Source organism: Stenotrophomonas sp. GD03680, assembly GCF_029844625.1.
GTDB classification, from domain to species: domain Bacteria; phylum Pseudomonadota; class Gammaproteobacteria; order Xanthomonadales; family Xanthomonadaceae; genus Stenotrophomonas; species Stenotrophomonas maltophilia_P.
Window position 1 is genome coordinate 1 of record NZ_JAOCKC010000017.1, and the last position, 57671, is coordinate 57671.

A 57671-nucleotide genomic window follows, 5' to 3' on the forward strand; every position below is an offset into this window, starting at 1 on the left:
ATCCAGCATCCGCCGGGCATGGCCCGGCGCTACCTGTCAGATATCGCTGTGATGGTGCGGTACCGCCGTGGGCAACGGGTCATGCCCGCCGACGAAATGACGTACCACCGGCGCGCGTTCACCACGGTGCAGGGCGCGCAGCACTTCCTGGATCGCCTTGTCGTCGGCCGTAATGCGTTCGTGCTGGCGCAGGTGCTCCAGCCAGGACGGGGTCACGAAATACTCCAGATGGATGCCCGGGCTGGCCACATCTTCGACCACGCCCCACACCACCGCACCGTCGCGGCGCCGGACCGTGCCCAGCGCGCGCATCTGCGCCTGGAACGATGCACGGTCGGCGGCATCGATGCGGTATTCGATCGTCACCAGCACCGGCCCGCGATCGTTGGAGACCGGCACCGACAGTTCCGGCGCCGGCCAATGACCCGCAGGGCGCAGGTTGAGATCTTCGGTGCCAGCGATTCGCACCCTCCACACCAGCAGCCCGCCGATGACCGCGCCTGCTGCCGCAACCAGCAGCGCCAGTTCCGGCGATGTTCGCTGCGCCAGCGCGCCCCAGCATAGGCCGCCGGCGGCCATGCCTGCCGAGAACACCATGATGTACAGCGCCAGCGCTCGTGCCCTCACCCACGCCGGAACCGCCGTCTGTGCGGCGATCTGCAACGAGGACAGTACCGTGATCCAGGCAAAACCGTTCACCAGCATCACCACCGGCAGCAGGTACCAGCTGCGGGTCAGCGCCAGTCCAACCAGGCTCAGTGCCAGCGCCAGCGTCGCCAGCAACACCAGCAGATCGCGGTCCAGCTGTGCGCGCAATCTAGGCAGCAGCAGCGCCCCGGCAACCGCGCCGATGCCGATGCAGCCCAGCAGCATGCCGTACTGCCCTGCACCGCCATGCATCTGCCCTCGCACCACCACCGGCAACAATGCGTTCATCGCCGCAGCGAAGAAGAAAAAGCCGACCGATTTGATCAGCACCGCCTGCAGACGCCCGGCGCGGCTGGCATAGCGCAGTCCGGCCTTCAGTCCGGCACCGAAGCCTTCCGGCGGCAGGCTCGATGCCTTCGGGTCACGCTTCCAGCCCCAGACCACGAACAGCATCGCAGCGAAGGTGATGGCATTGAAGCCAAAGGCCCACACGGCTCCCAGCTGGGCGACGATGAGGCCACCGACAGCAGGCCCGATCGAACGGGCGATGTTGATGCCGATCGAATTCAGCGCCACTGCCGACGGCAGCATCGGCTGCGGAACCAGCTCGGAGACGATCGCTGCCTGCGCCGGCATCGCCATCGCCGCGCCACATCCCATGCAGAACGTGAGCAGCACCAGCAGCTGCGGCGTCAGCATGCCGAGCGAGGTCAGCACCGCCATCAAGGCCGCCACTGCCAGCATCCATCCCTGGGTGGCCAGCAGGTACGTGCGGCGATCGACGATGTCGGCCAGGGTTCCTGCGGCCAGTGCCAGCAGCACGATCGGTACGGTTGTGGCTGACTGCACCAGGGCCACCATCAACGGTGATCCTGTGCGTTCGGCCATCACCCAGGCCGCGGCCACGTCATTGACCCACGTACCGATGTTGCTGGCCAGGATCGCCAGCCAGATCGAGCGGAAAATGCGGATCTTCAGCGGGGACCAGACACCTGCGGCCGGTGCGGGAGGTTGCGATGTGCGTGCATTCACCATTGCCATGCTCCAACGATCGAGGCGAACAACGTGTCCTGGCCACCGGCCTGCGTCAGCGCAGGACCGGCATCGACCCAGGCCAGCTGCAGCTGCCACTGCCAGTGTGCACTGGCCTGCCAGCGGGTTTCGGATTTGTACTGGCGGCCGATCCTGCGCGCGCCGCCTGCGCTGCCGGGCAACGCCACCAGCGGTGCGGGCGCGGTGTACACCGCATCGGCGCGGCGGTGCTTCCAGGCCATCTGCATGCCCAGTTCAGTGGTGACGGATTCGTGCAACCGCAGTGTGAGGGTTGGCTGCACGTCCATCAGGTTCGCCGGCGCCAGCAGGCTGGCTTCGCTGAAGTAGGCCGATTTCGGGCACAGGGCATTGAAGGTGCCCAGCCGGGCGTCGTTCGGGCGGCCATCACCACTGGCGATGTCGGCCTTCAGTCCCAGCCGTGGCTGCAAGGGCAGTTGCGGCCAACGCCAACCGGTATCGGTGGCCAGCGTCCACGCGCGGATATCAAGCTGCTCGCTGGTGGTCCGCAGCTCACCGCCCTGCACGACCAGCTCGCTGTTCCAGTCCAACGATCCGGCCTGGCCGAACCAGCGCGCCCCGAGAGTCTGCCGGCGCTCGATGCCGGCGCCTGCCGCGAAGCGGGCGTCCTCCCGGCGATAGTCCAGCAGATAGAGGTCCCACTGGCCCGGACCCTGGCCTGGCGCCGTGGTTGCATAGGCACCCCACAGATGCGCACCGCGTTCGCCACGGTCATCGAACGCACCCGGCCGGTTCTCCACCGGACGCAGTGCCATCAGTTCCAGCACGCCCAGTCCGCCCTGCCATCCGACCCTGGCACCATCGAAGGCCAGGCGGATATTCGGCCCGTCGCGCACCGACAGCAGGCGCGAGCTGCCATGGCCCGCCTCCTGCCGCCCGAGCTGCATATGCAGGCCGCCGCGCTGCCAGCGCCAGTACGCCTGCTGCACATCCAGCGCACCCCGATCGGTCCTGCCAGGTCCACCGGCCCTCCCACGCTCGCCGTGCACGCCCAGCTGCAGCATCGCCTTCCAGTCGCGTTCACCGTAGGTGGCCGACGCCAATGCGCGAAGCAGGCCGTAGCCATCCTCGCCGCCGCCGATACCGAAGCGGGTCGGGTCGTAGTACATGCCGCGCAGACGCATCGAGGCATCCCACTGCAACGTGCCGTCAGCGGCATCGCTGCAGTAGCCCCCCTCGCAGGCGAGCGCAAGGGACGGCGCGGCCAGCAGGGCGAGGCTCAGAATGCGAAGCACGAGCATCCCATCGCACCCCAGAATGCGGTCAGATCATTGCTGGGTGCTGCATGGCGCGCGGCATGGTCGTGTGCACCGTGGGTCCTGCAGGCCGCACCATGGTGATGGTGATGCGCCTTCGCCAGGCCGGTGGCCGCGCCGCTCACGTGATACCCCCCGAACCGGTTGACCGGCGACCAGTCCGGCATCGCCGGCGGCAGCTGCGGCGCCAGTCCGGCATAGTCTTCGCCGGCATGCACGATGCGGCCACCGACCACGGTAAGCACGCTGGTGATGTCGGCGATGCGGGCATCTTCGACGCGGAAGAAATCGGCGGAGAGCAGGATGAAATCGGCCAACTGGCCTTCCCTCAAGGTGCCCTTCACCGCTTCGTCGCCGGAGAACCATGCGCTGCCCTGCGTCCACAGGCGCAAGGCCTGCTCGCGCTCCAGCAGGTTCTCCTCCCCATACAGCGCCAGGCCGCCGACGGTGCGCCCGGTGACCAGCCACGACAGCGCGACCCAGGGGTTGTAGCTGGCCACGCGGGTGGCGTCGGTGCCCGCGCCGACCGGCACGCCTTCGGCCAGCATGCGCTTCACCGGCGGCGTGTGCCGTGCCGCCTGCACGCCATAGCGTTCGACGAACGCTTCGCCCTGGTAGGCCATGCGGTGCTGTACCGCAATGCCTCCACCCAGTGCCCGGATCCGCTCGATGTTGCGCGGGGTGATGGTCTCGGCGTGATCGATGAACCAGTGCAGTCCATCGAACGGTACTTCGCGGTTGACCTGCTCATAGACATCGAGGATGCGGCCGATGCTCTCGTCATAGGTCGCGTGGATGCGGAACGGCCAGCGCTTCTGCACCAGCAGCTTCACCACATCATGCAGCTCCGGCTCCAGCTCCGGCGGCAGCTCGGGGCGTGGTTCGCTGAACAGCTCGAAGTCCGCTGCCGAGAACACCAGCATCTCGCCGGCGCCGTTGTGGCGCAGCAGATCATCGCCCTGGCGGGGCTGCAGGATCTCACTCCAGCCACGGAAGTCATCCACTTCCTTGCCTTTGTTCTGCGTGAACAGGTTGTAGGCGATACGCACGGTCAGCTGGTCGTCGCGGTGCAGCTGCTCGATGACCTGGTAGTCCTCGGGATAGTTCTGGAAGCCTCCCCCGGCATCGATCACCGAGGTGATGCCGAGCCGGTTCAACTCGCGCATGAAGTGACGGGTGGAGTTGGCCTGGTATTCGACCGGCAGGCGTGGCCCCTTGGCCAGCGTCGCATACAGAATCAACGCATTGGGCTTGGCCAGCAGCAGGCCGGTGGGGTTGCCCAGCGAATCGCGCACGATCTGGCCACCGGGCGGGTCCGGCGTTTCGCGGGTGTAGCCACATGCACGCAGCGCCGCCCCGTTGAGCAGCGCGCGGTCATACAGGTGCAGCAGGAACACCGGCGTATCCGGTGCGATCTGGTTGAGCTCCTGCAGGGTCGGCAGGCGCTTCTCGTGGAACTGGGCGGCGGTGAAGCCCCCCACCACGCGCACCCATTGCGGCGCCGGGGTGCGATCGACCTGTGCCTTGAGCATGGCCATTGCATCGGCCAGCGAACGCAGCCCGTCCCAGCGCAGCTCCAGGTTGTAGTTCAGGCCACCACGGATGAGGTGGGTGTGACTGTCGTTGAGGCCGGGCACCAGTCGCCTGCCCTGCGCGTCGATGAGCGTGGCTTCGGCTCCCCAACCACGCATGATCTCTTCATCGCTGCCTACGGCGACGATGCGCCCTTCCTGTACGGCCAGCGCCTGTGCATGCGGACGGTGTGGATCGAGCGTGGTGATGCGGGCGTTGCGGATGACCAGTGTGTGCATGCGGCGCTCCTTGGGGGCGGAATCGAGGGCGGCGCCGGCCTGTCCGGCAAGGCCCAGCGCCACGGCAGCGCCGGTGCCCAGTACGACGCTGCGGCGGCCGGGATCGAGTGGCTCATGGTTCATGCGATGTCTCCGGGAAATACGGGGCTGTCCAGCGCCCAGGCTCCCGGCCCGGCCAGCGCGATGGCCAGCAGGACGAGAGTCCACATCAGGGGGTACTCGGCGCCGGCGCGCATCCAGAACCAGCCCTTGGGCACGGCCAGCAGCACGGTGAAGCCGATGAACGCCGCTGCGGCCAGCGCAGCGATGCGTGTCTGCCAGCCCAGCAGTACGGCCATTCCGGACAGCACCTGCAGCCCGGCCAGCAGCAATGGCAGAGGCGCGGCCGACGGCAGGCCGAAGCCACGCAGTTCGCCCGCAAAGCCGCCCAGGCCAGGGCCACCGAACCAGCCGAACAGCTTGCCCAGCGCGTGGGGCAGCAGGAAGCCGCCCGCCGCCACGCGCAGGATCAGCAGCGCCAGGTCGAGCCCCGGATCCATGGTCAGTGCCCGCCTTCCTGGGCGCCGAACATGGTCTTGGCGTACTGGATGCCGATGCCGTAACCGCCCGCGTGATCACGGGCGATTCCGGTGGTCAGGCCATAGGTCTCGCCGCGCGCCCAGTCGCGCTGCAGCTCCAGCAGGTACTGCACGCTGGTCATCGGCACCGCACCGGCCTGCACCATGCGGGCGATCGCCCGCTCATGTGCTTCCACGCTGACATCGCCGCAGGCGTCGGTGATCACGTACACCTGGAAACCCTGCTCCAGCGCTGACAGCGCAGGCCCCACGATGCACACGCTGGTCCACAGCCCGGCCATCACCAGGCGACGCCTGCCGATGCGATTGATCTCATCGATCACCGGCTGGTCTTCCCAGGTGTTCATGGAGGTGCGATCGAACACCTTCTGCCCGGGGAAGATCACCGGCAGCTCCGGAAACATCGGGCCGGAGAACGAGGTCTCCGCGACCGTGGTCAGCACCACGGGCACATTGAAACCCTGCGCGCCCTTGCTGATCAGCGCGACGTTGTTGCGCAGCGCCGAGATGTCGATCGTGTGGGTTGCAAATGCCATCTGCGACTGGAAATCGATCAGGACCAGTGCGTGATCGGTGGGCGATAGCAGGCCTTTGGCAGGAATTGCGGTAGCGACGCTCATGGATGGACTCCGTTGCGAACAAGGGCAGGGGGAAGGGACAGGGCTGCATCTCCAGCCAGGTACTGGCCGGGGCTGCAGCCGGTCTCCGCGCGGAAGCTGCGGACGAAATGGCTCTGGTCGAAGAAGCCCAGCTGCTGCGCCAGGCAGGACATCGGCAGTTGCACGACGGGCAGCAGCTGGCGGGCACGCTCGATACGGCGGCGGCGCACGTAGCGCAGTGGGCTCGCGCCGGTTCCGGTGCGGAACAGCCGCACCAGATGGAAGCGGCTCACGCAGGCCGCGTCAGCCAGCTCGGTGACCCGCATCGGCTGTGACAGGTGTTCATCGATGTAATGCAGCGCACGCTGCAGAGCGGCAGCCTGCCGGGGCGGCAGCGCCGCGACGGTCGGAACAGGGCTGGATACGGTAGCCATGGAGGGGTGCCACGACGGGGTGCCCCATGGTGCGGGGCGCCGGCACGATGCCCTACCCCCGACGGACGAGGGCAGCACCTACCCGAATGGGGGAGACCGTCGCTCCAGCACACGTCGTCCGAACAGCCGCGCGTCCAGCGAGTAGGCACCCGGCCCAAGTGCCAGCAGGGCCAACGGCAGCAACGCCAGGGCCCACGGCACGGACTGCCAGAACAGGCACGGCACGGCCAGCAGCGCAGACAGCGGCGTCAGCACCCCCAGCAGCAGCGACAGGGCGACCAGCAGGCAGGCAGCCGTCAGCAGCCAGCCCGCGTCGGACGGGCGCACGCACAGCGCTGCGACCATGCACAGCCGCAGCCACAACAGGCCGGCGCCGGGACCGCGGTCAGGAAACATCACGAACAGGCGCTGCATGGAGAGTCTCTGTGGTCCATGCCGGCGTGATAGCCGAGTGCCGCGGCAGGCGCCTACCCCGTTCGGGTCACCCCGCACTGCCCCGCACCTGCGAGAATGCGCTGCATGCATGGCTGCCCCTTCCCTTCCCTGCGTCGCCTGACGGCGTTGCTGATGTGCCTGCTGCTGTGCATCGCCCTGCCCGCCCACGCCGTGCAGCGCCCGGCAGTGAGCAGCGGGCTGCCCGGCTACGAGCACACCGCCTGGCGGGTGGGACAGGGCGCACCCGGCGATATCTGGGACATCGCCCAGGATCGCGACGGCCTGCTCTGGCTGGCCACCGGCTCCGGGCTGTACCGCTTCGACGGGCGTCGCTTCGAGCGGCAGCCCGCACCGCCCGGCAGCCGATTTCCCTCCACCAACATGGTCACCCTGGTGCCCGGCGATGGCGATGCGCTGTGGATCGGCTATTTCCAGGCGGGCATCAGCCAGTTCGCCAATGGCCAGCTGCGCAACTTCGGGCGCGCGGAAGGGGTTCCGGTCGGCGTGGTGCCGCGCTTCAGCCGCGACCAGCAGGGGCGCCGCTGGGCCGCCATCGACGGCGGGCTGCGCTGGTTCGACGGCAAGCGCTGGCGGCCGCCACCGGCCAGCGCAGGCCTGCCCGAGCGGCGCGTGCAGTGGGTCCTGCAGGACAGCCGCAATACCTTCTGGGTGCTGGCCGACCTGAAGATCTGGAAACGCGCGCCGGGTGCCGTCCGCTTCGAGGACACCGGCATCGCTGTCTCGCAGATGGCCACGTTGGTGGAGAGCCCGCTGGGCGAGGTGTGGCTGGCCGACCGCGTGCGCGGCACCTCGCCGCTGGCCAACGCGGAGGGTGTGCTGCCACAGCACGAGCGCGAAGCACGCCGCCTGCCGGAGCTGGTCGCTGCGCGGCTGCAGTTCACCGCTGATGGCGCGCTGTGGGCGACGATGAGCCCGCACGGTGGGGTCGCCAGGGTCACGTTCGATGGCAGGCGCGCCGTGCGCATGGAACGTTTCGATTCACCGGATGGCCTGACCGCAACGTCGGCCGTGCCGATCATGGCCGACCGCGAAGGCAATATCTGGGTCGGCACCAATCTCGGCCTCAACCGCTTCCGCGCGCGCAGCGTGAGGACGCTGTCGGCCGGTCCTGCCGATCCGTATCGCTCGCTGGTCCGTGCCAGCGATGGCCGCGTGTATGGCTACGGCGAGGATCTGGCACCTTATGACCTGCGCCGGGAGCTGCTCGACGGCAGTGGCGCGCAACTGAAAGCCGCTGCACGCGGCGCGCCGACGCCGATCTGGCAATTCGACTGGGTCAATCTCGCGCGCACGCGTAACGGCCGGACCGCACGGATCGCACTGCCGGCGCCGTTCACCGGCCAGCCACTGCACGCGCTGCTGTTTCCCGATGACGAGCAGGCCTGGGTCTGTACCGGCGAGCGCGGCGTGCTGCATTACGCGCAGGGCCGTTGGCAGCGCGAAACGCGCCTGCCCGAGCAGGCCTGTTCCTCCCTGGCAATGGACGACAACGGCCAGCTGCTGCTGGGGTATGCCGATGGACGCCTGCGCCATCTGGGTGATAGCACGATCGAGACCTTCGGTGCCGCGCAGGGGTTGTCAGTGGGGCCGGTGACTGCCCTGCTGCAGCAGCGCGATCTGTTGCTGGTCGCCGGCGAATCGGGCCTGGCCGCACGCCTGGGCGGCGGACGTTTCATGCCGGTACGCACCGACCTTGCGGGCGTGCTCGAAGGCATCACCGGCATGGTGGCCGATGCACAGGGCCGGCTCTGGCTCAACGGCAGCCGCGGCCTGGTGCGTCTGGACAGCGCGCATCTGCGGCACGCGCTGCGCGCCGGCCTGCCGGTGACGCCGCGCCTGTTCGATGCCGTGGACGGCATGCCGGGCGTCGCCCTGCAGAGCGGTCCGATCTCCACGGCGGTGCTGGCCGGCGACGGGCTGCTCTGGCTGGCCACCAACCAGGGCCTGGCATGGCTGGACACGACCCACGCGCACGTCAACAGCATGGCGCCAAGCGTCCGCATCGGCGATGTGCTGTACGGCAACGTGCACGAACCACTGCGTGACAATATGCGCCTGCCCGCTGGTACCACCCAGCTGCAGATCGACTACGTGGCCCTTTCACTGGCCCGGCCCGAACGCAACCGCTACCGCTATCGACTGTCGGGTGTCGACGAGGACTGGCAGGACGCCGGCAGCAGCACCCGCGCCTACTACACCAACCTGGCCCCCGGCAGCTACCGCTTCGAGGTGGAGGCCGCCAACGAAGACGGCATCTGGAGCCGGGTGCCGGCGCATCGCAGCTTCCGCATCGCACCGACCTTCATGCAGACGGTCTGGTTCAAGCTGCTGTGCGCGCTGCTGGTGCTGGCGGTGCTGGTGATGGCCGTACGGATCCGCAGCGGACAGCTGGCCGCGCTGTTCCGGGCCCGGCTGCAGGAGCGCAACGGCGAACGCGAGCGCATCGCCCGTGACCTGCATGACACGCTGCTGCAGGGCAGCCAGGGCCTGATCCTGCGCCTGCACGCGATCAGCCAGTCACCACAGACACCGGAAACCGTGCGCAGCCAGCTGGAATCGGCGATGCAGCTGGCCGAACGCAATCTGGCCGAGGGCCGCGAACGGGTCAACGCCCTGCGCGACGGTCCCTTCGCGGGTCGTGATCTGGCCTCGGCCCTGGCCGATGTGCACGCTGAGTACGCCGGCCAGGGCACCAACCCACTGCGCCTGACCGTGGAAGGCACCCCGCCCCGCCTGCAGCCGGATGCTGCCGAGGAGGTGTTCCTGATCGGCCGCGAGGCGATCCGCAATGCATTGCGGCATGCGCACGCCAGCGCCATCGAGGTCGAGCTGTCCTACGGTGCCCGCTGCTTCCTGCTGCATGTCCGCGATGACGGCGTTGGCATTGCCGACGACCATGCCGGTGCCGGCCACTGGGGGCTGCAGGGCATGCGCGAGCGCGCGCAGCGGCTGGGCGCGGCGCTGAAGCTGTGGACGCGGCCCGGCCTGGGCACTGAAGTGGCGCTGTCGGTCCCCGCGCGCCGCCTCTATCACCGAAGGCCGTCGCGCTGGCGCTGGCCCTGGAGCAGACCTGACCATGACTGAGCTCTCCCCTCCCATCGGCGTGCTGGTGGTCGATGACCACCCGCTGCTGCGCGACGGCCTGGCGGCCCTGCTCGGCGCCCAGCCGGACCTGCGGCTGCTGGGCGAAGCTGCCGACGGTGAAGAAGCCATCGCGCAGTACCAGCATCTGCAACCGGACGTGGTGCTGATGGACCTGCAGATGCCCCGGCTGGACGGTGTCGAGGCCATCATGCGGATCCGCGCGCTCGACCCGCGTGCCCGCATCATCGTGCTGACCACCTACCGCGGCGACGTGCGCGCGGTGCGCGCCCTGCAGGCCGGTGCCAGCGCGTACCTGCTCAAGGACATGCTGCGCCATGAACTGATCGATACCATCCGCATGGTGGCCGGTGGTCGCCGTGCGCCTATTCCACCCGCGGTGGCCGCCAGCATCGCCGCGCACGTGGTGGAGGACCGGCTGTCGCCGCGCGAAACCGAGGTGCTGCGGCATGTTGCCGGCGGACTCTCGAACAAGCGCATCGGCGAACGCATGCAGATCTCGGAGCAGACGGTGAAAGCGCACATGAAGAGCCTGATGGACAAGCTGGGCGTCGGCGACCGCACCCATGCGGTCACCCAGGCCCTGCGCCGCGGCATCATCAGCCTGGACGACAGCGGCCACGATTGACGCGCGGCTGCGCGCGCAGCGCTCAGCGCAGGCGGATCAGCAGGCTGCCACCGGCACAGAGCGTCGCCAGCCATGCCACCCCATGCCACCCCCACTGCGCCAATGCCAGGCTGCCAAGTGCCCCTCCGGCCGCCATGCCGATGAACATGCCGGTGAACAGCACTGCATTGAGACGGCTGCGTGCGGCGGGCGCCAAGCCATACACCAGTGTCTGGTGGGCCACCAGGGCCGACTGGAAGCCGAAATCGAACAGCAGTGCGCTGGCCACCAGCAGCGGCAGCAGTGCCGCTGCGGGCAGCCACGATTCGGCGAGCAGCAGTGCAAAGCCAAGCAATGCCACCATGATCGCCAGGCGTGCCACTGCGGGGCTGCCCAGCCTGTCGGCGAAGCGACCGGCGAACGGCGCCGCCAGCGCGCCCGCCGCACCGGCAATACCGAAGGCGCCGGCGGCAGCACTGCCCAGTCCCAGACGCGCATGCAGCATCAGCGCCAGGGTTGACCAGAACGCGCTGAAACCCACCGCCAGCAACGACTGGCTCGCCACCGCCCGGCGCAGCTGCGGCTGCTCCCGCCACAGCGACAGCAACGAGCCCAGCAGCGCCGGATAGCGCAGGGTGCTGGTGGGTGCGAAGCGGGGCAGTGCACGCGCCATCACCACCCCCATCGCCGCCACGGACACGGCCGCCAGCACGAACTGGGTGCGCCAGCCCCAGGCCTCGGCCACCATCCCGCTGACCACGCGCGACAGCAGGATGCCCAGCAGCAGACCGGTCATCACCCGTCCGACCACCTGCCCGCGTTGCGCATCCGGAGCCAGCGCCGCAGCGGCAGGCACGATGTCCTGGGCCAGCGTTGCCATCAACCCGACCAGCAGGCTGGCCATCAGCAGGCCCGGCAGGTGCCCCGCCCCGGCCGCTGCGGCGAGTGCAACCGACAGCAGCGCGGACTTCAGCAGGATCAGCGACCGGCGGTCGAAACGATCCCCCAAGGGCGCCAGCAGCAGGATGCCCAGCGCATAGCCGAGCTGGGTCAGGGTCGGCACCAGACCTGCCGCGCGCTCGCCCGCGGACAGGTCCTGGGCGATCAGTCCCAGCATCGGCTGGCTGTAATAGAGCGATGCCACCGAAAACCCGGCACCGGCCGCCATCGCCAGTACCAGGGAGGTGGAAGGAACCACGACCGGCGGGGCGGTCACGGAAAGCGTGGGGGTGGACATCAGCAACTCCAGTCAGGGAACGGGAGGTAGCCTGCGCCTATTCGCCTCACGTCTGTAGTAGGATCAAATGAATACTTTTCATACATGGTGCGTATGATGGACATGGCCCCGGGCGCCGACCGGCTCGACCTGCTGCGCACCTTCCTGCGCATCGTCGACGCCGGCAGCCTGTCTGCCGCCGCCGCGCAGCTGGGTACCACCCAGCCCACCGTGAGCCGCCGCCTGCAGGCACTGGAACGGCAACTGGGCCTGCGACTGCTGCACCGGTCCACGCATGGTCTGCAGCTGACCGAGGGGGGCATGCGCTGCCAGCGGCACGCGCAGCGGGTGGTGGAGGAATGGGAAACGCTCCAGGCCGAACTGCAGGGACAACCCGACGTGCTGCGTGGGCGCCTGCGTGTGATGGTGCCGCATGCGTTTGGACAGGCACAGCTGCTGCCGACCATGCTCGCCTTCCTCGCCCGGCATCCACAGTTGAGCCTGGAGTGGATCCTCGAAGACCGGCGCCCGGACTTCATTGCCGAGGGCGTCGACTGTGCGGTGCGGGTCGGCCCGGTGGACGAGCCACGCATGGTCGCGCTGCCGCTGGCCGAAGTCCCACGCATCGTGGTCGCCGCGCCTTCGCTGGTCGATCCCGATGCGGTGACCACCGCTGCACAGGCGCAGGCATTGCCGTGGATCTCCCTCGTCACCTACTACCGCGAACGCCTGCTGCTGCACGACGCACGCGGGCGTCCGCACACACTGTCGATCACGCCGCGCCTGCTCAGTGACAACCTGTTCGTGGTCCAGCAGGCGGCGCGTGCGGGCCTGGGTGCGGCGGTGGTATCGGCCTGGCTGGTCGCCGAGGATCTGGCGCACGGCCGCCTGGTCCAGTTGTTGCCGGGCTGGGAAGCGCCGCCCCTGCCGGTGCATGTGGTGTTTCCTGCCGCGCGCCAGCAGCCGGCGCGGCTGCGCGCCTTCATCGATGCGATGAAGGCCGCCCTGCCGCAGCTGCATGGCATGCGGCCGACTCCCGGTCTCAGTTCAACCGCGCCTTGATCAACGGTCGCAGCAGGTAGTTCAGGACGCTGCGCTTGCCGGTCAGGATGTCCACATCCGCCACCATGCCGGGAATGATCGGCAGGGCCTCGCCGTGCCGCCGCAGCTGGCTGCCATCGGTGCGGATCAGCACCTGGTAGAACGATTCCTTGCCCCGCGGCGTATCCTCCTCGATGGTATCGGCACTGATCTGCTCGACGGTGCCGCTGAGTTCGCCGTAGATGGTGTAGTCATAGGCGGTGATCTTGACCTTGGCCGGCATGCCCGGCACCAGGAACGCGACGTCGCGCGGCTTGACGCGGGCTTCCACCAGCAGCCGTTCCTCCACCGGAATCACCTCCATGATCGGCTCGCCGGGAGGAATCACGCCACCGCGGGTATTGATCAGCACCGTGTTGACCCGCCCACGCACGGGCGACAGGATCTCGGTGCGCCGCAGCTGGTCCTGCCGCTGGTGCACGATCGGCTCCAGTGCGGACAACTCCGCCTTCAGCTTGGAGCGTTCGGTATAGGCTTCCTGGAAATAGGTGTTGCGCAACTCGCTGAGCTTGCCGGTCAACGTGGCGATTTCCTGGGTCAGCTTCAACTCTTCCATCTGGCTGACGGCGTTGCGCGCGACCAGCGGCCGCACGATCCGCAGCTGGTCGCGCGCGATCGACAGCTGCTGGCCGATGGCTGCCGAACTCTGCTGCAATGTCGCACGGCGGGACTGGTACAGCTCCCGCTCCGAACGTGCCAGCGCGCTCTCGGCCGGAATGTCGTCCGGGAACTCGATGGCACCTTTGCCCAGCACCTCCGCATCCAGTCGCGCGATTGCGGCCCGCAGCACCTGCGACTGGTTGGCCGATTCCTCGTAGTTGGTGCGGAAGTGGGTTTCCTCCAGCCTCACCAGCGGCTGGCCCACTTCGACCAGGTCTCCCTCCTTCACCAGCAGGCGATCGAGGATGCCGCCTTCCAGGCTCTGGATCTTCTGCATGCGGCTGTACGGCACCACCCTGCCCTCGCCACGGGTCACCTGGTCCAGCTGCGCAAGCGCGGCCCAGCCCACGGCGATGGCCACCGTCGCCAGCAGCACCCACAACAGCGGTCGGTACACGGGATGCGTGGACGCCAGCAGTGGATCCGCAAGCTCGCGCCGCAGTCGCTGCGAACGCTTCTGCCGCTCAACCATGATGTCCTCCTGCGACCGCGGCGATCGGCTGCACCTGGTTGCCCTGCACCACCTGCTCCAATGGGCCGTCCATGATGATCCTGCCGTTGCGCATCACCACGGCACGCTCGACGAGGGCCAGCATGCTGCGCTTGTGGGTGGTCAGTACCAGAGTGCGCTGGCCGAGCCAACGCTGCAGGAACTGGATGACATGGGTCTCGCTCTGCTGGTCGAAGGCGGCGGTGGGCTCATCCAGCAGCACGACAGGCGGATCCTGCAGGATCACCCGGGCCAGGCCGATGGCCTGGCGCTGGCCACCGGACAGGCTGCCGTTGCCCATCACCAGCTGGTCCAGCCCCAACGGATTGCCGCGCACGAAAGGCCCCATGCCCACCGCGTCCAGCGCCTCCAGCAGCTCCTCATCCCGCCAGGCGGCACCTTCCAGATTGAGGTTGTCGCGCAGGCTGCCATGGAACAACGCCACGTCCTGCGGCAGATAACCAATGTTCCGTGCACGGTCACCGGGATCGATCTGTGCCAGCGCCACGTCGTCCAGCAACAGGCGTCCCTGCTGCGGCGTCACCAGTCCGGACAGCACGCGCAGCAGGCTGGACTTGCCCGCACCGTTGCCGCCCAGCAGCGCCACCCGCTGCCCAGGTGCGATGGACAGCGCATGCACGTCGACCACCCACGGCCCTTCGCCCAGCGCCAGGCGGACATCGTGCAGCTGGTAGGCACCCTGCAGGCGCGGCCGGTGCACGAAGCGGGCACCCTGTGGGCGCTCCTGCTCGGCGCCCATCAACTGGTCCAGCCCCTCCATGGCGACGCGGGTGTGCTGCCAGCGTCCCAGCACCGCCGCAACCTGCGCCAGCGGCGCGATCGCCCGCGATGACAGGATCGAGCACGCCACCAGTGCGCCCACGGTCATCGCACCGTCATTGATGCGGTAGACACCGAAGGCAACCACACCCACATACGCAAGCTGCTGCACCACGGCCGCGCCATGGCTGAGGCTGGCGGTGAGCGTACTTGTCTTCAATGCCGTTCCCGCCAGCTGCGCCGTCAGGCTTTCCCAGTGCTTCAGGCTGCGGCCTTCGGCACGCGTGGCCTTTACTGATTCCAGGTGTTCAAAGGCCTCCAGCAGCACGCTGTTCTTCATCGCCCCTTCGCGCAGATTCTGCCGCGACAGCTCACCCAGCCGGCGCTGCGCGAGCACGCCCGGCAGCACCATCAGGACACAGGCCACCACCGGCACCCAGACCACATGCCCACCGATCAGGGCGATCAGCAGCAGGAACACGAACACGAACGGCAGGTCGCTGAGCAGCGCAGCGGTGGACGAGGTGAAGAAATCACGCACGCCCTCAAACTCGCGCACCTGCGTACTGAATGCCCCCATCGACGCCGGCTTGGCGTTGATCCGGGTACCGAGCACGCGGGCGAACAGCAGCGTTCCCAGCTGCAGGTCCATGCGCTTGCCGAGCACATGCAGCAGCTGCCCGCGCAGGACGCGCAGCACCCCTTCGATGATGACCGCCAGGGCAACGCCACTGGCCAGCACCCACAGCGTGTCGAACGCTGCCACCGGCACCACCCGGTCATAGACCTGCATGGCGAATATCGCCGTCGCGATGGCCAGCAGGTTGGCCACGAATGCGGCGGCCCCCACCTCGACATAGGAGCGCCACAGCTGACGCAGTGGCCCGTAGAACCAGTGCTCGCCCCGGCCCGCGGCGAAATCGCCGACCCGGCCATCCGAGCGGAAGCGCGGTTTGGCGAACACTGCCGTACCACTGTACAGCGCCTGCAGTGCCTGCAGCGGCATGGCCTGTGTGCCACCCTCGGCCTGTGGCACCTCCACCTGCGCCTGGTCATCGCTGATCGCCGTCAACAACAGCGTGTTCCCATTGTTCAGCAGCAGCAGGACCGGCAGCAGATAGGCGTCGATGTCGGTCAGCTCGAAGGCCTCCACGCGCGCGTTCAGGTCCGCCCGCCGCAGCGCGCGTGGCACCCGCTGCAATGGCAGCCGCCCCTGCTCCAGAGCAATGCCGTCAACCAGCTCGGCAGCACCCAGTGGCCGGCCCAGCCGCTCGCACAGCAGCAGCAGGCCATCCTGCAGCGGGTCGCGCGGCGTGTTGCCGCTGCCGGTGGTAGTCGATTCAATGCGCGGCGTCTGCATGCGTCCTCCCTCCAAGCAACTCACCCAGCTGCCCGATCTGGGCGGCAGCGCGATAATCGATACGGACCCGCTCCATGCGCAGAGTTGCCAGCTGGCGTTCGGCCTCCATCCGCTCGCGCTGCACGCTGAGCAGATCGATGATGTCGCGGCGTCCGACCTGGAACTGGTCGTGATACAGGCCGCCGACGTGCGTGGACTCCTCCACCTGTTGCTGCAGCGCCTGCTCACGCAGTACCAGCGCATCGGCGTTGTCGAACAAGGTGCGCATCTTGCGCCGCAGATCACGGCGGGTGGCGTCGGCACTCCACTGCGCCGCCTCCAGTCGCTGCCGGGCCGCCGCCGGCCGCTGGAAATTGCTGAAGCCGCGCAGGACATCCATGCGCAGGCGCAGCGAAACCACCGAATCGTTCTCCATCTGCCCGCCGATCTCGCGGCGCAGCGCCGATGCCTCCACGTTGAGCTGTGGCTTCAATGCCGCGCGCGATTCCGCCAGCTCCGCCTCGGCTGCCGCGGCATCCTCGCGCGATTCCCGCAGCAGCGGCGCGGCCTCGATTGCTGCATCCAGGCCGTCACGCTGCCACGCCCGCCGTCCGGCAGGCAGGTCCGGCGCCTGCAGCGGGCCAGGATCCCGGCCCAGCAGCAGGGCCAGCTGGTTGTTGGCATCGCGCAAGGCGCCTTCCTCGAACGCCAGCTGGTCCTGGCCGCGGGCGAACTCCAGCTGCGCGCGATCCAGCTCGGTGCGGTCGGCGTAGCCGCTGCCGCTGCGGTCGCGGGCCATGCCGCGGACGCCCTCGATCCGCTGCAGGAAGTCACGCACGGCCACCACTCTTTCGCGGGCGACCAGCACGTCCAGGTAGGTCTCGATGATATCCAGCGCTGCGTCGTCCCGGGCGACCTCCAGCGCTGCCAGATAGCGGCGCTGGGTCGCACTGGCGGCCTCGACCTGGCTGCGCGTCCGGCCCCAGTCGAACAGCATCTGCGACAGCGTGACGTCGTACACCATTTCGGACATGTGTCCGGCCTGCGGTCCGCCGGAGATCTGCAGTGCGGGAAAGTAGCCCCCCCGTGCGATTTTCACGTCGGTGCCTGCCCGTTCCGCTTCGCTCAGCGCCGCACGCACCCGGGGATGGATCGCCAGTCCGGTCTGCACAGCCTGCTCCACACTCATCGCACTGGCCCCCGCCGGCAGGCCGCACAGCAGGAGGAGCGCGAACGCTCCTCCTGCCCACCGCCTTCGGCTCCGCCGTTGCGGCATCAGGCCACCACCTGCACCGAGTTGTCCTCCACCAGCAGCGTGGTGCTGCCAAAGGTGTACACGTCGTAGGTCACACCATTGATCAACTGGGTGGTTCCGGTGTTGACCGCACCGATGACGTTCAGCACATCGTTGCTCTCGCCGGTGATCTGCAGCGTGTCGTTGCCATCGGTGATCGCCGCCACCTCCGCCGCAGTGAGGGTGAGCACGCTGCCCGAATCTCCCGTGCCCAGATCGATGCGCTCGATGTTGCTGAGCGTGCCCACACCAGCCGAGTTGTAGTCCAGGTCGATGCCATTGGCCAGGATCAGGGTGTCGAATCCAGCCCCTCCATCGATGCTGACGAAGTTGGTGGCGGTGATCTGGATCGCGTCGTCGCCGTTGCCGGCGACCACGTGATCGCCGCTGCCGACGTTGAAGATCAGATCGCTGCCATCGCCGCCGTTGATGTGCTCGGAACTGCCGTTGGCGCCGGACAGTACGTCATTTCCGGATGTACCGTTGACATCGATCTGACCGATGTTCAACGACAGGCCGTTCGGACTCAGCGTGACGCCGTAGGCAGCGCTGTCGTTGCCGTTGGAATCGGTAGATACCAGATTGAAGGATATCTGCGACCCAAGGTTGAGGATATCGGTGATGTTCAACCCGAGCTGGCTGAGGATGGTCGGACTGAGCAGGTTCAGCGAGAAGTTGCCGGAGGAATCGGCCTGGATCGGCAGCAGCTCGACGTTCAGCGCAGGCGTGATCACCCGGATCACAACGCTCGAATCCGGCTCGGTGGTGCCACTGAAGCCAAAGCGCGGACTGAGAGGATTGAGGCTGACGTCCACCCCGAAGTTGCCGATGGTGACCGGCTGTTCGATGCTGGTGCCGATGCCGATGCTGGCCACGTTGCTCGGATTGCCAGCCGGATCACTGCCCACGACCGACACCTGTGCGTTGAGCAGCTGGTCCCAGGTGAAGTCGATATCCAGATCGGTGAGCAGGTTCAGCGACGCCAGGCCACTGTTGTCGGCGGTGACCGTCGCCGTGGCCGTCACACCTCCTACCGTCAGCGTGACCGTCAACTCGGTGCCGGGTTCGGCGGAAATGGTCAGCAGATTGCCGACCAGCGACAGCACCGGGGTTGCGGGTGGAACCGTATCGATGGTGAAGGCTTCCGGCGCCGATGCGGTGCCACCGGCGACTTCGGCGGTGATGGTCGATGCGCCTTCCGGGAACGGCCCCATGCCAGCGGGCGGCGTCAAGGTCACGGTCACCGAACCGGCCGCGATGTCCGCAGCGGTCAGGGTGTGGCTGACATCGGCCTCGTAGCCGTTCTGGCCCGCGAACCTGACGGTGATGACCTGCCCGACCTGCATCGTCGGGCGAACGGTCACGTCGACCTGGATGCCGTCGCCGATTTCCGCAGCATTGATCCACGTGTCGGCGGCCTCCGGCACGCTGATGTCCGGTGGCGCAAGATCGGGGGCATTGATCGTCGCCGGACCGCTGGTATTGCCCGCCAGATCGATCGCGACCGCAGAGATCAGCTCGCCGGCAATCAACGGTGGTGCGAACGGCAGGCTGAAGTTGCCGCTGCCATCCACATTGACGGTGATCGGATTCGCGGTGTCTCCATTGACCACAATCCGGACCTGGCTGTTGGGCTCGGCCGTGCCGCTCAGCAGCGCACCGTCAGCACTCACGCTGAGCAGCGGCGCCGGCGGCGCCACGGCGTCCACCGTGGTGGTGGCCGGGCCGCTGTTGTTGCCCGCCGCATCCTGGGCCACCGCGTTGATCACGGTGCCATCGGGCAGCGGCGCTTCAGGAGTGAAGCTCCAGTTGCCGCTGCCATCGGCGATAGCCTGCCCGATCGGATCGCCGTTGCCATCGGTGAGGATCACCGTGGCACCCGCTTCGGCCGTGCCAGTGATGACACTGCCGTTGCTCGGGTCGATCACCGGTGCCGGCGGCGCCACCGCGTCCACCGTGGTGGTGGCCGGGCCGCTGCTATTGCCCGCCGCATCCTGGGCCACCGCGTTGATCACGGTGCCATCGGGCAGCGGCGCTCCAGGGGTGAAGCTCCAGTTGCCGCTGCCATCGGCGGTGGTTTCGCCGATGGGATCGCCGTTGCCATCGGTGAGGATCACTGTTGCACCGGCTTCAGCGGTGCCAGTGATGACGCTGCCGTTGCTCGGATCGATCACCGGGGCCGGCGGCGCCACCGCATCCACCGTGGTGGTGGCCGGGCCGCTGGTATTGCCTGCGGGATCCTGTGCCACCGCGTTGATCACGGTGCCGTCGGGCAGCGGCGCTCCAGGAGTGACGCTCCAGTTGCCGCTGCCATCGGCGATAGCCTGCCCGATCGGATCGCCGTTGCCATCGGTGAGGATCACCGTGGCACCCGCTTCGGCCGTGCCAGTGATGACACTGCCGTTGCTCGGGTCGATCACCGGTGCCGGCGGCGCCACCGCGTCCACCGTGGTGGTGGCCGGGCCGCTGGTATTGCCCGCCGCATCCTGCGCCACCGCGTTGATCACGGTGCCGTCGGGCAGCGGCGCTCCAGGAGTGAAGCTCCAGTTGCCGCTGCCATCGGCGGTGGTTTCGCCGATGGGATCGCCGTTGCCATCGGTCAGGATCACTGTTGCACCGGCTTCAGCGGTGCCAGTGATGACGCTGCCATTGCTCGGGTCGATCACCGGGGCCGGCGGCGCCACCGCATCCACCGTGGTGGTGGCCGGGCCGCTGCTGTTGCCCGCCGCATCCTGCGCCACCGCGTTGATCACAGTGCCATCGGGCAGCGGCGCTCCAGGGGTGAAGCTCCAGTTGCCACTGCCATCGGCGATAGCTTGCCCGATCGGATCGCCATTGCCATCGGTGAGGATCACCGTGGCGCCGGCTTCAGCCGTACCGCTGATGACGCTGCCGTTGCTCGGATCGATCACCGGGGCCGGCGGCGCCACCGCATCCACCGTGGTGGTGGCCGGGCCGCTGGTATTGCCTGCGGGATCCTGTGCCACCGCGTTGATGACGGTGCCGTCGGGTAGCGGCGCACCAGGAGTGAAGCTCCAGTTGCCGCTGCCATCGGCGATAGCCTGCCCGATCGGGTTGCCACTGCCATCGGTGAGGATCACCGTGGCGCCGGCTTCAGCCGTGCCGCTGATGACGCTGCCATTGCTCGGGTCGATCACCGGGGCCGGCGGCGCCACAGCGTCCACCGTGGTGGTGGCCGGGCCACTGCTATTGCCCGCCGCATCCTGCGCCACCGCGTTGATCACGGTGCCATCGGGCAGCGGCGCACCGGGAGTGAAGCTCCAGTTGCCACTGCCATCGGCGGTGGTCTGCCCGATCGGAGCGCCATTGCCATCGGTGAGGATCACCGTGGCGCCGGCTTCAGCCGTACCGCTGATGACGCTGCCGTTGCTCGGGTCGATCACCGGGGCCGGCGGCGCCACCGCATCCACCGTGGTGGTGGCCGGGCCGCTGTTGTTGCCCGCCGCATCCTGCGCGATGGCATTGATCACGGTGCCGTCGGGCAGCGGCGTAGCCGGGGTGAAGCTCCAGTTGCCGCTGCCATCGGCGATGGCTTCGCCGATGGGATCACCGTTGCCGTCGGTCAGGATCACCTTCACGCCGGGCTCGACGGTGCCGGTGATCACCGTGCCGTTGCTGGCATCGAGCGTCGGCGCCGAGGGCGCGACCGCATCGACGGTCGTGCTGACCGGGCTGCTGTTGTTGCCGGCCGCGTCGCGCGCCAGTGCATTGATGACGGTGCCATCGGGCAGAGGCGTGCCGGGCGTGAACGACCAGTTACCACTGCCATCGGCGATGGTCTGCCCAATCGGAATACCGTTGCCGTCAGTGAGGATCACTGTCGCACCGGCTTCGGCGGTGCCGCTGATGACGCTGCCGTTGCTCGCGTCGATCGTCGGTGCCGGCGGCGCGACCGAATCGACCGTGGTACTGGCCGCGCCGCTGCCGTTGCCCGCCGCATCCTGTGCCACCGCAGTGATCACCGTGCCATTCGGCAACGGTGTAGCCGGCGTGTAGCTCCAGTTGCCGGCGCCATCGGCGGTGGTCTGGCCGATCGGGTTGCCACTGCCATCGGTCAGGATCACTGTGGCACCGGCTTCGGCTGTACCGCTCACCACACTGCCGTTGCTCGGGTCGAGCACCGGCGCCGGCGGCGCCACCGTATCCACGGTGGTCGTGGCCGGGCCACTCGCGTTGCCTGCCGCATCCTGGGCCACCGCCGTGATCACGGTGCCATCGGGCAGCGGCGTGCCGGGCGTGAACGACCAGTTGCCACTGCCATCGGCGGTGGTCTGCCCGATCGGATCGCCATTGCCATCGGTCAGGACCACCGTCGCGCCGGCTTCGGCGGTACCGCTGATCACCGCACCGTTGCTGGCGTTGATCGCCGGCGCCGGCGGCGCCACCGCATCGACGGTGGTACTGGCGGGGCCGCTGCTGTTGCCGGCCGGGTCCGTCGCGATGGCGTTGACCACCGTGCCATCGGGCAATGGCGTGGCCGGAGTGAAGCTCCAGTTGCCACTGCCATCGGCCGTGGTCTGCCCGATCGGGTTGCCGCTGCCATCGGTGAGGATCACCGTGGCACCGGCTTCGGCCGTACCGCTTACCACACTGCCGTTGCTCGGGTCGATCACCGGCGCCGGCGGTGCCACCGCGTCCACCGTGGTGCTTGCCGGGCCACTGGTGTTGCCCGCCGCATCCTGGGCGACCGCGGTGATCACCGTGCCGTCCGGCAGCGCTGTGGCGGGGGTGAAGCTCCAGTTGCCGCTGCCATCGGTCGTGGTCTGCCCGATCGGGTTGCCGTTGCCATCGGTGAGAATCACTATCGCACCGGCTTCGGCGGTGCCGCTGATCACCACGCCGTTGCTGGCGTTGATCACCGGTGCCGGCGGTGCCAACGCATCCACGGTGATGCTGGCCGGGCCACTGCTGTTGCCGGCCGGGTCCGTCGCGATGGCGTTGACCACCGTGCCGTCGGGCAATGGCGTGGCCGGGGTGAAGCTCCAGTTACCGCTGCCATCGGCCGTGGTCTGCCCGATCGGAGTGCCGCTGCCGTCGGTCAGCACGATGACCGCATTGGCTTCCGCAGTGCCACTGATCTCGACCCCATTGCTGGGATCGATCACGGGCGCCGGCGGCGCAACGCCATCGATGGTGATGGCCGCCGGCGCACTGTCGACACCCGAAGGACTGCGCGCGATCACGTTGACCACGGTCCCATCGGGCAGCGGTACGCCCGGGGTGAACGACCAGTTGCCACTGCCGTCAGCCGTGACCTGGCCGATCGGGTTGCCGCTGCCATCGGTGATGATGACCGTATTGCCCGGATCTGCAGTACCGCTGATCACCGAACCGTTGCTGGGATCGATCAGCGGAATCGAGGGCAGCGAGCTGTCGACGGTGGTGCTTGCCGGTGCGCTGGTGTTGCCTGCTGCATCGGTCGCGGTGACGTTGACCACCGTGCCATCGGGCAGCGGCGTGGCGGGGCTGAAGCTCCAGTTGCCACTGCCATCGACAGTGGCCTGCCCGATCGGATTGCCGTCGCCGTCGGTCAGCGTCACGGTGCTGTTCGGTTCGGCGGTACCGGTGAGGACGTTGCCATTGCTGGCATTGACGACCGGCGTTGGCGGCGCCACCGCATCGACCGTGGTGCTGCCCTGCGGGCCGGTGTTGCCGGCCGCATCCTGCGCGACCGCGTTGACCACCGTGCCGTCAGGCAGTGCCGTGGCCGGGGTGAAGCTCCAGTTGCCGCTGCCATCGGCAGTGGTCTGTCCGATCGGGTTGCCGTTGCCATCGGTGAGGATCACCGTGGCGCCGGCCTCGGCGGTGCCGGTGATCGTCGTGCCATTGCTCGGTTCGAGCACGGGGGCCGGCGGCGGCAGCGCATCGACGGTGATGGCCGCCTGGGGACCGATATTGCCGGTGGCATCGGTGGCGGTCGCCACGATCACCGTCCCGTCCGGCAGCGGCGTGCCGGGAGTGAAGCTCCAGTTGCCACTGCCGTCGGCGGTGACCTGGCCAATCGGATTGCCGCTGCCGTCGGTCAGGATGACCGTGCTGCCAGCTTCGGCAGTACCACTGACGGTGGTGCCGTTGCTGGGATCGATGACCGGCGCCGGCGGCGCACTGGCATCGACAGAGACGGTGGACGGCGGACTGGTATTGCCTGCCGCGTCCACCGCCACGGCCGTGACGACGGTGCCATCGGGCAGCGGGGTGGCCGGCGTGTAGCTCCAGTTGCCGCTGCCATCGACGGTGACCTCCGCGATCAGGCCACCGTTGCCGTCAGTGAGGATGATCGTGCTGTTGGGCTCGGCGGTACCGCTGACCGTGTTGCCGTTGCTGGGATTCAGCACCGGCGTCGCCGGTGGCAGCGCGTCCACGGTGATGCTGGTCGCGCCGCTGGTATTGCCAGAGGCATCGGTGGCGGTCGCGCTGACGACGCTGCCATCGGGCAGCGGCGTAGCGAGCGGGAACGACCAGTTGCCGTTGCTGTCGACCGGGGCCTGACCGAAGGGATTACCGCTGCCATCGATCAACGTGACGACACTGCCCGGCTCGGCCGTGCCAGTGAGCGTGATGCCATTGCTCGGGTTGACCACGGGTGCGGCAGGTGCGACGGCATCGACCGTGATCGACGAAGGCGCACTGGTGTTGCCGGTGGCATCGGTGGCCGTGGCGTTGATCACGGTGCCATCAGGAAGCGGCGTCGCCGGAGTGAAGGTCCAGTCGCCAAAGCCATCGGCGGTGACCTGCGCAATGAGATTGCCATTGCCGTCGGTGAGCGTCACCGTGCTTCCCGGCTCGGCGGTGCCTACGATCAGGGTGCCATTGCTGACGTCGAGCACGGGCGCCGACGGCGCCTGCGAGTCGATGGTGACGCTGCTGCCGACGCTGGCGTTGCCGGAGCCATCCACTGCCACGGCGTTGACCACCGTCCCGTTGGGCAGCGGCGTGGCGGGCGTGTAGCTCCAGTTGCCGCTTCCATCCACCGTTACGCTGGCAATCGGATCACCATTGCCATCGGTGAGGATCACCCTGCTGCCAGGCTCGGCGGTACCCGTGACTGCGCTGCCGTTGCTCAGGTTCAGCACAGGCGCGGCCGGTGGCACCGCATCCACCGTGGTGCCGCCCTGCCCGCCGGTGTTGCCTGCCGCGTCGGTGGCGGTGGCATTGATCACGGTACCGTCCGGCAGTGGCGTGGCCGGGGTGAAGCTCCAGTTGCCGTTGCCGTCAGTGGTGGTCTGGCCTATTGGAGTGCCGCTGCCGTCAGTCAGCGTCACGGTACTGCCGGGCTCGGCCGTACCGCTGATGCTCGTGCCGTTGCTGGGAAGGACGACCGGGGCGGCCGGAGCGACCGCGTCGACGATGATGCTGGCGCCGGGGCCGGTGTTGCCGGTGGCGTCCGTGGCACTGGCGTTGACCACGGTGCCGTTCGGAAGCGGCGTGGCCGGGGTGAAGCTCCAGTCACCATTGCCGTCGGCGGTGACCTGCCCGATCGGATTACCGTTGCCATCGGTCAAGGTGACCGTGCTGCCGGGCTCGGCGGTTCCGCTGAGCGTGGTGCCGTTGCTGGCCTCGAGTATGGGCGCGGCAGGCGGCTGCGAATCCACGGTGACCGTTGCCGGCGGGCTGCTGTTGCCTGAGGCATCCTCGGCAACCACCGTGACCACCGTGCCATCGGGCAGCGGCGTGCCGGGGGTATAGCTCCAGTTGCCGCTGCCATCGACGGCGACTTCCGCAATCGGATTGCCGTTGCCGTCGGTCAGCACCACCGTGCTTCCGGGCTCGGCGGTGCCCGTGAGCGTGCCGCCATTGCTGGGCTCCACGGTAGGCGTGGACGGCGCGACCGCATCGACCGTGATGCTTCCCTGGCCGCTGGTGTTGCCGGCCGGATCGGTTGCGGTGGCATTCACCACCGTGCCGTCCGGCAACGGCGTGCCCGGGGTGAAACTCCAGTGGCCATCGCCATCGGCGGTGACCTGGCCGATCGGGTTGCCATTGCCGTCGGTGAGGGTCACCGTGCTGCCGGCCTCGGCGCTACCGCTGATCGTCGTGCCGTTGCTTGGATCGATGACCGGTGCGGCAGGCGCAACGCCATCGATGGTGATCGACGTGGCGGGGCTGGTATTGCCGGCCGCATTCTGGGCCACGGCAGTGACCACGGTTCCATCAGCAAGCGCCGCAGGCGGCGTGAAGCTCCAGTTGCCGCCCGCATCCGCTACCGTCTGGCCGATCGGATTGCCATCGCCATCCGTAAGCAGGATGGTCAGGCCCGCGCCCGCCGTTCCGGAAATCACACTGCCATTGCTGGCATTCACCAGCGGCGCGTCGGGATAGTCGGGCGCCTGCACCGTGACCGGCGGACTGCTGTTGCCGGCCGGATCGGTCACTACCACGCTGATCGTCTCGCCTTGGGTCAGCGGTGGATCCAGTGGTACCGTGAACTGGCCGTCGCCGCCGATCACCACGGTGGCATCGGGCTGGCCATCGCCATCGGTATCCACGCCCACCGTTGCTCCCGGCTCACCGCTGCCGCTGATGCTGCTGCCGTCGTCAGCCACCACCACGTTGCTGGCCGCTGCAGGCGGTGTCGTATCGGGGGCCGTCGCCTGCCCCGGTCCGCTCACGTTGCCGGCGGCATCGACCAGCGTCACGCTGACGCTCTCGCCGTTGGTCAACGGCGGCGACAGGGTGACACTGAATCGCCCATCGGCACCCACCGTTCCGGTCGCATCAGGCTGCCCGTCACCATTGGTATCGACGCGCACCGTGGCACCGACTTCACCGCTGCCGGTAAGCGTCCGGCCGTCTGCACTGAATGCCAGCCCGGTGGGTGCGGCCGGCGGCGTGGTATCGGGTACCGGGGGATTCTGCGGTGGATTCGCCGATCCGCCACCACCACCGCCGCCGCTGTCGGCCAACGCCACCGCTGCGCCGACCGCGGCCAGCCCGCCCAGCACCATCGCACCACTGATGCCACTGCCCGCGCCCGCGCCCGCTGCAGTCAGCGACTCGAACCCAGCCAGCGTCTCCTGCGGCAGATAGCTGGCCGCCAACGGCCCATCGCTGGCCACCGCCGGCAGATCGACGGCCACGAGCTTCTTGTCATCCACCAGGAACAGATGGCTGGGCGATTGTCCTTCAGCATAGAAGTTGACGATGCGGACGTTCTCGCCGGTCTTCAGCTGCACCACGAGATCCTGGCCGTCCTTCACGTAGCCGGCGACCTGGTCTGGATCGATGTCCAGTGCGACGTTGCTGCTCTGCTGCAGCGTCACGACATCATTGAGGACGGTGGTGGCGGCGGTATCGGAGCTGATCGACTCGCTTGCCGGGACAACCTTGACGCGGATGGCCATGGGACATTCCTCTCTACAGGCGCACCGCCATGCGCACAACGACGTCACGCACAGCGATCACGCTGGCACGGCGGCACGGAATGGATATGTTTTCGCGCGAAGCCACCGCCAACGGGCAAAACGCCTGCTGCCGGATACGTGCTTCGGAATCTTCAGGCGACCGGATGCAGCGATGCGACGCGCCCGGTCGTGGTGCGATGCAGCGCTACAGCGTGGGCGCGAGATGCAGATGCATGAACGACAATCCTCTTGTCTGGAATCGCCGACGCGCGTTCAGCGACGCGGTCAGGGCCGTCGGACGTCGGCCATTGCTCCCCGTCCGCTGCGGGAGGGTATACACCGCGTCGAAGTGAACGTTCCATGCAGATCGCGTGCATGCGGCCTTCATCGCGCAGGTCGTTGAAAGCTCTGTGACGCAGTTGGCACGTCATTACGCTGGAACACCCGTTTTCAGTGGGAAAAAATGCGATCCCAATTGACGCTTCAGGCTCGTTTTGCGCAGCGCAAAACGAACGAAGGAACGGTCGGGAGTGCCCGCAGCAACGCGTGGCGACTCCCCCGTTCCCCTCATCACTACAACGATGACTGCGTTCAGTCCGCTGATCGGGCCTTGTCTGCTTCATCGTTCCACGCGGCCACGCGCGCGCGGGTGTCGGCCAGCAACTTGTCCAGCGCTGCACGATCATGCACGTGGCCGCGCAGGATCACGCTGTCGATCTTCCGGGTCGCGGCGATGTCCTGCAGCGGATTGGCGGTGAGCAGTACCAGGTCCGCAGCCTTGCCCGTGGTCACGCTGCCGTAGCGATCCATCTGCCCGAACCAGGCCGGGCCAGACCGCGTGGCCGCTGACAGGGCCTGGGGCGGTGTCAGCCCTTCCTGCACGAACAGCTGCAGTTCCTGGTGCAGTCCGATCCCGGGATAGTTGAACGAATTGAGGAAGCCGGCGTCGGTGCCTGCAATGATCGTCACACCCGCTTCCTGAAGCATCGGCAGCACCGCGGCCACCTGCCGGTACTGCGCATGCCGCGCCTGGATCTGTGCCGGCGTGGCCTTGGCCGCACGCTCCACGCGCCACTGGTAGGTGGCACGCAGGCCTGGGCCGATGTAGGCCAGATAGGGATCGTGGGCATGATCGTCCTGGTCGAGGAAGTCGAGAATGCGTCCGCCGTTGAGTGTGGGCGTCACGAACACGCCTCGACGGGCGAAATCACGATACGCGCGCATCGCGGTGTCACGGTCGAAACTGGCATCCAGCTGCCGGTTGGCTTCCGCACGATCGATACGTCCGGCGCCGAAATCGGCTGCAATCCGCGCCTCATCCCTGCTGCCCGCCTTGAACGCATAGTCCAGGTGTTCGATCGACGCCAGGCCAGCATCGACCGCCTGCTCCACGGTCAGCGCCATTGGGATATGGCCCGATGCCCTGAATCCTGCCTTGCGCGCGGCGGCGGCCGAGTACAGGAAAAGTTCCGGTGTCAGCGTACTGTCCGTGATCTTGACGAAGTCGACCTTGTCGCGCTGCAGGCGCGTGATCGCCTGATCGGCATCGGCGCGGCTGCCGACTTCGATCGTCCCCTTCCAGACCGGCTTGATGCCTTCGATCTTGGCGCCGGAGCTGAGCAGGCGTGGACCGAACAGTGTGCCGGCGGCGATCTCGCCACGCCACTGCAGCACCTGCTGCGGCAGATCACCCGAACAGTCGCGCACGGTGGTGATGCCATGGGCGACGTACAGCGGCAGCAGTGCCTTGTTCTCTTCGATCAGCGCAGGGCCTCCACCGAAGTGCACATGCATGTCCCACAGTCCCGGAATCAGGTACTTCCCCTGCGCATCCAGCTGCCGGTCCGCGCGCCACTGGCCCTCCAGCCCTGCGTCAGGGCCGACCGCAACAATCGTCTCGCCGCGGATCACCACGCTCTGCCCCGGCAGGGTGCGGGCGTGCTCCACATCGACCACGGTGGCATTGCGGATCAGCAGATCGGCACGTTCGGCTGCAGCAGCGGACAGCGGTGCGCAGGCGAACAGCACAGCAAGGGACAACGGGCGGAAACAGAACATGGACAACATCCTGGTAGGCACGGCCAGCGTGCGGAATGGAAGGAGCAGATATCAGCGTGTCGCGCCATGCTGGCGCAGCAGGGTTTCGATCGCGGCGAATCCGCGCTGGCGCGCATGAGCCAGCGGCGTCACGCCCTCGCCGTCGGCCAGCTCAGGATCGGCGCCCGCTTCGAGCAGCAGCTGCACGATCTGCGTGTGGCGCGGCCCTCCGTCGCCGAGCAGGATCGCCTCCAGCAGCGCCGTCCACTGCAGTCGATTGACGTGGTCCACTGCCACGCCCGCACGCAGCAGCATGCGCACCGTGGTGACGTGGCCACGCTCGGCGGCGGGAATCAGGGCGGTGCCGCCATAACGATTGGTGCTGCTCAGGTCTGCACCATGGCTCAGGGTCAAGGCCAGGATCCCGTCCAGTCCGCGCGCACCGGCGTACAGATAGGCACTGTCCTGCAGCCTGTCCTTGGCGTTGACATCGGCCCCCGCCTCGATCAGCACGCGCGCCGCGTCCACGCGGTTGCCATGGGTCGCCAGCAGCAGCGCGGTGCGGCCCTGTGCGTCGCGCGCTTCCAAGGCCGCGCCATCGGCCAGTGCCTGGCGCACCGCTCCGGCATCGCCGCGGCTGGCGGCCTCCCGCAACCGCACGTCGGCCTGGCCGGACGGGTCTGCGGCACAGGCCGGAAATGCCACGGCCAGCAGGCACAGCAGAAGCGCGCGCCGTGAGGGCGCAGCCCAGCGCAGGCAGCGGTGTTGCAGGTACATGATGAACCCTCCGGAATCAGTCGGCCGGACGTTGCCGGTACCTTGGCCGCATGGTAGAAGTCGCCACGGGTATCCAGAAATGAAATGTTCAAATGCAAGAAAGTTCAAAATCGAATAGGTCACTGTTCGAACTGGACCTGCTGCGGGCCCTGGTGATGGTGGCCGACTGCGGCAGCTTCACCACTGCGGCCACCCGCCTGCACTCGACCCAGTCCACGGTCAGCCAGAAGGTGCGTCGTCTGGAAGACCTGGCCGGTCATCGCCTGCTCGAGCGTGGCCATCGCGATGTGCAGCCCACCGACGCCGGCCACACGCTGCTGGGCTATGCCCGGCGCATGCTCGACCTGAACGAGGAAATGGCACAGGCGTTGGCGGGCGCCACGGTCGAAACAGCGGTCCGCATCGGTGTACCCGAGGACTTCGTCAACGCGCAGACCACGCGCATGCTGGCCGCTTTCAGCCGCCGCCATCCGCAGGTGAAGCTGGAGATCAGCAGCGGCCTCAGCCGCGATCTGGCCCATGGCTTCGATCATGGTGAACTGGATCTGGTCCTGGTCAAGCAGCGCCGCAACAGCCGCCAGGCCGTGCATTGCCGGCGTGAACCCATGCACTGGATCGACAGCCTGCGCAGTGGCTGCCTGCTGCAGGAGCCCCTGCCGCTGGTGACCTTCCCGCCGCGCGGACTGTACCGCGACGAAATGATCCAGGCGGTCGAAGCACTCGGCCTGCGCTGGCGCATCGCCTTCACCAGTTCATCGCTCAGCGGCATCCAGGGCGCGGTTGCCGATGGCATCGGCATCAGCCTGCTGCCGCGCCGGGCAGTGGGCCGCGGACACCGCATCATCGACGGCGAACGGAACCTGCCGGTGATCGACAACTACGAGATCGGGCTGCTGCACCGTGGCGACGCCGATGATGCCGTGCGTGCGCTGGCCAGCGAGCTGTGGCAGCAGGTGCAGCGCGAGCCGGTATGAGCCCGTTCGATGAATATCGCCGGGTGCAGGGGCGCGGCGGGTGCGCCGTACACAGCGCTGAACGGGTACCATAGACACCTGTTTCCGCTGTGATGCCGCATGGGCCCGTCCGACCGCCACGATCGTATCCGCCGCTGGCAGGCCGCTTCACTGCTTGCCGCCGCGCCGATCGCCAGCCTGTCCGCCAGCGATGCCGTCGGCGCTCCGCCGCCGCAGGCACCGCCTGGCCAGCAGCGGATCGCCCCGGCGGCGCTGGTCGAACGGCTGCATCAGCGGGTGCTGTCCGGGCAGAGCGCCACAGCCACGCTGGAAAGCTGGTGTGCCGAACACGGCCTGGCCCAGCAGGCCCGCGTCCGCGCGGTGCGCATCCATGGCGATGACAAGCAGGCCCCGGCCGAGGTGCTGCAGGCACTGGGCGCCGACTCCAGCGCCGCGCTGCGCTACCGCCGCGTGCAGCTGGTGTGCGGGAACCGCGTGCTGTCCGAGGCCGACAACTGGTACCTGCCCGGCCATCTCAGTGCGGCGATGAACCAGGTGCTGGACAGCACCGACGAGCCTTTCGGCCGCGTGGTCGGCCCGCTGGGCTTCCAGCGCGAGACCGAAGCCGACCAGACCTTCTGGCCCCCCCGTGGCGAGGGCGACCACGGCATCATCCTGGAAGTACGCGCCTTGCTGCGCGACCGCCAGCAGCAACCTTTCAGCTACGTCATCGAATCCTATCTGGTACAGGCGTTGCCGTAAGCGTGATTGCGGATGGCTGTGACGACTGTCCGCGCGTCGTGAAGGCACCAAGCGACGCCTCTCCGCTCGCCGCAGACGCGAGTCGAAGAGGCGCCCCACCTGCGCTGCTCAGTTGAAGCGGTAATCCATCTCCACCCAGAACTGGCGGCCATAGGGGTCGTAGTTGCCGACCGGATAGAACGGCCAGCCCCCCCCGTTGCGGTCCGCCGGCGGCCGGCTGTTGCGCAGGTTGTTGACGATGACACCCAGCGACAGGTTGTCGCCGAAGGTGCGGAACACGCTCGCGTTGTACGTCATGTACGGTCCGATGCGGCCGCTGCCGTCGCTCTTCGGCAGCGAGCCATAGCGGTTGCCGTACACCGTCGCGGTCCAGTCACCGCGGCTCCAGGTCACGCTGCCGTTGACCTTGCTGCGCCACTGCCAGTCGTCGAGGGAATTGCGGATGTCACGCACCTCGTCATCGGCGAACTGCCGGTACTCATGCTCAAGCACGACGGTGTAGGCCAGGCGCGTGGTGAAGCGCCCCGCCCGCCCGGCATCGAAACGCCAGTTGCCCTTCAGATCGATGCCGCGCACGGATTCGGATGCCGCGTTGATCGGATTGATCAGCACCCGGGTGACCTGGTCCGGCTGCACCGCCGCCGTGGAAGGATTACGGATCACGCGGGCCAGCGCGTCCTGGCACAGCGGCGAACCGATATCGCGCACTTCACCGCCCAGGGTACGGCCGAGGCGGCAATCGGCTTCGTCGCGCAGGATGCGGCTGCTGTCGAGATTGGTCACCTCGTTGTCGATGCGGATGTCGTAGTAGTCCGCACTGAAATCCAGGCTTGCCAGCGGCGACCAGACCACACCGAAGCCGTACGACTTGGCGGTTTCCGGTTGCAGCTGCGGATTGGCGCGGTTGCTGAAGTCGATGGACAGGCCGTTGAAGTCGCAGTCGTCATACGGCTGACCGGCGGTACGGCACCGCCAGTAATCGGTCATGCCCGGGTTGTAGCCGCGGGTTTCAGTGGCGAACACGTAGTTCATGTCCGGCGCACGGAAACTGGTGGCGGCCGTGCCACGGATCAACAGGCTGTCCAGCGGGCGGAACTCCACGCCGAAGCTCCACGTCGCCTTGCCGATGTGTTCGCCTGCGGCCCGGTACTGATCGTAGCGGCCCGCCAGCGTGGTGGTCAGGCGCGGCAGCAACGGCAGCTGCAGTTCGGCGCCCACCGCATAGCGATCACGCTCTCCTCCTGCGCCAACGCCGGCACTGGTGTTCCAGAACTCTCCGGTTCCCAGCCGCGGGTCCGGTCGGTTGCGATACCCTTGGCTGCCGGCCTCGACCACGGCCGCCAGCGCCGCGTCTCCCCCGGGCAGTTCGAACAGGCGGCCGTTGACGCTGGCGCTGAAGGTCTGCAGCCACGCCGCATTGCGGCTCTCCTGGTAACCGGACAACTGCCCGTACTCGTCCGGCGTCAGCGGCTGGTAAAGCCGTGCCGGATCCGGCGCGTAGACTTCCACCCCGTCGCGCACGCCCAGCGTGGGGCCGAGCAGGTATTCGTTGATTCCCGCCAGCAGCACCGGCCGCCGCGTCCGGTTCTCGTAGCGCGAGCGGCTGTAGACGGCCTCGTAGTCCCAGTCGCTGTCACCCAGTTGGCCGCGTACACCGACGTTGAACGACCACGACTTTTCCAGGAAGCGATTGGCGTTGCGCGGCAAGCCGCCCACTTCTTCCGGTGCGAACCGGCGATACCAGCTCTCCAGTTCACCACTGTTCTGGTTGTAGAAGTAATTGCGTGCGGACGTCCAGGTCGGGGCACGGGTATTGTTGTAGATGGTCGCGCTGCCCACGGCGAGGTCGGCGAACAGATCGGTCCGTTCGTCCAGGTGGAAGGTCAGCAGGCCATAGCCATCGAGGTTGCGCTTTTCAGTCTGCACGGTCCAGTTGCTGGCGGCGGCCTCGTTGCTGCCGCAGTAACTGCCCAGGCGCGGATTGGTGGCGCGGAACACGCTCCCGCCGTAGATCCCGGAAGCGGCATCGCAGCCGTCACTGCCCGGGTCGATGTTCCTGCCGGTGGCTGCATTGCGCCGATAGGCGATGGCCGTGGCCTGCGGGACCGTGCCACGCGGATCATCGTCCAGCGAGTCCATGAAATCGCGCTGGCGTGCGTGGATGGCCTTGCGGATTCCCAGCTCGAAGCCGAACACGCCTTCCCATCGCTCACCGGCACCACCTCCCACCACCTGCACGCGCTGGTTGTCTCCCCCGCCCTGCTCGGTACCGCCGGCACGAACGTTGATGTCCACGCCGTCGTAGCGCTCCTTGAGAATGATGTTGACCACGCCGGCGATGGCGTCGGAACCGTACACGGCCGAAGCGCCGCCGGCGAGCACTTCGATACGCTCGATGAGGGCGCTGGGAATGTTGGCCAGGTTCACCACGTTGACCGAGCCTTCGTAGGCCAGCGGGTAGTCGGACTGGCGACGACCGTTGACCAGCACCAGCGTGCGGTTCGGCCCCAACCCGCGCAGATTGATGGTGTTGGCGGCCGGGGTGAAGGTATTGCCGTAATCCTCGCCCTGCACGTTGCCGGTGTTCTCGGTCAGCGCACTCAGGGCGTCGAATGCATTGCGGTAGCCCTGCGCGTCGATCTGCTCCCGGCTGATCACGGTCACCGGCGACGGCCCTTCAACGCTGGCGCGCGGAATGCGCGAACCGGTGACCTTCACTTCCTGCAGCGATGTAGGTGCGCTTTCCTGCGCGAAGGCGGGCAACGAGGCCAGCATCAGGGACGACAGCGCGAGCACCAGCGGACGATGGCGCAGCGCCTGGGGAGAGGCGGACATGGGCTTCCTGGGGGAGTTGGACGATTGGACGGGACGCGGCGGCCTGTGCACGCATAACGATCCCGTAACGAAAGTGTCCCGAACGGACAGTTTCAGCGGAAATGACCAGGCCTGATGGGCTTATGCCGGAACCTGATAAGTGACGCCGCGCGCTGACAACGTGCGTTTTACAACATTCTTGATGGTGTGGCGGCGCATGTACGGGCATCGTCAAGCCATGACGACCTGTTCCTTTGGCCCTCCGATTCCGCCGCTCCGCCCCGTGCTGCGCCAACACCTTGTGCAGCTGCAGGCGGCCCCGATCACCCTGCGCCTGTTCAACCGCGCCGATCTGCCACGCTGGCGCGCCTTCGACGACCGAAGGAGCCGCGGCATCCTGCGCCAGTCCGGCGTCGACGAGGAAGCGCGCTTCCTGGCGGGCGTCCACCGTTCACGCCTGCAGCAGGACAACGACCAGCTGCTGCTGGGCGTGTTCGATGACCGGCACGGCATGCTGCATGATCAACTGCAGATCCAGCTGCACTCCGCCCACGCCCGTTGCGCCGAGCTGCGTTCAATGCAGCACAGCCACGAGCATCCCGCGCAGGCGTTGCAGGCGCTGTGCCCCTTCCTGTTCGACCAGGTCGGACTGCATCGCGTGTTCACCCTGCTTCCGGTGGCCAGCAGCACGCCTTTCGTCGATGCACTGCGTTCGGTGGGGTTCGAGCATGAAGGCCTGCTGCGCGATCACCATCTGGATATCGATGGCTGGCAGGACCGGCAACTGCTGGCCTTGACCGCGCCGCGCTGGCGACAACAGGTCCGCCCGGACTAGCGGACCCGCTCCAGCGCCGCATCCGCCCCGGTCAGTACCGAGCACGCATGGTCCTGCAGCTCCTCGCCGCTGGCCTCGTTGCCGGTCGCGGGATCCAGGCGGGTCGCCAGCAGAATGAAGCCGGGGCCTCCCAGCACATTCTCGCGGCCTGCCACCACCAGGCTCCATTGGCCGACATCGGGCAGCCCGCTCAGGTCATAGGCGAGCAGGTTCAATGGATTGGCACGCAGTTCTGCTCCCGGCAGCATGCGCGCAACGTAACGATGGCCACGCAGCGGCACGGGCAACGCCGCCCACTGCATTCCGACCGCCGCGGCGTGCGTGTCCAGCGCCTGCAGCACATCGGCGCGCAGGCAGTCGATGTGGATGTGAAGCTGATGCTGGGAACGGCCGTGCGGCGAGTTCAGTGCAAGGCTTGCGACAGTGCGCGGCAGGGGGCGGCCCAGCGCCTGTTCGGTATGCCCGCGGGCCTGCCAGGCAGCCGCGAAGTAGTTCGGCGCACCGCGCTGGTACAGCACAGCGCTCTCGATGCCACTGACCTTGTCCAGTGGCATCAGCAGGAACTGGTAGTCGCCATGGGCGTCCTTGATGAGCACATCGCGGCGGGCCGCGGTCGCGTCCCGTTGCAGGCAGGCGCCACGCGGCACATCGGCACCGCGGCAATCGCGCTCGATAAGCCTCCACAGCGCATCCGACGGGACCGGAGCCGGCGGAGGCGCGCTGGCGCAGGCCGCCAGCAGCGAACAGGACAACAACAGGATCAGGCGGGTCACGGGTCTCACAATCGACGGCACGGCCAAGGGCTGCGCCGGCCAGTGTACCCTGCCCCCTCAGCCGGGCACGGCTTCTCGCGTATCCGCCGTCTCCTCGACCTTGCCGGGCGTGTACTTGGTCGCGCCGAAGTACAGCACCCGCCATTGGCTCAGGTTGCCGATGAACCAGTGCGCCACCGAGTCATGACCGTACCCGTCGAAGAAGGTCTCCACGTCCGGCGGCAGCAGGGTCGCATTGTCCCAGGATTCCAGAGTGACCCGCTCGGCCATGGTCAGCGTTCTGCCGCGCTCCCGGCGCCGTCGCAGGCTGACGATCTTGTCCAGCAGCGTGTCGTTCTCCTTCTCCAGCCCCCGGCGCTGCTTGCGTACCGCAGAGAGCTCATCGTTGCGCGCCTTCAGCTCGTCTGACACCCGGTTCCATTCGGCGGTCTTCTCCGCATTGCCCTGGTCGGCCAGATGCAGGTTGTCGTTGTCCCAGGGCGATGGCAGCTGCGACTGCCGTCGGCGCAGCGTGCGCACCTGTTCGCGCAGGGCCTCTTCGCGTGCAGCAAGCCGCTGCATCGACGGCAACTGGTCACCACGTGCCACGCGCACGCGCAGCCAGCGATACAGCAGCTCCATATGCGACGCCTGCACGTCCTCCATGCGTCCACGCTTGACCCGCACCGCCTGCAGATAGGCGTTGAACACCGCCTGCAGTTCCGGATCCTGCTTGTCGAACTCAGCCTTGACGTGCTGTTCCAGGCGACTGATCGGGTTGAGCAGCACCCCCCTGGCCTGCGCCATGTCATACATCTCGTTCAGGGCAAAGCGCGCGATGCTGTTCCGGCGCCCCTGGTGCTGGGGATCGTAGCCACCGCCCACGTCCGAGTGCACACCCGGGAACCATATTTCCACCGTGTTGGCGGGGTATTGGGCATGCTCGCGGGTGGAATCCAGGGGGAACTGGCCGCGCAGCTCATGGGCGGCGGTCATGTGCACCGACTGCTCCACGATCTCCGGTATGGTCATGCCTTCAGCCCATCCGGTATGCCCATTGCGGTAGTTCACTGCCGCCGCCGTCAGGCTGGGCCACACCGAGCACACCGTATCGAACACGCCCATGAATCCGATCCGCAGCGGAATACGCTCGCGGTACAGCCAGGTGCCATCGGCCTGGCGTCGGCAGCGCGCGGCCAGATCGCGGGCGAACGCGCGTGCCGAAGCCGCTCCGCGCGAAAAGCCCAGTACCGACACGCTGACCACCAGGATGCGCATCGGCTCGGGCTGGCTGTCTATCAGCTCGTCCAGCGACTGCAGCGCGAAGTCGATGCGCTCGCGCCCGCCCTTGCCGATGGACAGCCCCAGCAGCCCCCCCTTATCACCGACCTCCGGGCACGGTGTTCCTACGCCGGACAGGTACTGCCGTTTTATGTTCCGTGTGTCGTCCCTGTGCGCGATGAACAAGCGGGCGATGTTCGACAATGCGCGCTCATTCTGGGCCTTGTTCAGCTCCTCATCGCGATTGTTGCCGGTGCCATCGAAGAATACGGCCAGGTGCAGGCTCTGCGTGCATCCCGTAGTGGCCGCTTCCTTGTCGGGCACGGTGCCACACATCGCCTCCTGGCGACGGCGGCGCTCGGCATCGCTCAGCGGACGTGTGCCGCGGGCCAGTCGCGCAGTGCGTGCCGTGCCCTCAGCCTGGGCGACCGGATCCGGGGTGCCCGGTTCAAGATCCACCTGCCCGGGAATCGCGGTCGGATCAATACTGGTCATGGTCCTTGTGCTCCTTCGGCACTGGCATGCGCCGTACGTCCCACTTGTTCACGCCCTTGTCCAGCAGCTCGGCCTCGACATGGCCGTCCGCATAGAAGTGCAGCAGCAAGGTGGCCGGGTTGGGCGGATAGGGCGTCTTCAGCGGTACCACGGCTTCACGCGGCACGCGGTGCCCTTCATCCAGATAGCGGTTGGTGGCCAGATCGTATCGGTTGGCCTCGATCCAGCGCACGCGCACGCTGTGCGGCCCCTTGCCTCGGGGCGCACGCGGGGCCATGCCGGAGCCACCGTTGGTGTATCCACCGATTCCGCCCAGAAACTGCCCATCCACCCTTACATCGTCGAGGTAATACGGGCTGTAGTTGAACGCGAACAACGACATGATCGGCGTCTTGCCGCGCGCCATCGCCCGGCTGCAGCCGACGCCCACCACCAGCAGCGCGATCACCGCCAGCGCGCTCCACCACAGGTACTTGTTGCCCATCATTCCGATCGCGCTCCGTTCAGTCCCAGCTTTCTTCAAGCGGCCACACTTCGTCACCGATATCGGCAGCGCTGCGCCGCCCCGCCGCGAAGTCCTGCAGGCGAAGCCGCCATGCGGGATCCTCGCCAAGATCGACACCGGCCAGCAGCGCCCAGGTCGACACCATCACCAGCCGTCGGCTGTCCTCGATGCCGACGTCCGCGGCCGTGGCCACCACCCGTCGGAAGAAGGTATACCAGCGCGCACGGGGAAGCCGCGCCAGCAGCTCCGGATCGGAGAGCTGGAAGTGATCGATCAGCGTGTAGGGGTAGCTGGCATCGATCAGGGCGCGCCGCTGCGCCGCCTCCAGCACCCAGGGAGGATCGTGCGGATCCTGCACGCTGTCCTGCAATTCCAGGTGCGCCCATTTCAGATCGTGGCGCAGGTACCACCAGCGCTCTCCCAGCGCCAGGAAGGCCCGGCACTGCGCCGCGTCCAGCACCTGCACCCACCATGGCAGCACCCGCGCGTCGAAGAAGCGGGCCAGGAACAGCTTGCCGTTCGGGTAGCTGGCGTCCAGCCGTCTCTGCAGCCGCTGCTGCAGCTCTTCCGCAGGCAATGCCGTGTCGATCAGGCTGAGCAGGCCCGGAGAACGCGCGTACGACGCCGCACGCTGCAGGAAACCGTCAAGCTCCAGGCCACGCGGCAGGCGCGCGAGGAACACGCTGGCGTCATCCGTGCCATCGGCCAGCAGGCCGTCAAACAGGGGCAGCGGCGCCCAGGGCAGCGCGCGCAGCAGTTGCAGGGGCTGCTCGCACTGCGCGCCATCAAGCAGAACGTAACGCTGGGTGCCCTCCTCCAACGGCGGTGGCGAGAACGGTGGGAACTGCCAGTCGTTGGCCACGCTCAGCCTCCCTTCGGTGTCAGCGGGGCTGCACGCTGTGCGGCCAGCAGCAGGCATTCCTTGCAGACCGACTGCGGGAAGACCGGCAACGGGTAACGGCCGCGATCGCCGGGCAGGAACGACTTGCGTCCGGCGTGCACGGCGATCCTCCCGGGTGCGTTGAACACGATGTTGCCGCCGCTGAGGGTGATGCTGGCCCCGCCTGCGGTGGCCACCTGCACCGTCCGGCCCGCAGCCACCTCCACGGCACCCTGTGCGCTCGTGCCCCGCAGCGACTGCCGCGACTGCACGCGCACCTCGTCCTGTTGCGCCTTGACGTCCAGCACCTGTTCGCCACTGGCCAGGGTCAGCGCCGGCTCGCCCGGATCAGCCCCCTCCAGTGTCGCGGCCAGTACGCCGATGGCCTGCCGTCCATGCCAGCGCGCCTGCCCCATCACCACGGCCTCACCGTGCTGGCCGCTGCCCAGTGCCAGAGTCTCGCCCGGCGCCCAATGCAGCCCCTGTCCGGCCACCATCAGCGCACCATCAGGTGCAGCCAGGCCCAGCAGGGCATCGCCGGTATGCGGAACGCGGCCCTCGCCGGCATCACCGCTGCGTTCCGGCGCCGAGCCGGCCGCATCCTGCAACGCGCTACCGGGCACCGTACTGCGCACGCTGGCCAGCAGCACCGGCAGCGGTGACTGCGAACCGTCCAACCGCGAGCGCTGCGGCGATTGCACGCCGACATGCGCGGCCGGCCGCACTGTCAGATGCGTACCCGCCGCCGCAGCATGGCTGTGGGCCAGCGTGGCCAGCTGCTGCAACAGCGCAGCAGGCTGTGCCGCCGCACCTGCCGGGTCGACGCTGCGGCGGGCATAGGCACTCAACCAGAGCCCGCCTTGTCCGCGCACGCTGCCCCAGGCGTCGCTGCGCAACTCGAATCCACTGCCGCGGAAGCTGCCTCGATGGTTGTCCGCCTGATGGCGCAGATGCCCCAGCGTCAATGCCGAAGCCTGCTGGCTGCTGGCCAGCTGGGCCCGCAGCTGCTGGTCGCTGTCGTCGAACAGCAGACGGTTCCAGCCGGCCCCCTGCCACTCCCGTGATTGCAGGCCCCACAGCGCACCGGCGTTGCGGTGTGCCTGCTCTCCGGCCGCCGCCGCGTGCCAGGCAGGCGCCTGGCCGCCCCCGAGGTTGGCCTGCGCACTGCCGGTGCCATCCCTCGCCTGTGCGTACATGGACGTATCGGCCTCCGCGCTGGCGCCCGCCGGTGTCGGCGCGACGCCGGCTTCGCCGCGCCCGTTGTACAGCGCGCCCAGCACCAGCGGCCGGTCAATGTCGCCCTCGAGGAAGCCCACCAGGACTTCCTGGCCGATACGGGGCAGGAACTGGCTGCCCACGCCCGGCCCCGCATAGCGCTGCGCGACGCGCAGCCACGCGCTGTCCGTGCTGCCCTCTTCCTGCTGGAAGTGGAACCGCACGCGGATCCGTCCCAGTGCATCGGCGTGCAGCTCGGCGCCGTCGGCGCCCTGCGCCGCCACCACGACCGCTGTCTGGTAGCCCGGCGCCAGCGGCCGCGGATTGCGTCGAGCGCCCGTGCCGTCCCAGAGCGTTGGACGCCAACGCCGGTCGCGGGGTAGCGCGATGAATGTCTGTGCGTAGCCCTGTGTCTGGGCAGCCACCTGCAGCGTGTCCGCGGTCGCGGCGGCATCGTCCATCGCTGCCAGCGCCTGGCGCAGGTCCACCGGCAGGTTGTTGACCCCGGCGTGCTCGACGTCCACCAGCAGCAGTTCGGTCGGCACCGCCCCCGGCGTTCCGCTCAATGACCAGACCTGGCCGGCATCAGCGCTGCGCACGCTGCCACGACCGTGCCATTGCAGTGCCTGCGCCTCCAGTGCCTCGGCGACCAGCCGTGCGTGGTGCTGCAGCTCGGCCGCGTCGGCAAAGGCATGCGCGCCAACCGGGTCGTAGTCCTCGCGCCGCGCCTGCCCGCTGCCCTGCACCGGCAACTGGCCGGCCAGCGAGCGCGCACTGCGGTAGTCGCTGCTGTGCAGCTGCACGTGCGTGCTCTGCAGCCGCCGTTGCAGGCCGAGCTGCTGCACGCCATCACTCTGCTCGGTGCCATCGGCGCGATGGAAGCGGATCCCTCCCGCCGACTGCGACGCAGCGGCTTCCGGCAGGAGGGTCGAATCGGCGAACAGCAGCACGCCGTGGCCGGCCGTCGCCTCCCCGGTATCCTGCACGCACCAGCCCAGCCCTTCTTCGGCCAGCAAACGCTGCACGAAGGCCAGGTCGGTCTCGCGGTACTGCACGCAATAGCTGCGCGGCCGGGATGCGGCCAGCATCCCGTCGACCTCATCGCTCCAGCGCCAATGCGCATGTTGCGGGTGCATCTGGAACACCGCGTCCACGATCTCGCGCACGCTCTGTTCCTGGAACACGCGGCTGCAGCGGGCCTGGTCGAGCCACCAGGTCCAGTCACGCAGCGTGATGCGATAGCGCACCAGTCCACCGTCAGCGCCCACGCACTGCGCATCGGCGATCACGCCGTGACGCGGCCAATCCTGGCCATCGGCCAGGTGCACATGCAGGCATGCGGGCCGCCCCGGCCAGTCAGCCAGTGGCAGCGATGCGTCCAGCGCGAGTACATCGATCTGAAGATGCCGCCCCTGCGACAGGGCATCACGCCCGTGCCACCGGTCGACAACGACCGCCGGCATGCCGGGGAGATCCAACCGATACAGGCGGCTGCCGGCATCAAGACCCGCTGCCTGCACCATGAGGTTGCGAATCGCTTCCATGGCGTTCCTACCGTTGCTGCCCTCCGCGATGCGGCGGGCAGGTCCTTCCCCTGTAGGGCGACGGTAGCAGATGGAAAACGGCGGCGCACGCGACCGCCGTCACGACGGATTAACGTTCCGGATCAATAGGTTCCGTAAGACACTTCGACGATCACCGGCTTGCCTGTGTCTTGCGCCGGTTGCAGGGTGAAGCGGTCCAGCGCGCTGCTGTCATCGCCCAGCGGCGTGCTGCGGAACTGCAGACGGTAGGTCGCCCCCGCCTGCACGCTGCCATCGGGCAGCAGGCGCGCGTCGGCAGGCAGCAGCAGGCCTCCCAGATCGCTGTAGGCCTCCGGCGCATCGCTGAACCCGTAGTCGACCAGTTCGCCAACGCGGCGCATTTCGTACACCCGCGTCGGCCACGGGCGGGCCGTGCTGCGCCCGTTGCGCAGGTCTGTCACCCACTGCTCGGGCAATTGATAGACCTTGCGCAGCGCCGTGTCATCCAGTTCGGCGCTGGCTACCTGCAGGCAGCACACCAGCCGCTTGCTCTCGCGGTCATACACCGAAAAGCGCGCATCCCGTGCGACCGGCATCGGCAGCAGTGCGAACGGGACGTCGCGCAAGGCGGGCTCGGCACCATCGCGGGAGTCGAGGTTGCGCCAGCCACCAAAGGCCGGTTCGGCGGCCTGTGCCAGCGGCGCCGCCAGGCACAGCGCCACCGCAAACCCGCCGGCGGTGCGTCCGATCCACTTCTGCATGTCGTTCATCCGTCGATGGCCGGTTGCCAATCAGTTTCGTGAGGATGCCATGAAGGTGCGACGCCCGCCACGTCGGACAGCCCGGCTCGTTCAGCCGGGCCGGCGCTCGCGGGTGAAGGCGGCCGCTACTGCATGTACTGCGTGGTGTGGCCGGTGAATCTGGCACCATCGAATCCGAAGCAGAAGCGGCCCTCTTCGAATGCCCGGTAGACGAGCAGTGCGCCGCTCACGCAGAACGTGTCGCTCTCAGCGGATGTCTCCACCGTGCCATAGGTACGCGCGCCCTCCTTGCCCACCAGCGGGCCCGAGAACGCATCAATGGGCAATGGATACACGGCGCCGTCGCGGCTGTCGATCAGCACGATGGAGCGCTGGAAGTACTCCTTGCGCTCATCCAGCTGGGCCAGGATGTAATGCCGGTTGAAGTTCGGCACCTGGGTAGGGATGGCCTGGTCGATCTGCGCGCGATGCTGCGCATCACAGAAGTCCACCGGGCTGTATTCGTACGCGCAGCCGGAATGAGGTAAGAGCATCTTGACGCCGGCATATCGTGCGCTTCGCGCTGTAGATGCAGGCACTTCCTTCGTCTTGGTGGCCGCCCCCGTTGCCGGCACACCTGCAGCTGGGTTCTGCGATGAATTCGGCTTCCCGGTGCAAGCGGCGACCGAGAGAAGAAGGCCGAGCAGCAGCACAGGCTGCAGTCCACGCCAGACACGGGTGTTGATCTTCACCATTTCTCCGTTCCAGGCCTTCGACAAGAAGCGCGCGAACCACCGACGTAGCCTCAACCTTTGGCTTGTTCGGGCCATCGCCTGCCCATCTTGATCAGGCCCAATCGGGCGCACACATCAACTGCGACTTCTGCGCGTTGCCGACCTGGGGACCCAGCATCGGCCTTTCTCCGCGCCGGCTGCGCGCGTCATCGGGAAACTCAGACCCCAGCGCCATGCGGAGTCGCGCACGCGCCTGGTCCAGTGGCAGATCGATCATGATGCCGATGGGCGTGGGTGCGGTTCCCAGATGGGCAACGACCCTGTAGACCGGCAGGCCATGGAAATCGGCCTTGACGCAGAAGTGCGCCATCCCGAACTCCTCATCGCGTTCGCAGGGTTCGGGCGCGTGCAGGGCCAGGTAAGGATTCGCGGGCTGGCCTGATTCAGTGCTGAGGTACCAGCCCTTCGGCTGGCAATCCAGCAATCCGTCGAAGAGCGTTTCAGAGCTGTCCGGATCACCCGGCAACGGCGGCTCCGCCTGCGCGGCATGGGCGTCTGCCTTTGCCTCGATGGAGGCCTGCGCACGGCCGGCGGTGTCTGCCTGCTCGATATCCTGTGAGGTGGTTTGCCGGCATGCCACCAACGGCAGCACAAGGCTGGCCAGGAGCAGCTGACGCAGCGCAGCGGGGCGCTGACGATTCACTGACCCGCTCTGATGCATGGCTCCCAGCCTCCCAGAGGTGAAGCGCCCGATTGGCGCATAAGCGCAACGGGCATTCCAGACGCTGCATCGCCTCACCCGCCCATTGCCGAGCCCAGCTGCTGGAACGCGCCGCCGATGGTGGGGATGTTCGCTGGCGGCAGCGTAGCCGGATCCCGGCACTCCTGAGCCCTCCTGCCGGCCACACTGAAGACCTCGCGATAGCGGAGGTAGCCGTAGGTATTGACGGCAGGAATATTCAGCTCCGTCCACTTCCCGATGTAGAAGCCGGCCAGCGAGTCATGCATGTAGTTGTCAAACAGCACCGTACTCACATCGGGTACCGGCGCACCGTCCAGCACAAGGTTAAGCAGAGTGCTGGTCTCGGCCGGGATTTTTGCGTAGTCGTAAGCCGCCTGGGAGGCCCGTGGCGTAGGTTCAAATACCGGGCGCCCGATCTTGCGACCCGCCTCCATGCGCTTCTGGCTTTCGTCCAGCTGCCTGCGGTAGGCCGCCATCTCCTCCTTGCCCCTGCGCAGCTTTCCAACCAGATTTGCGAAATCGCGCTGCGCATTGGCCAGATCCACCTGATCCTCGGCATCGGACTGCTTGAAGAACGGCTGTTGCAGCACGCTCTGTGGACCATTCGGCAGCCGCTTGCCCTTCCAGGCAACGTACTGCCGGCAATGTCCTGCAATCTGCTGCGTGTGCGCGCCTCCGGGGACACCGTGACCGGTCAGCCAGGCGTTGTAATCGCGGATCAGCTGTGGGTGGCAGCCGAAATGCATGGCGAGCACTGGCTGCGCCCCCAGTTCCTCGATCGTTTTCATTATCACGCCTGCCTTGACGGCCTCATGATGCATGTCGATCAACGGAATCTGCGCAAGCTTGGCGGTACCATTCGCGGCACCGGAAACGAAGTCCTTGCCCTGGCCGCCGGGCGAGTAGCCGCCACCGACATCCGAGTGCATGCCCGGGTAAAGCACCTCCTTCCCGCTGGTCGCCAGGTCCAGCGGGAAATTGATCCGCTGCTCGTGCAGGGCGGCGAAATGCACGCTCTGGCGCGCTTCGGGGTGAATGCTCATCATGTCACCGGCGGCCCAGTCCCACTTGCCCTTCGAGACGCGGCTCATCGCAGCAACGCCGACCGACGCAACGGTATCGAAGATGCCCATGAAGTTCAGGTAGAGCGGAATGCCGGCAATGTTGTAGCCGCAACCGCTGCCCCAGGCTTCTGCCGTCTCATACAGCCGGTGCACGAACGCCCGCGCCTGTGCCGCGCCACGCGAGAAGCCGAAGACGGAAACGTGCACCGACTTGACGCGGCGCTGGTGCCCCTTGACCACGCGCTCCAACCGCTGCGCGATCGCCGTGAGCATCGCGCGTCGCGTCATGCCTTCCAGCAGTCGCGTCTCGCTCATTGAGGCGACCAATACTTTGGCTTCGTTGGGCTGGATCAGGTCACCACCGTTCAGGTACTGATGTACCGAATTGATGACCTGCAGGATGGCCCAGTGGATGCGGTCCGCACCATAACGCGCGGCGCCGCCTCCCAGCGTGTCACCATCCTGGTTGGTATCGCCGACGTCGGCGAATGGCGTGCCGACGCCGGGAACGTAGATGCTGAAGAAGCCGTTGCCACGCTCCTTCAGGGCGGCGTCGTACAGGCGCGCCACATTGCTGTGACCGTTGCGGGCCAGCTGGGTCTTGGGGGAGCGCGTCTTGCCGGTTACAAAGGTCCCTTCCCACTCGCGGTTGTTGCCGGTGCCGTCGAAGTAGATGCCTACGTGCACCTGGCCCTGGCATTCGGAGCCCTTCTCGCGCATGCACGCCATGGCCCGCGCCCGCTGCTGCGCTTCGGCGCCGCTCAGCGCTCTGCGTCCATCGGCCGGCATTGGTTGCGCGCCGGTTGCCGTGCGTCCACTCATGTCCTTGTCTCCTGGATTCGCTGCTGGTCCCCGCCGGGATCGTTGTCCTTGTCACCCACGCCAAGCATTCGGATCGGATGCCCGGCGAGCGACCGGGCCCCGTGATCACTTTTCAAGTGGGCGCCGAAGGTGCTCCCAGACTGGATTCTCGCCTTCGCGCAACGGCGCCTCGGGGCCGGTCAATGGATAGTCGGGATGACCGAGCACAAGATTGGTGACGAAGACCTTGATCTCGCCATTGCGCAGGAAATGGACGGCCAGGTTTCCGAGCTGGTTGTACTTCGGAATCGCAACGGTCTTCTTCTGGAACGTTTCGAGATCCGTGGTCCATTCGATCTCCACCTTCATGTCCGGCGTCCATCGATCAGGCAGCACGACGCAGCAGACAGTTCCGCCTTCCGAGTGGGAATCGGCCGACCCGCCACTGCCGCCATTCACGAGGAACTGCGCAATGTATGCATCCGTATGGTTGTAGCCGAGCACGGCCACCGGCGTGGAGGCCGTCCGTCCCTTGCAGGCCGCCAATGCCGGCAACAGGAGCAGCAACGCCAGGGCCGCCAGCAGATGGGTCCGCATCAAACGCATGATTCTTCCTTCACGTCCACGAGGGTGCAGGCTCGGCCTGCAAAGGCGAGGCGGTGTGGTCCCACAGCGGGACGCCCGTCGTCCAGATATCTTCCGGCAGCGCTGATGCCCAGTCCGCGAACGGCACCTCACAGCTCCCGGCAGGCTGCGCGAAACGCGCCTGCACGGCAGGATGGCCGCGGCACGCGCCGGAGGTGTACAACGCCAGCAACAGGTACTGCACGTGATCGTCCACCTGGTTCACACCGTGGGCGATCGTATCCTGCATAAGGTCGACGACGAACGGGTACAGCGATCGATACGGCACCCGCTTGATCTCATCGGGGATGACCCTGCGAAGCTGGGCAATGGCCACATCCGGCTCGCACGCGTCCAGCAGGCACGTGTACTGGTCTTCGTCCAGGCGCAATGGCGGAAGCGCAGGCAGGCCGGCATCATCCATTCCGGCCAGCATCTCGGCCAGCGGCCATTCCTGCAGATCGCCGTAGCGATCGAAGTACTGCAGGCGCTGCACGCCCTCCAGCAGGGCGGCACGCTGCGCAGGCAACAACAGATCCAGCAGTGCAGGCAGGATACGGGTGTCGTACCAGCGCAACAGCATCTCACGACCGCCCTTCTCGGGCACCTTCACCAGATGGAAAGCACGCAACCGCTTTGCGAGATCGTCCAGTTCCAGTGCACTCCACAGCAGGGTCACGCCCGGCCTTTGCGCTCCCATCTGCCGGATCTCCGCATCCAGCTGCGCGTGCAGGTCCCTGTCCGTCCAAGCCACCAGCAAGGGAGCAATATCCAGCAGGCCGGCCTCGGCCGTGCCTTCGAACAGCGAGCGGTAGCGCGCGCCAAGACGCTCCAGCCGCTCATGGAAGTGCGACCGCTGCGCGCTGTCGATCACGGCGTAACGATTCACACCAGCACTCCCGGCGTGCCCTGGCGCATGGCGTCGAGAATGCAGCTCTTACAGCTGCTGCGCGGGAACTGGGGAAGCGGATAGCCCTGCTGCGCCGGGCCGACGAATGACTTGCTGCCCGCATGCACCTTGATCGTGCCCGGACAGGCGATGGTGATGTTGCCACCGGCAATGGTCAGGCTGGCCCCCCCGGACGTCGCCACGTGGATCGTATTGGCCGCGGCGAGTTCCACCGGCGCCTGCGCGCTGGCCCCGCGCAGAGCGCCACGCGACTGCACGCGCACCCCATCCGCCTGGGACTGGATATCGAGCATTTCAGTGCCGGCCACGACGTCAAGCGCGGTGGGTGCGGCCGCTGCGCCCTCAACCACGGACGCAAGCACGCCGATCGCCTGCCCCGCATGCAGACGGGTCTGCCCCATGGTAACCGTGTCGCTATGACCGCCACTGGCCAACAGCAGGCCTTCACCGCTCCCCCAGTGCACTCCCTGGCCTGCCACCTGCACCAGTCCCTGCGGTGCGGCCAGTCCAAGCAGTGGATCACCCGAATGCGGCACGCGATCCTGCCCAGCATCCGACTTGCGCTCGGTCGCACCACTCTTGCCGATATCGAATCCATCACCGCCCGTGGTGGTGCGTACGCTCGCCAGCAGCGCGGGAACCGGCGACTGATCGGGAACCAGCTCCGAGCGCTTTGGCGCGCGCGCGCCCTCCTGCATCGCCAACGGGCTGGTCAGGTGCGTACGCGCGGCCTGGGTGAAGCGTTCGCCCAATGCCTGCAACTGCGTGAGCAAGGCAGCGGGCTGCACTGCCTCGCCCGCAGGTGCCGTCGACCGATGCCCGTACGCCGTGAACCAGGCACCGGCCGTGGCGCGCACCGCGCCCCACGCGTCGCTGCGCAGTTCAAAACCGGTGCCACGCAGGCTGCCGACATAATTGTCTGCCTGGTGACGCAGGTGCCCCAGGGTCAGTTGTGACACCTGCTGGCTGCTGGCCAGCTGCGCGCGCAGTTGCTGGTTCGAGTCATCGAACAGCAGATGGTTGGCGCCCTGCCCGCCTTCCCACTCGCGCGAGCGGATACCCCACAGCGCACCGCCCTGCCGATGCGCCTGGTCCCCCATGCCGGCAGCATGCCAGGCCGGCGCCTGGCCGCCACTGAGGTTGGCCTGCGCGCTGCCGCGCATGTCTGCAGCCTGGCCATACAGCGACACGTCGCTCTGGCCGCTTCCGCCGGCTGGCGTCGGTGCCACGCCCGCCTCGCCACGTCCGTTGTACAGGGTGCCCAGCACCAGTGGCCGATCGATATCGCCGTCGAGGAAGCCCACCAGCACTTCCTGACCGATGCGCGGCAGGAACTGGCTGCCCACGCCGGGTCCGGCATAGCGCTGTGCCACACGCAACCATGCGCTGTCGTTGGCTCCGCCGCCCTCGCCTTCCTGGAAGTGGAAACGCACGCGCACGCGGCCATGGCTGTCTGCGTGCAGGTCTTTGCTGGCGCCTCCGTCGCCGGCAACCACGACAGCGGTCTGGTAACCCGGCACGGTCGGGCGCGGATTCAGCCGTGCGCCACTACCGTCCTGCAGCAGCGGGCGCCACGGCAGGGTGCGATCCACCGCGTCGAAACGGTTGCCATACCCGGTTGCTTCGGCCTGCTGCCAGAGCGCAGCGTCGGCCGGATCGATCGGCGCCACGCCCAGCGCGTCATCGAGGCTTCGTCGCAGATCGGTAGGAAGATTGTTGATGCCGGCATGTTCGACGGCCACCAGCAGCAGCTCAGGCGGTGTCGCACCGGGGGCCTGCTGCAGCCGCAGCCATTGTCCGGACTGGAAGCGGCGAACCGTACCCGACCCCTGCCAGCCACGGCTGTGGGATTCGCGCGCCTGCGCCTGCAGGCGGGCCTGGCGCGCACCGGCGGTACTGTCGCTGAAGGCGTAGGCACCTACCGCATCGTAGTCTTCGCGCGACGATTGGCCACCTCCGCCCTCCATCGGCGACTGTGCCACCAGTGCGCGTACCTGGCGGTAATCATCGCTCTGCAGGCTGATCGAGGTACTGGCCAGGCGCCGACGCAGGCCGATGGCCTGCACGCTGTCACTGGATTCGGTGGCGTCACTGCGATGGAACCGCACGCCTGCAGCCGCGCTGGTGGCATCTTCCGGCAGCGCGACGCTGTCGGCGAAGATCTCCATGCCATTGCCGCAGGGCGCTTCCTCATCGGCGTACAGACGCCAGCCCAGGCCTTCTTCGGCGAGCACGCGCTGCAGGAAATCCAGGTCACTCTCGCGGTACTGCACGCAGTAACTGCGCACGCGCTGGCCAAGGAAGGCGTCGACGCCCTCGGCCCAGCGCCAGCGCGCGATGGCAGCGTGGCCTGCCAGTACGGCATCGACGATCGCACGCACGCTCTGTTCCTGGAACACGCGGCTGTGCCGGGCATGCTGCAGCCACCACGTCCATGACACCAGCTGCAGCCGGTAGCGCACCAGGCCACCGTCGCTGCCCAGGCAGGAAGCGTCCGCGATCAGGCCGCTGCGCTGCCATTGACCACCATCGGCCGTCTGCGCGACCAGTGTCGCACGCGTGCCCGGCAGGGCGTCCAGCGCGATATCAGCGCGCGTGGCGAGTACATCGACATCGGTCCAGGCATGCTGGCCGAGCGCATCACCGCCGCGCCACCGCTCCACCGTGCACCCTTCCAGTGCATCGGACCGCAGTCGATACAGGCGTTGCGCGTCACCGAGCCCGGCAACCTGGGTCATCACGTAGTTCAGCTGATCCATGCCAATTCCAGTGTGAAGACGCCTACACCTACCCGGCGGCGTCGGATTCCAGCCATCAAATCTACCAGATTGCGGTGTTCGTCAAAATCACGACGCCTCTACCGCCATGGAAGTGCGTTGTTCGTCACATAACTGACGGCATTCCGTATTCAGGCATGCCTGGACGGACCAATCCCGCGACCGCGTTCACATCGGCGGGCTAGAATCGCCCACAGTCCCCAACGAGACCCGCCATGCTGGATCAGGAAGCCCTGCTGGCCCCGATTTCGGAACACGCCCCGACCGGTGAAGACCTGTCGTTCTCGGCTGAATTCGATCGGATCATCGAAAACCGTCGTGCCGACGACCCGACCCTGGACCAGGGGGCGTGGCAGACCGACATCAAGTACGCTGACTGGAGCAGCGTGCTGCGCGATGCCACCGACCTGCTGCAGACCCGGACCAAGGACCTGCGGCTGGCAGGCTGGCTCAGCGAAGCCGCCACCCAGCTGGAAGGATTCCAGGGCCTCGCCGCTGGCTACCGGCTCACCGCCGGCCTGTGCGACCGCTACTGGGATGACGTGCATCCGCAGGCACCTGACGGCGATTTTGAAGAGCGCATCGGCAACCTGAGCTGGTTGCTGACCAACTCGCTGCAATGGCTGCGCTCCGTGCCGATTGCCGTCGCGCCGCAGGGGCGTTTCAGCCTCGCCGACTTCGAGCATGCCCATGCCCGTGCCAACAGCGGCGAAGAGGATGACGGCCGCCCTGGTCTGGACATTCTCACTGCCGCCCGCCGCGATACCCAGCACGGGTTCTACCGGCAGCTGGCCGACGACCTGCCCGACTGCAGCCAGGCCCTGGCCGAACTGCAGGCCGCGGTCGACAACCGCCTGGGGCTGGATGGCCCAAGCTTCAGCGCGGTGCGTGAGCAGCTTGAACACCTGCAGCGCACCGTGCTGCGCTTCGCACGCGAAGCCGGGGTGTTGCTCGATGGCGAAACCGAAGCCTCCTCCGACGATTTTGAAGATGCATCGTTCGGCCATGAGGCGCCCGCGACCGAAGCGGCCCCGGTGACAGCACCGCGTGGCCCTGCGGGTGCACCCGGCTCGCGCAAGGAAGCGCTGCAGCAGCTGCGCCAGGTCGCTGAGTTCTTCCGTCGGACCGAACCGCACAGCCCCGTGGCCTATCTCGCCGAGAAGGCCGCACGCTGGGGCGAGATGCCGCTGCATGTCTGGCTCAAGCGCGTCATCAAGGACCACGGCACGCTGGAACAGATGGAAGAGATGCTGGACGTCAATCCAGAAGACTGATCTGCCTGCGGATCCCGCTCATGCGGGGATCGGGTCTGGCCCGATCCCCGTCATGTTTACTGGATCTTGAACTCGATGCGCCGATTGCGTGCGCGGCCATCGTTGCTGGTGTTGTCCGCCACCGGCTCGTCCGGTCCCTTGCCGACGACATCCATGTGGCTGCCCGGAATGCCCTTGGACACCATGTAGTTCTTCACCGACAGCGCACGCGCGTGGCTGAGCGCCAGGTTCGATTCGCGCTGCCCGACATTGTCGGTATGGCCGATGATCAGGAAACGGCTGTCCGGCATCTGCGCCATCTTGGCGACCATCTCGTCGAGGATGCTCATGCCGAACGGGGTCAGACGCGCACTGCCACTCTGGAATTCGATGATGCGGTTGGCCAGCGTCTGGTCCAGCACGTTCTGCTGCGAGCCGACCTTCAGCGCGTTGGTCACGGTGTAACTGGTATTGCTGGCCAGACTCAGGTCGCTGGCCACCTGCTGCCGCAGCGCTTCGTTGCCGACCTCACCGGTGATCCGCACTGCCTGTCCGTTCACTTCCAGCTTGCCGGGCGACACCCGCTTCAAGCCGGGATTGATCATGCCCGCCACGTAATCGCCCCAGTTCGGCGGGGTCGCGATCGTCTCGACCTGGATGCGGTCGACCACGCGCTCGGCGCCATACACGGCACGCAGATTGTTCAGCAGCTTGGCCTTGGTCGCCTGGTCAGGCACCACGCCTTCGATCACCACCGGTCGTTCGGTGGCAGCCTGTGCCGCAGCAGGCGCGTTCTGCGCGGCCAGCGGCACGGCTGCGAGCAGCAGCGGCAACGCAAGGGAGAGAGGGTTGCACAAGCGCATCATCAGGTTCCCAGGAAAGTCTCGCCGAACAGCTTGCGTGCGGTGGCCAGGGCCAGATCGTCACGGTCGAGGAAGCTGCCGAAGCGGTTGAGGTTGTAATCGCCGCGCAGATAGTCGTCCACCCATTCCGAATGCTGGATCCGGATCAGGAAGTCGCCGGCTTCCGCCGGGTCCAGCACCGCACGCAGCACCTGGCGGTCGGCGCCGTTGAAACCGACGATCATGCTCGGCGCAGCGTCGTTGCGGATCAGCACCGCCAGTTCGAAATCGCCGCGGGAGACGAAGCTGGACAGCAGATCCAGCCAGAATGCCGCCACCAGTGGGCGATAGGCCGGGTCACGGACCAGCGGAAACACCAGCGCCTTGTCGATGTTGACATCGCCCCCGCTGAGCACCGGCTGCAACAGCAGGCCCAGTGCCGGCAGCACCTGTCGCAGCGCCACCTCGCCGTGACCGGAATCGCGCAGGCGCGACTCGAGGTCTGCCACCGAGGTGCTCTCCAGGAAGTCCTGGAAGCTGCCGTTGTAGTCACCGGGATCGGTGCTGATGCTGAAACGTGCGTCCGCCAGCTGCGCCAGCGCCTGCGCCGCGTCGCTTTCCTGGTAGGCCTGGCGTGCCAGGCGGGCCAGTCCGGACCAGGCGTTGGACATCGCCAGCGGGCTGCGGCCGATGAACGGCAGCGGTTCCGGCGCATCCAGGCGCAGCGCGGACAGCAGCGGGAAGCGGCGTTCGGAGGAATCGCGGCTGGCCAGGAAGTGCCCGCACAGCACCATCTTGCTGCGAGAACCCAGGAACGCGTAGTGGATCTCCGGTGCCTCGTCGTAGCGCTGCTTCCAGTCCGGGCTCTGGCTCAGCAGTTCCAGGCTCTCGCCCGCCCACCGGTCCAGCCAGCCCAGCAGTTGGTGATTGTCGGCCGCGCGGACGAAATCACCGCGCGATGGCACCTTGCCGAAGTAGGAAACTCCGGCACTGACGACGCGGCTCATTGCGCACCTCCCGTGGTCTGCGCCGCAGCAGGCGCGGTGGCCGCCGGCGCGGGCGCGGCAGGGGTACCACCGGCCACCCGCTCGGGAAGCTGCAGGCCACGCTGCCAGTCACCGCCGCCCTCGCTGCCGCTGCCGGCCCGGCGGACGATGCGCATTTCCACCGTCACGGCCACACCATTGCCGTTCCAGGTGATACGGCTGGAATCATCCAGCCGCTCGTATTCGCCTTCGGCCATCAGGCGGTTGAAGCCGTTCGCGCCCGGTGCACTGAATACCTCCACGGTACGACCATCGCCGGTCACCGCCGTGATCTTCACGCCCGGCACCTGACCCGCGTTCGGGTACTGCATGGTGGTCCACTGCGGCGGGGTATTGCGATAACGAAGCACCTGGCCATCGATCTCGATGCTGTACTCCAGCGCGCCGGCAGCCGGCGACGGCAGGATCTCGAAGATCGTGGTGTCCTGCGCCGCGCCGGCGGCAGAGCCGCTCACCCAGTTGCCATAGTTGGCAACCAGCTCAGCCGACAGGTTCACACCCTGCCCTGCCCAGCGGCGGGTCTCCAGCAGCGGACCGCGCTGGATCACCAGCGTGCCGAGCGCGTCCTTGTTGAAGGCGGCAATGCTGCCACTGGCACCGAAGATGCCGGCGATGTCGCTCGGTGCGGCATCCACATCCGAGTTGAGGTTGAACGGGTACTGCTGCCCGATGCGTGCCTTGAACGGGTCATAGACCTGCGCCTTCCAGGTCTTGTTGACCTCATCTTCGGTCGGCGGGATCAGGGCGCTGAAGGTCTGGGTCAACGGGCGCAGCAGCAGCGGGCGCAGGGCTTCACGCTGCTTCTCGTCCAGCCCGGTCAGTACCTGCTCGTCGACCAGCGCCAGGCCCGCGCTCAGTTCGGAGCCTTCATTGCTGAAGGTGTCCTGCATCAGCTTGCGGGTGCCCACGCCGATTTCGCCCTGGCTCTTGATGGCATTCAGGCGCGCACGCAGTTTGCCCAGTGTCTCGAAGTAGGCCGTGATCACTGCCGGCTGATCGCCGCGCTCACTGGTGAGCCGCGCGATGCCTTCGAACGCCTTGCCGATCGGACCCACCGGCTGCGCGGCGGCCGTCGCTGCCGGGTCCTTGCGCAGGATGGTGCGCTGGAACCAGGCCACGAAGCCCTTGCGCGCCTTGCTCGAACGCGCCTGCGCCGGCGGGTTGTCCCATACCGTCTCCTCGTTGATGCGCTCCAGCAGAACACGGAGCGGCGAGTTGCCGGGATCACCCAGCTTGTTGATGCGGGCCACCGCCTCGTCGAACGTACTGAACTCGGCCACGCTCAGGCCCTGCACGAACTTGCTCCACTCGCGCGCGTAGTCGTTCTTGTACAGGGTCACCAGCTCGCGCGAGACATGCTCGGGGCTGCCGGCCAGCGACAGATCGCTCTGCTCGGTGGTACCCAGCACCCAGTCGGTGGTGCTCAGCTGGGTATTGGCTGCTTCCTTGATCGCATCCTTTACGTACTCTTCCCACGCCTTGCGCGTGAACGCACCGGAAATCGCATAGCTGCCGTTGATCAGGCGCCCGTTGCGCTCCACACCCACCAGGCTGTCGACGGTGGTGGTTCCGAAGCGGGCGCCGGCACGTGCCTTGATCTGCGCGTACACGCGCTCCATCGCCGGCTGCCCCTTCATCACCTGCCCCAGTGCCTGGCGCGTGTCGGACACCAGCGTGACCTTGTTCTGTATCTGCGGCCAGCTGGGCTGGCCCGCCTGCGCCACGTAGAAGGTCATCAGCTTCTCGGCCGCGCGCACCATCTCCTCACGGCTCATCTGGCCGCGGTTGGCCTCCAGCCAGGTGCGCCAGAACAGGGTCAGCTGCTGCGACAGGTGAGCACCTTCGACGTACTTCGGGTTACCCAGCATCAGGTAGGTCTTCAGTGCGTTGTACGCATCGTTGGTACTGGTTGGCGATGCGTTCTGATACAGCACCTCGCTCTCGGCAGCAGCGCTGCCGCCCTGGCCAAGCTTGTCGCGCTCGGCGACCACCTGGCCGAGATAGTTCTCCAGATTGGAGACGGTCGGCGCCAGCATCACCTGCTGCATGCCGTGGTTGTACTCACGCAGCAGCTTCTCGCGGATCGCGGTGCCCTGGTACAGGCCCAGATGGGTGGTGATGCCGCCCTCCTTGCCATAACGGTCCAGCTGCTCCATGCGATCCTGCAGCAGAAGCAAGGCGTCGATGCGCGACTTCAGGTCCATGCGGTCCTTCTGCACGCGCACGGCCTGATCCAGGTCCTTGGTGGCATTGGCCACCAGCTGGGCATTGGTGGTGTACGACCAGGTCCACAGGCCCAGCGCCAGTGCCAGCACACCCACCGCGCCCAGGAACACGCCATAGCGCAGCCGGTTCTGGTGCGGGCTGGAATACTGCCGGACCAGTTCCTTGTCGGCGAAGATCACCTTGCGGAACAGGTCCTTGAGGAAGAACGCGGTATGGCCGGTCGGCGCCTCATCGACATTGGACCCGCGCTCCAGGTTGAACTGGCGGCCGACGCGTTCGGACGCGTGATGCACCGAACGCCCTTCCTGCAGTGCGCTGGAGAAGTAGAAGCCACGGAACACCGGCTTGAACTGGTAGGGGTTGTCCTCGAACAACGTAGCGATGAAGGTGCGCAGCGCCGGCTTGATGCCGACGAACTCCAGCGGCAACGACAGCAGCCCAGGCGAGACTTCACGGCCACGCTGCATCGCCATGTGGGTCAGGCTCATTTCCTTGATGCCTTCGGCCAGCTCGTCGAAATGGCTGTCGAATGCCGCCAGCGCGTCGCCCTGCTGATGCACGTCGAACGGCAGCGTCGCACCCCACACATGCTCGCGCTCGCCGGGATCGAGGTTGCGGAAGAACTCGCTGAAACCGGCGATGAGGTCGGCCTTGGTGAACAGCACGTACACCGGCGCGAACACTTCCAGCCGCTCGGTGATTTCCTGCACGCGCTGGCGCAGGTTCTTGGCCAGCTCGATCGCGAACTCCGGCTTGCTGCCGGACAGCTCGGCCAGGCTGGCGGCGATGATCACGCCGTTGATCGGTGCGCGCGGGCGGTTCTTCTTCAGCAGGCCGAGGAAGGTCAGCCACTCCATGCGGTCCTCGACGCTGACCGAGTAGCGGCCAGCGGTGTCGAGCACGATACCGTTGGTGGTGAAGTACCAGTCGCAGTTGCGGGTACCACCGATGCCCTGCACCACGTTGCCGCGGTTGTCCTCGAACGGGAACTGCAGGCCGGAATTGAGGATGGCCGTACTCTTGCCCGCAGCCGGATTGCCGATGATCACGTACCACGGCAGCTCGTACAGCGCGGCGTTGCCCTTCAGCACGCCCATCCGCGAGGACTTGATCTGCTTGACCGCGTCCATCATGCGCGTGCGCAGCGCCTCGGTATCGGCACGCTGGGCGGGTTGAGCGGTGGCTACCGCCTTGTCCGCCTCATCCTTGACCATCGCCTCCACGCGCTTGGCCGCGCGACGGGCCAGGATCCGCTTCACGATCCAGACCAGCAGCGCCAGCACCAGCAGGCCGGCCAGCACGATGGCCACCCAGATGCCGATCTGCCGTGCTTCGGCCTCACCGTAGTGGGCCAGCGCAGCGGCACCGACCAGGCCGAGCACCATCCAGAGACGGTAGTCGCGCAGGTAGTAGCTGAAATTGCTCAAACTCATGCAGGGATCCAGGAAGTCAGGGGGCCGACGGCGCATCGGCCGCCTGCGTCGGGGAAGGAAGAGGGTCGACCAGGCCGAACAGTCGCTGCTGGTTGTCGGCCACGCCGAGCAACAGCACCGGCTCGGCCTGGCGGTCAAGCTGTGCGCGGGCCAGTGCCAGCTGCGCCAACGGCAGCACCGGGCCCAGTTCGCCTGCGCTGATCGCCAGCGCCAGGCTCTGCGGACTGAAGTCCAGGTCGGGAGCCAGCGACGCCGTGATGGCGGCGGCATCGACCATCAGATCGCCCCGGTGATCGGCATCATGCAGCACGAACTGGGCCTGTGCGCCCTCCAGGCCCAGCGTCTGCTGCCACTGCGCAGCGAGCGTCGCCAGCTGACGGCGCTGTTCGGCCGGCCGGGTCGCCTCGATCTGCTCGGCGCGTACCAGTTGCGGGCGCCACAGCCGCGCGTCGCCTTCATGGGCAACGCCCCGGCTCGCCAGCAGGACGCCGGCAGCACCCTCGCCCGGTATGCGGCCATCCGGACTCTGTGCGGTTGCCAGCACACCGGAGGACTGCCATGAGGAAACGATTGCGGCATCGATCGAAGAAGACGCGGACACCAGCAGGTGCCAGCGTGGCTCGCCCTGATCCAGTGCGTCGATCACCCGTTGCAGGTGCGGCCACACCTCGCGTGCGCCGTCCAGCGAGGTGACCCGGACATCGAAGCGGCGCGCATCGATGCCTGCCATCCGCGCCTGCTCCAGCAGCCATGTCTGCACCCAGGGGCGCAGCGCATCGGACCAGCTGCCCGGCACCAGCAGCTCGACGCTCAGTACGTTCTCCACGCGCTGTTCGTCGCGACGCC

General features: G+C 67.4%; 38 protein-coding genes (1 of these 38 running past the window's edge). 7 read left to right on the forward strand and 31 right to left on the reverse strand.

All coding sequences use genetic code 11. The features are described 5' to 3' along the window. Positions 1–36: 36 nt before the first annotated feature. The 7 genes from N5J29_RS15035 to N5J29_RS15065 form a co-directional block, all read right to left on the reverse strand. Positions 37–1683: an MFS transporter gene (locus N5J29_RS15035; RefSeq protein WP_164152582.1), complete on the reverse strand. Its 1647-nt coding sequence runs from the start codon at positions 1681–1683 to the stop codon at positions 37–39. Further along, positions 1677–2960 carry an alginate export family protein gene (locus N5J29_RS15040; RefSeq protein WP_164152525.1) on the reverse strand — a complete coding sequence of 428 codons (1284 nt, stop codon included), beginning with the start codon at positions 2958–2960 and terminating at the stop codon, positions 1677–1679. The genes N5J29_RS15035 and N5J29_RS15040 overlap by 7 nt, the downstream gene beginning before the upstream one ends. Further along, positions 2939–4786 carry an amidohydrolase gene (locus N5J29_RS15045; protein WP_197623035.1) on the reverse strand — a complete coding sequence of 616 codons (1848 nt, stop codon included), beginning with the start codon at positions 4784–4786 and terminating at the stop codon, positions 2939–2941. Before N5J29_RS15045 ends, N5J29_RS15040 begins: the two co-directional genes overlap by 22 nt. A 119-nt stretch (positions 4787–4905) precedes the next feature. After that, positions 4906–5325: a DoxX family protein gene (locus N5J29_RS15050; RefSeq protein WP_128989507.1), complete on the reverse strand. Its 420-nt coding sequence runs from the start codon at positions 5323–5325 to the stop codon at positions 4906–4908. A gap of 2 nt (positions 5326–5327) precedes the next feature. Then, positions 5328–5984 carry a hydrolase gene (locus N5J29_RS15055; RefSeq protein WP_065182959.1) on the reverse strand — a complete coding sequence of 219 codons (657 nt, stop codon included), beginning with the start codon at positions 5982–5984 and terminating at the stop codon, positions 5328–5330. Then, positions 5981–6397 (reverse strand): AraC family transcriptional regulator, encoded by a 417-nt coding sequence (locus N5J29_RS15060; RefSeq protein WP_164152522.1) that lies wholly within the window; start codon positions 6395–6397, stop codon positions 5981–5983. The genes N5J29_RS15055 and N5J29_RS15060 overlap by 4 nt, the downstream gene beginning before the upstream one ends. 78 nt (positions 6398–6475) lie before the next feature. Continuing rightward, positions 6476–6811: a hypothetical protein gene (locus N5J29_RS15065; protein WP_164152520.1), complete on the reverse strand. Its 336-nt coding sequence runs from the start codon at positions 6809–6811 to the stop codon at positions 6476–6478. A 96-nt stretch (positions 6812–6907) separates the two neighbouring features. Here N5J29_RS15065 and N5J29_RS15070 point away from each other — a divergent pair, with 96 nt between their 5' ends. Together N5J29_RS15070 and N5J29_RS15075 are read left to right on the forward strand one after the other, a co-directional pair. Continuing rightward, positions 6908–9937: a sensor histidine kinase gene (locus N5J29_RS15070; RefSeq protein WP_164152518.1), complete on the forward strand. Its 3030-nt coding sequence runs from the start codon at positions 6908–6910 to the stop codon at positions 9935–9937. Then, the gene (locus N5J29_RS15075) at positions 9930–10583 is read left to right on the forward strand and encodes a response regulator transcription factor (RefSeq protein ID WP_065175264.1); all 654 of its coding nucleotides are present in this window, start codon (positions 9930–9932) and stop codon (positions 10581–10583) included. The genes N5J29_RS15070 and N5J29_RS15075 overlap by 8 nt, the downstream gene beginning before the upstream one ends. 22 nt (positions 10584–10605) lie before the next feature. On the opposite strand, the gene N5J29_RS15080 is transcribed toward N5J29_RS15075, so the two are convergent. Next, positions 10606–11799: an MFS transporter gene (locus tag N5J29_RS15080; RefSeq protein WP_164152516.1), complete on the reverse strand. Its 1194-nt coding sequence runs from the start codon at positions 11797–11799 to the stop codon at positions 10606–10608. A 93-nt stretch (positions 11800–11892) separates the two neighbouring features. Here N5J29_RS15080 and N5J29_RS15085 point away from each other — a divergent pair, with 93 nt between their 5' ends. Then, the gene (locus N5J29_RS15085; protein ID WP_164152580.1) at positions 11893–12840 is read left to right on the forward strand and encodes a LysR family transcriptional regulator; all 948 of its coding nucleotides are present in this window, start codon (positions 11893–11895) and stop codon (positions 12838–12840) included. On the opposite strand, the gene N5J29_RS15090 is transcribed toward N5J29_RS15085, so the two are convergent. The 6 genes from N5J29_RS15090 to N5J29_RS15115 all read right to left on the reverse strand — a co-directional run bounded on the left by N5J29_RS15090 (position 12821) and on the right by N5J29_RS15115 (position 29618). Continuing rightward, complete coding sequence (locus N5J29_RS15090) at positions 12821–14011, reverse strand: HlyD family efflux transporter periplasmic adaptor subunit (RefSeq protein WP_164152514.1); 1191 nt, start codon at positions 14009–14011, stop codon at positions 12821–12823. The two genes, N5J29_RS15085 and N5J29_RS15090, sit on opposite strands and share 20 nt — an antisense overlap. Continuing rightward, the gene (locus tag N5J29_RS15095) at positions 14004–16169 is read right to left on the reverse strand and encodes a type I secretion system permease/ATPase (RefSeq protein ID WP_164152513.1); all 2166 of its coding nucleotides are present in this window, start codon (positions 16167–16169) and stop codon (positions 14004–14006) included. Before N5J29_RS15095 ends, N5J29_RS15090 begins: the two co-directional genes overlap by 8 nt. Next, the gene (locus N5J29_RS15100; RefSeq protein WP_279924466.1) at positions 16150–17337 is read right to left on the reverse strand and encodes a TolC family protein; all 1188 of its coding nucleotides are present in this window, start codon (positions 17335–17337) and stop codon (positions 16150–16152) included. The genes N5J29_RS15095 and N5J29_RS15100 overlap by 20 nt, the downstream gene beginning before the upstream one ends. A gap of 86 nt (positions 17338–17423) precedes the next feature. Continuing rightward, positions 17424–26804, reverse strand: coding sequence for an Ig-like domain-containing protein (locus tag N5J29_RS15105; RefSeq protein ID WP_279924467.1), 9381 nt, complete (start codon positions 26802–26804; stop codon positions 17424–17426). A 591-nt stretch (positions 26805–27395) separates the two neighbouring features. Then, complete coding sequence (locus N5J29_RS15110; RefSeq protein ID WP_164151816.1) at positions 27396–28862, reverse strand: amidohydrolase family protein; 1467 nt, start codon at positions 28860–28862, stop codon at positions 27396–27398. Positions 28863–28913: 51 nt separating this feature from the next. After that, complete coding sequence (locus N5J29_RS15115; RefSeq protein WP_164151818.1) at positions 28914–29618, reverse strand: ankyrin repeat domain-containing protein; 705 nt, start codon at positions 29616–29618, stop codon at positions 28914–28916. A gap of 92 nt (positions 29619–29710) precedes the next feature. Between N5J29_RS15115 and N5J29_RS15120 the strand changes: the two genes are divergently transcribed. Both N5J29_RS15120 and N5J29_RS15125 read left to right on the forward strand, forming a co-directional pair. Beyond that, positions 29711–30592, forward strand: a complete 882-nt coding sequence (locus tag N5J29_RS15120; protein WP_164151820.1) for a LysR substrate-binding domain-containing protein — start codon at positions 29711–29713, stop codon at positions 30590–30592. Between the two features lie 99 nt (positions 30593–30691). Beyond that, complete coding sequence (locus N5J29_RS15125; RefSeq protein ID WP_111185944.1) at positions 30692–31333, forward strand: hypothetical protein; 642 nt, start codon at positions 30692–30694, stop codon at positions 31331–31333. Between the two features lie 108 nt (positions 31334–31441). Here the strand turns inward: N5J29_RS15125 and N5J29_RS15130 are convergent, their stop codons facing one another. Next, positions 31442–34168, reverse strand: coding sequence for a TonB-dependent receptor (locus N5J29_RS15130; protein ID WP_164151821.1), 2727 nt, complete (start codon positions 34166–34168; stop codon positions 31442–31444). Positions 34169–34430: 262 nt separating this feature from the next. On the opposite strand from N5J29_RS15130, the gene N5J29_RS15135 reads away from it, so the two are divergent. Next, on the forward strand, positions 34431–34982 hold the full coding sequence (locus N5J29_RS15135; protein ID WP_315974039.1) for a GNAT family protein: 552 nt from the start codon (positions 34431–34433) through the stop codon (positions 34980–34982). Here the strand turns inward: N5J29_RS15135 and N5J29_RS15140 are convergent. From N5J29_RS15140 to N5J29_RS15195, 12 genes are all read right to left on the reverse strand, one after another. Further along, positions 34979–35755 (reverse strand): CDP-diacylglycerol diphosphatase, encoded by a 777-nt coding sequence (locus tag N5J29_RS15140; RefSeq protein WP_279924468.1) that lies wholly within the window; start codon positions 35753–35755, stop codon positions 34979–34981. The two genes, N5J29_RS15135 and N5J29_RS15140, sit on opposite strands and share 4 nt — an antisense overlap. 57 nt (positions 35756–35812) lie before the next feature. Beyond that, on the reverse strand, positions 35813–37510 hold the full coding sequence (locus tag N5J29_RS15145; protein ID WP_164151827.1) for a DUF2235 domain-containing protein: 1698 nt from the start codon (positions 37508–37510) through the stop codon (positions 35813–35815). Continuing rightward, positions 37497–37997 (reverse strand): DUF3304 domain-containing protein, encoded by a 501-nt coding sequence (locus N5J29_RS15150; RefSeq protein WP_111185948.1) that lies wholly within the window; start codon positions 37995–37997, stop codon positions 37497–37499. Before N5J29_RS15150 ends, N5J29_RS15145 begins: the two co-directional genes overlap by 14 nt. A gap of 16 nt (positions 37998–38013) precedes the next feature. Further along, complete coding sequence (locus N5J29_RS15155) at positions 38014–38877, reverse strand: DUF4123 domain-containing protein (protein WP_065182771.1); 864 nt, start codon at positions 38875–38877, stop codon at positions 38014–38016. 2 nt (positions 38878–38879) lie between these two features. Continuing rightward, the gene (tssI, locus tag N5J29_RS15160) at positions 38880–41654 is read right to left on the reverse strand and encodes a type VI secretion system tip protein TssI/VgrG (RefSeq protein ID WP_164151829.1); all 2775 of its coding nucleotides are present in this window, start codon (positions 41652–41654) and stop codon (positions 38880–38882) included. Between the two features lie 122 nt (positions 41655–41776). Then, complete coding sequence (locus tag N5J29_RS15165; protein ID WP_164151831.1) at positions 41777–42394, reverse strand: decarboxylase; 618 nt, start codon at positions 42392–42394, stop codon at positions 41777–41779. A 125-nt stretch (positions 42395–42519) separates the two neighbouring features. Further along, positions 42520–43128 (reverse strand): hypothetical protein, encoded by a 609-nt coding sequence (locus N5J29_RS15170; protein ID WP_204313630.1) that lies wholly within the window; start codon positions 43126–43128, stop codon positions 42520–42522. A gap of 91 nt (positions 43129–43219) precedes the next feature. Beyond that, positions 43220–43810, reverse strand: a complete 591-nt coding sequence (locus N5J29_RS15175; RefSeq protein ID WP_053518388.1) for a hypothetical protein — start codon at positions 43808–43810, stop codon at positions 43220–43222. A gap of 92 nt (positions 43811–43902) precedes the next feature. Beyond that, positions 43903–45735, reverse strand: coding sequence for a DUF2235 domain-containing protein (locus N5J29_RS15180; RefSeq protein ID WP_229765839.1), 1833 nt, complete (start codon positions 45733–45735; stop codon positions 43903–43905). A 105-nt stretch (positions 45736–45840) separates the two neighbouring features. Further along, positions 45841–46320, reverse strand: coding sequence for a DUF3304 domain-containing protein (locus N5J29_RS15185; RefSeq protein ID WP_227255287.1), 480 nt, complete (start codon positions 46318–46320; stop codon positions 45841–45843). A 10-nt stretch (positions 46321–46330) separates the two neighbouring features. Further along, a complete protein-coding gene (locus tag N5J29_RS15190) occupies positions 46331–47227 on the reverse strand; it encodes a DUF4123 domain-containing protein (RefSeq protein ID WP_164151835.1) in 897 nt (298 codons plus the stop codon). Beyond that, positions 47224–50007, reverse strand: a complete 2784-nt coding sequence (locus N5J29_RS15195; protein WP_239519782.1) for a type VI secretion system Vgr family protein — start codon at positions 50005–50007, stop codon at positions 47224–47226. The genes N5J29_RS15190 and N5J29_RS15195 overlap by 4 nt, the downstream gene beginning before the upstream one ends. Positions 50008–50240: 233 nt before the next feature. Here N5J29_RS15195 and tssA point away from each other — a divergent pair, with 233 nt between their 5' ends. Continuing rightward, positions 50241–51299 carry a type VI secretion system protein TssA gene (gene tssA / locus N5J29_RS15200; protein WP_065182766.1) on the forward strand — a complete coding sequence of 353 codons (1059 nt, stop codon included), beginning with the start codon at positions 50241–50243 and terminating at the stop codon, positions 51297–51299. A gap of 56 nt (positions 51300–51355) precedes the next feature. Here tssA and N5J29_RS15205 read toward each other — a convergent pair whose 3' ends face one another. The 4 genes in view from N5J29_RS15205 to N5J29_RS15220 are tightly spaced (at most 16 nt apart) and all read right to left on the reverse strand, a layout consistent with a single transcriptional unit that may run on beyond the window. Then, entirely contained in the window at positions 51356–52141 is a 786-nt protein-coding gene (locus N5J29_RS15205) for an OmpA family protein (RefSeq protein WP_111185953.1), read from the reverse strand. A 2-nt stretch (positions 52142–52143) separates the two neighbouring features. Next, the gene (tagF, locus tag N5J29_RS15210; protein WP_053518394.1) at positions 52144–53127 is read right to left on the reverse strand and encodes a type VI secretion system-associated protein TagF; all 984 of its coding nucleotides are present in this window, start codon (positions 53125–53127) and stop codon (positions 52144–52146) included. Then, the gene (tssM, locus tag N5J29_RS15215; protein ID WP_164151837.1) at positions 53124–56825 is read right to left on the reverse strand and encodes a type VI secretion system membrane subunit TssM; all 3702 of its coding nucleotides are present in this window, start codon (positions 56823–56825) and stop codon (positions 53124–53126) included. Before tssM ends, tagF begins: the two co-directional genes overlap by 4 nt. Positions 56826–56841: 16 nt before the next feature. Then, a protein-coding gene (locus tag N5J29_RS15220) for a hypothetical protein (RefSeq protein WP_164151839.1) crosses the window boundary here: on the reverse strand, positions 56842–57671 show its 3' portion. The gene runs 604 nt beyond the window's last position; the window shows 830 of its 1434 coding nt (coding positions 605–1434); the start codon falls outside the window, past its right edge — the gene reads right to left on this strand; it ends in the stop codon at positions 56842–56844.

Bases quoted from the DNA above. Each gene is read 5' to 3' on its own strand.
- N5J29_RS15035 (WP_164152582.1), bottom strand. From the start codon at position 1,683: ATGGTGAATGCACGCACATCGCAACCTCCCGCACCGGCCGCAGGTGTC.
- N5J29_RS15040 (WP_164152525.1), bottom strand. From the start codon at position 2,960: ATGCTCGTGCTTCGCATTCTGAGCCTCGCCCTGCTGGCCGCGCCGTCC.
- N5J29_RS15045 (WP_197623035.1), bottom strand. From the start codon at position 4,786: ATGCACACACTGGTCATCCGCAACGCCCGCATCACCACGCTCGATCCA.
- N5J29_RS15050 (WP_128989507.1), bottom strand. From the start codon at position 5,325: ATGGATCCGGGGCTCGACCTGGCGCTGCTGATCCTGCGCGTGGCGGCG.
- N5J29_RS15055 (WP_065182959.1), bottom strand. From the start codon at position 5,984: ATGAGCGTCGCTACCGCAATTCCTGCCAAAGGCCTGCTATCGCCCACC.
- N5J29_RS15060 (WP_164152522.1), bottom strand. From the start codon at position 6,397: ATGGCTACCGTATCCAGCCCTGTTCCGACCGTCGCGGCGCTGCCGCCC.
- N5J29_RS15065 (WP_164152520.1), bottom strand. From the start codon at position 6,811: ATGCAGCGCCTGTTCGTGATGTTTCCTGACCGCGGTCCCGGCGCCGGC.
- N5J29_RS15070 (WP_164152518.1), top strand. From the start codon at position 6,908: ATGCGCTGCATGCATGGCTGCCCCTTCCCTTCCCTGCGTCGCCTGACG.
- N5J29_RS15075 (WP_065175264.1), top strand. From the start codon at position 9,930: ATGACTGAGCTCTCCCCTCCCATCGGCGTGCTGGTGGTCGATGACCAC.
- N5J29_RS15080 (WP_164152516.1), bottom strand. From the start codon at position 11,799: ATGTCCACCCCCACGCTTTCCGTGACCGCCCCGCCGGTCGTGGTTCCT.
- N5J29_RS15085 (WP_164152580.1), top strand. From the start codon at position 11,893: ATGATGGACATGGCCCCGGGCGCCGACCGGCTCGACCTGCTGCGCACC.
- N5J29_RS15090 (WP_164152514.1), bottom strand. From the start codon at position 14,011: ATGGTTGAGCGGCAGAAGCGTTCGCAGCGACTGCGGCGCGAGCTTGCG.
- N5J29_RS15095 (WP_164152513.1), bottom strand. From the start codon at position 16,169: ATGCAGACGCCGCGCATTGAATCGACTACCACCGGCAGCGGCAACACG.
- N5J29_RS15100 (WP_279924466.1), bottom strand. From the start codon at position 17,337: ATGAGTGTGGAGCAGGCTGTGCAGACCGGACTGGCGATCCATCCCCGG.
- N5J29_RS15105 (WP_279924467.1), bottom strand. From the start codon at position 26,804: ATGGCCATCCGCGTCAAGGTTGTCCCGGCAAGCGAGTCGATCAGCTCC.
- N5J29_RS15110 (WP_164151816.1), bottom strand. From the start codon at position 28,862: ATGTTCTGTTTCCGCCCGTTGTCCCTTGCTGTGCTGTTCGCCTGCGCA.
- N5J29_RS15115 (WP_164151818.1), bottom strand. From the start codon at position 29,618: ATGTACCTGCAACACCGCTGCCTGCGCTGGGCTGCGCCCTCACGGCGC.
- N5J29_RS15120 (WP_164151820.1), top strand. From the start codon at position 29,711: ATGCAAGAAAGTTCAAAATCGAATAGGTCACTGTTCGAACTGGACCTG.
- N5J29_RS15125 (WP_111185944.1), top strand. From the start codon at position 30,692: ATGGGCCCGTCCGACCGCCACGATCGTATCCGCCGCTGGCAGGCCGCT.
- N5J29_RS15130 (WP_164151821.1), bottom strand. From the start codon at position 34,168: ATGTCCGCCTCTCCCCAGGCGCTGCGCCATCGTCCGCTGGTGCTCGCG.
- N5J29_RS15145 (WP_164151827.1), bottom strand. From the start codon at position 37,510: ATGACCAGTATTGATCCGACCGCGATTCCCGGGCAGGTGGATCTTGAA.
- N5J29_RS15150 (WP_111185948.1), bottom strand. From the start codon at position 37,997: ATGATGGGCAACAAGTACCTGTGGTGGAGCGCGCTGGCGGTGATCGCG.
- tssI (WP_164151829.1), bottom strand. From the start codon at position 41,654: ATGGAAGCGATTCGCAACCTCATGGTGCAGGCAGCGGGTCTTGATGCC.
- N5J29_RS15165 (WP_164151831.1), bottom strand. From the start codon at position 42,394: ATGCAGAAGTGGATCGGACGCACCGCCGGCGGGTTTGCGGTGGCGCTG.
- N5J29_RS15170 (WP_204313630.1), bottom strand. From the start codon at position 43,128: ATGGTGAAGATCAACACCCGTGTCTGGCGTGGACTGCAGCCTGTGCTG.
- N5J29_RS15180 (WP_229765839.1), bottom strand. From the start codon at position 45,735: ATGAGTGGACGCACGGCAACCGGCGCGCAACCAATGCCGGCCGATGGA.
- N5J29_RS15185 (WP_227255287.1), bottom strand. From the start codon at position 46,320: ATGCGTTTGATGCGGACCCATCTGCTGGCGGCCCTGGCGTTGCTGCTC.
- N5J29_RS15195 (WP_239519782.1), bottom strand. From the start codon at position 50,007: ATGGATCAGCTGAACTACGTGATGACCCAGGTTGCCGGGCTCGGTGAC.
- tssA (WP_065182766.1), top strand. From the start codon at position 50,241: ATGCTGGATCAGGAAGCCCTGCTGGCCCCGATTTCGGAACACGCCCCG.
- N5J29_RS15205 (WP_111185953.1), bottom strand. From the start codon at position 52,141: ATGCGCTTGTGCAACCCTCTCTCCCTTGCGTTGCCGCTGCTGCTCGCA.
- tagF (WP_053518394.1), bottom strand. From the start codon at position 53,127: ATGAGCCGCGTCGTCAGTGCCGGAGTTTCCTACTTCGGCAAGGTGCCA.
- tssM (WP_164151837.1), bottom strand. From the start codon at position 56,825: ATGAGTTTGAGCAATTTCAGCTACTACCTGCGCGACTACCGTCTCTGG.